The following is a 44,019-nucleotide window of genomic DNA, read 5'->3' as shown; positions in this document are numbered from 1 at the left end:
TCTTTGTCACGTATTTAGCTCTGAGTTTAAGACTGATGCTGCATAAGCGGATGCAGGACGCCAACATTGACCCTGAGCAAGCTCCACGCCTGATAAGTGAACTTAATGCATTAACCGTCTATAAGTTCGCTCCTGAGGGCCAAGTCACATATCTCTGGCACGAGATCCCAAAGCGTTACAAGGAACTTATGCAGAAGTTGAAAATAAAAATCCCCGCCCCGATTTTTGTAATCTAGGAGCGGGAATTCAGGTCCTATCACGAAGGCTTTGTTTCCATTGAGACGAGGCCTTCGTTTTGTCAGCTTCAGCTTTCTCCTCAAGAAACAATAAAAAAAGAGGCCGTAAAACGGCCTCTTGATCTTTTATTTCAAATTGTTATTTTATTTTTTTAAATATTTGCCAAAAAACTCTTTCAGTTTTCCGGCTTCCTGATCAACATATTTCGGAACATAGTACGTTTCAATATGCTGAGCGCCAGGGATCAAATAAACCTCTTTTTCCTTTGTCCCGGTTGCCTTCTTGAATGCGTCATCTGTCATATAGCGAGTATCGGAGACATCACCCGCAATCATGAGAAGCGGCTGATGAATCATTGCCATGTGATCGTCCACATCCCAGTTCATCAGATCCATTAGGCTGCTGGTTGTATAAAGGAATGTGGAATTCGGATGGGCATGTGTTCTGAAATAATAAAAGAAGCCGTCCCGATAAAGCGCAAACGGGAGTTTCTTTGCCTGTTCATCGGTAAGGTCCATTTGACCGGAGTAACGAATATCGCCGACTTTTTCCAATGTTCTGGCTTCTGCCGCCTGAGCAAGACGCTGCTGAACCGAGTCAAGCTGAGAATCCTGAAAGCCGTTTCTACGAACTCGACCGGAATTAAACATACTAATCGTCGCAACAGCCTTGATTCGAGGATCTTTCTGAGCAGCAGCCAGAGTATAGCCGCCACCGCAAATACCCAACGCTCCAATTTCAGCCGCATTCACTCCCGGATATGTTCTAATGTAATCGACCATTCCGTTAATATCTTCGATTCGGTTAGCCGGCTTATCGGTGTGACGAAGTTCCCCTCCACTTGCTCCCTGATAGCGAGCATCGGCGGCGATTGTAATATAACCCATAGAAGCGAGCCTCTCAGCAAATAGGCCTGCCACCTGTTCTTTCACTCCGCCGTTTGGATGAGCAACCACAACAGCAGGATAAGATTTACCTGGTTCATAGCTAGGCGGTGTATAGACATTCGCTTCTACACGAATACCGTCAACCGTATAAGAGACCGGGTGAATATTCACTGCCCCAGCGACATTCTTTGTGATTGCGTTTGCATAAACCAGACCGTAAGGATTCGCATCCGCTACGGCCGCACTTACATTAGTTGTCATAACTGCACTTGCCATTAGAACCGCACAAAGTAGTTTTTTCATGCTTCGTACTCATACTTAGTAATAACAAACCCGTTTTAAGTAATTTAAGACTTTCAGCGGGAACCTGTAATTCAACAGTTGTCATCATAGAATTAGCCAAGGCGTGTCCGTTATGAGATTTTCTCCAAGTTTTGCCTATTCCTATAAGCAAAAAACAGCCGTGTCTTCTAGGGAAGAACACAGCTGTTTCCGTTTTTCAATGACAGAACTCAATTAGTCAGGCTCAGAACTCCTCCAAGCACCATACAGACTCCGGCAATCACGAATATAGAAATAACGTTCAGCCAGAAGCCGGCTTTGATCATATCGCCAATCTGAATGTGACCTGTTCCGAAGATAATCGCGTTCGGAGGTGTCGCAACCGGCATCATGAAAGCGGCAGAGGCGCCAAGTGTCGTCACTAGCAGAACCTGCTCAACAGGAATGCCAAGTACGGGAGCCGCCGCGGCTAGAAGCGGAAGCATGGTCGCAGCAAGCGCTGTATTGGAAGTGAATTCCGTCGCAAAAATAACCAGCGCAGCCACACCGATAACAACTGCCACAGGAGGAAGGCCGGTAAAGGAAGCGGCCTGAGCGGCAATTAGCTGAGCCGAACCGGTTGCCTGAATGGTCGCAGCCATCGTAAGGCCGCCGCCAAAGAGCAGAAGCACATCCCAGGGAATACTGTCGCAGTGCTTCCAGTCCAGAGCGCGCTCGCCTCTTTTGAAGTCCACCGGGATACAGAAGAGCGAGATACCGGCAGCCATCGCAATAATCGCGTCGCTAACCTGCTTGAAGGGACGAACGCCGTCAATCGTGAACGAGCGGATCTGAGCGCCGAAGCACCAGAGAATCACAGTCACAACAAAGACAATCAGAACAACAGTTTCACCTTTGGAAAGTTTGCCCAGAGAAATCAGTTCTTCTTTAATCCATTCCTTTCCGCCTTCAATTTTCTTGATCTGTTCACGGAAAAGCACCTTGGTTAAAAGAAGCCAGCTTAAAGGCATCAGGATCAGGACAACCGGCATACCGACCTTCATCCAGTCGAAAATCGATATATCAATGCCGTAGGTTTGCTGCACGAAACGGACAAAGATACCGTTCGGAGGCGAACCGATAATGGTGCCCATACCGCCGATCGAGGCGCCGTACGCTACAGCCAGCAACACACAGATGCCGAAATTTCTTTCTCCTTTAGTAATTGTGGGAGAGGACGAGCTTTGACGAACAACAGACATGACCGCCATTGCGATCGGCACCATCATGGCGGCGGTCGCCGTGTTGGACACCCACATGGAAATGAAACCCGTAGCGACCATCATGCCGGCAATAATTGCGCCGGGCGATGTGCCGACAATCTGCAGCGTCTTGAGCGCGATACGCTTATCGAGCCCCCAGCGCTGGATGCCGGCTGCAAGCAGGAAGCCGCCTAAGAACAGGTAGATTGTGTCGGAAGCATACGGAACGAGTGTTTTAGCGAGCGTATTTACGTCGCATAAGGGATACAGCACAATCGGAAGCAGTGCAGTAACGGCAATCGGAACGGTCTCTGTAAACCACCAGAGCGCCATCCATAACAGAATAGCAAGACAGGCTTTAGCCGCATGTGTAATGGCGACTGTTTGGCCTGAACCGTTCACATAAGAATCCGGCAGTACCAGATAGAGCAAAAGAGCGAGCAATGGCGCAAGGAAAAGCGCGACAGTTTTCGATAATTTCGAAAACGTTCCCATCTGTGTCGGTGTTTCCATAAAAAATCCCAGAAAAAGATGATTAACGGTGTTTTTCTTTTAAAACAGAGTTTATTTAATCATAATTTTTAGGAATTTCTTGGCTTTATAGAATAATTTTTTCAGTAAGAGAAATTAAAATTTCGTATCATGAGAACGCATACTCATTTTACGCTCTCACGAATGGGTTATTTCCCCTCTGAATGATGCTTATCGACCTGCTTGCTGAACTGAATCTTATACAGATGCGCATAAGGTCCGTCCTTCTGCAGTAGTTCAAAATGAGTACCGGTTTCCACAATCGCGCCCTGATCGAGAACAACAATGCAGTCGGCATCCACAATAGTTGAGAGACGATGCGCAACAACAAAGCTGGTTCTGCCGCTTCTCAGCTTATCGAGAGAGGCTTGAATATATTTCTCACTTTCGGTGTCGAGCGCGCTCGTTGCCTCATCAAGAAGAAGAATCGGCGCGTTCTTAAGCAGAGCCCGCGCGATAGAAACGCGCTGACGCTGTCCGCCCGAGAGCTTCGCGCCGGACTCGCCGATGCGGGTATTGATGCCTTCGGGAAGACTTTGAATCAAGGGAAGCAGATAAGCCGCTTCAGCAGCCTTCATAATTTCCTCTTCCGAGACCTCTCTGCCCGCACCGAATGCGATATTGGCAGCGATTGTGTCGTCAAAAAGCATGACTTCCTGCGTGACAATCGCAATCTGTTCGCGAATACTTGCAAGCGTCAGCTCATTCTGCGGGATATCGTCCATGAGGATTTCTCCCGAGGCAGGAATCATGAAGCGGGGAATCATATTAATGATGGTGCTTTTACCCGCGCCGGATGCGCCGACCAATGCCACCATTGAGCCTGCTTCAACCTTCAGGCTGAAATCTTTGAGAGAAGGCTCAAGCGCCTGAGGATATTTGTAGCAGACATTTCTAAATTCGACTTTGCCCTTAGCTCTTCCAAGTATTTTTGTGCCCGGATCTTTTTCCAGAGGGACATCGATCATTTGGAAAAGACTTTCCGCGGCCGCTGCCATTCTCGCGATCGTTCCGTTGAGATTCGCGAGTTTACGGATCGCGGGCATCATCAGCAGCATCGCTGAAATATAAGTTACGAATTCAGACAGAGAAAGCGTTCCGTGCTGCGCCTGAACCAGGGCAACGAAAACCACGACGGAGACTCCGCACATAGAAACGAGCTGGGTGAGTGGGGTGCCCAGCCCCTTAACAACCTGCTGACGCATCGTCAGGCCCTGCAGACGACGATTGACGTGCCCAAAGCGTTCGGCCTCGAACTTATATGCGTCATAAACCTTGATAAGACGCTCGGATTTATAAGTCTCGCCAAGCACGTTGAGCATGGCGCCGAAAGTCACTTGACTGTCGCTGGTGAGTTTTTTCAGTTTTTTACTGACGGTTCTGAGAATAACGACTAAGAAGGGCGCGACCACCAAAGTCACCGCGGTCAGCTGCCAGTTATGCCACAAAAGCACACACATCAGCGCAATGACCTGCAAAGAGTCTCGCACCAAAACAGTAAGAACTTCTGAGGCACTCGAGAGCGCCTGGGAGGCTTCATTGACAAATCTTGAAACCACTCTTCCGGACTGCTCCTGCTGCACGGTTTCTTCCGGCCAGCGGATCATGTTGTCAAACATGAGACCTCGAATCTGGACCAGAACCTTCTGTGACACCATCTGAAGCAGATACGAGCTACAGAACTGTCCGCCTCCGTGGAGCACCGAGATTCCGATCAACGCGATCGGCGCCCAGATCGCCACCAGACCGTTTTTCTGATAAAAGCCCAAATCCGTCAGTTTGCCCATGAGCAGCGCCATCAGTGACGATGTCGCCGCAGCAATAACCATTGCGATCAGAGCCAGAAAAATGTACCCTTTGTACGGCGGAAGATACGAAAAAAGTCGGTAAAGCGGTTCTTTATTTACGGGATTAACTTTCAAAGAAAACCTCTCTAGTTTCAGTTCGGAATAGTTTAATGTCTGTCTTGGCGTTAGACTACTTATCTTGGTTTCTTACTTTGCAACAGTTTATATGGCAATACTTTTTGTAAGACTGCCGAATCATATCGGCGACGCGGTCATGACGATGCCCGCCCTTAATTTGCTGGAAGCGGCCGGATTTCAGCTTTATCTGGTCGGCAAACCCTTTGTCGGGCAGCTGTTTGAAGGAACTAACCGAAGATTTGATCCGATTGAAGGGAACCTTCTGGACGACATTAAGCGCATTCGAGAGCTTGCTGCGACTGTCGAGCGTCCGAGAGGACTCCTGATGCCGAATTCCCTCGGCTCAGCCCTTCTTTTTAAGATGGCCGGCATCAGCTGTACAGGGCTCGCCACGGACGGCCGCAGCCTTTTACTGGAGCATGCGATTCCGGAGCCTCCGAGAATGCACGAAGTCGAACGCTTTTGGTATGTCGCCTATGAAGCGCTCAAGAGCTGGGGCATTAAGCCGCCCTACTCCAAGCTCACCAAACGCATCAATATGAAGCTTGCCAAACGCAATGAAGCCGGCGCGCGCAATCTGGCGCAGAAAATTCATCTTCCTTCGCGCTACGCGATTTTGGCGCCGATTGCCAAAGGACGTCACGAAGGCAAGGAAAAATATTGGAAGCATTTCAATGAACTCGTGAAGCCGCTGCGCGACCGCGGTATTGAACCCGTGGTCTTCCCGGCTGCCGACGAGGCGGAAGTTTCCCGCCTGGCGGCACCGGACGCGACTATTTACGAGCCCACGTCACTTGGCAACTTCGCAGCACTTTGTTCAAAAGCCGCAATCGTTATCGCCAACGACTCCGGAGTCAGTCACATTGCGGCAGCTGTCGGAGCGCCTCAGGTCACTATTGTCGGCGTAACCGACATTGACCGCACCAGTCCGTGGAACGATAAAAACATTATTGTCGGCAGAAAGGGCAGATGGCCTGAAGTCGATGAAGTTATTACCGCAATCGACGACTGCCTCAAAGCAAATCGATAAACTATAAGGACGGGAGAAATCGTATTTCCCGCCTTTTTTATACTTATGCTGCGACAGTCTTTATGGGCAATTGCTGCGGCGGCCTGTTTTTCGGCCATGGCCGCATGCGTAAAATTCTGCAACGGAACATTCGGTTCGCTCGAGCTGGTTTTTTACCGCTCGGCGTTCACGACTGTTTTTATCCTCTGCCTTTGCGTAGCGAAAGGCTGCTCGCTTAAAACTCAGTACCCATTCCTGCACTTAAAGCGCGATTTCTACGGTTTTGCCTCGGTTGCGATCTGGTTCTTTACTCTGGGAAAACTTCCTTTAGGCACCAATATCACGCTGACCTACTGCACGCCGCTCTTTTTAGCGGCTAACTTTATTATTTTGAGCCGCATCCAGAAACGTAGCGCACCGTGGGGCTCAATCGGCGCTATCGCATTAGGCTTTCTCGGAATTGTTCTTCTTGTGCGCCCAAACTTCTCCGAAAGCGAATTTATCGCCTGCCTGCTATGTCTTTCGGTTGCGCTGATTGACTTATTCGGCTACTGGCAGCTGAGATTTTTAGGCCGTGTCAAGGAGCCGTCTCAGCGCGTGGTGTTTTATTTCGCTTTCACAAGCATGATTGGCGCCGCGCTCGGGGTGCTCCTCTTTACGGACGGTTTCCACAAACCGACCTTGGACAACTGTATTCCCCTTGCCTTAATGGGACTCTTCGCAACCGGCGGCATGCTTGCAGCTACCCGGGCATGGATGGGCGGAAATATGCTTCTTGCCGCCTGTCTCGGTTTCTCCGCTATTCCTTTCTCGGAGCTCATCGGCATCGTCCTGTTCGGCAATATACCGTCTCTGCTGTCCATCCTTGGCATGATATGCGTCTGCATTGCCGGAATGTTCGCGACGGTCTTTACCAAAAGAGAAGAGAAACTGCTTAATGAAGCGGCCGAGAAATCCGCTTCAGCTCAATCCGAAAAACAGTTTCAGCCCAATAATTGAGCACTTTTTTGCGGAAACCTTCAGCTGCAGCCGATTTAATTCGTTCGTTTCCAGAAAAATCGAAAAAAATAACTTCTAAGGGCTATTGGGCAGATATAATTATTAACAATTTAATAATCCTAAATATCCCAAAGGAGCCTTTATGCAATCTCTTACGCTGATTTTGTCAGCCGTTATTGTTGTGCTCACCGGCTGGGCGATTATTAAAAAGTTCCAAGTTAATATGGTTCTTTTCCTTGCCGGTCTTCTGCTCAACGTTTTGGCTGTTATGAACGGTGCAACGAACTTCCTTCCGAAGAACGCTGCCGCAACCGGTTTACTCGGTTTCGATTTCTTCGAATTATTCCGCGCGATCTGCCGCACACAGATTGCCGGCGTCGGTTTCATCATTCTGGTCTCCGGCGGTTTCGCTGCATACATGCAGGCTGTCGGCGCTTCCGACCGCTTCGTCACAGTCTGCGCAAAGCCGATTCAACTTCTTAAGAATCCGTACCTGATCCTGGGTCTCGTGTTCATTGTCGGCCACTGCCTCGGTCTCGTGATCACTTCGGCCGCTGGTCTTGCCATGCTTTTGATCGTGACGGTCTATCCGCTCATCATCAGCGTCGGCTGTTCTCCTCTTGCCGCAGCCGCGGTTGTCGCGAGCGTCCTCTGCGTCGGTTACGCGCCTGCCTCCGGTGTCGCGGTTATGGCTGCCGAATTGGTGCACCTTGACCCGGTTGAATACCTTGTCTCTTATCAGCTTGTTATGGCCGCTCCGGTCGTTCTCGTTATGGCAATCACACACGTGATTGTTCAGAGATACTTCGACAAGAAAGACAATGTTCACGGCGAGGTTGCCGACATCGCTGAGCTTGAAGCCAAGAGAAAAGAAATCGAGAAGACTCCTCTGATTTACGCAGCAATGCCGGTTCTTCCTCTGGTTCTTCTGCTGATCTTCAACAAGATGGTTTACAAGACCATTACGATGAACGTTGCCACAGCGATGTTCCTCTCTTGGTTCGTCTGTTTCCTTGTTGACCTTGTTGTCCGTCGCAAAGCCAAAGAATCCTTCGATCTTTCGTTTGCAATGTTCAAAGGCATGGGAAGTATCCTGACAAGTACTGTCGGTCTTATCTTCGTTGCCGCGTTCTTTGCTAAAGGTCTGCAGCAGGTCGGCCTTATTACTTACCTCATCGATATCGCTAAGAACTGCGGTCTCGGTGTTACAGGTACCGGTGTTGTGCTTTCCGCGATCATCGGTGTCGTGACAGTCCTTACCGGTTCCGGTGTTGCCGCCTTCACCAGCTTGGCCCACGTCATCCCGGATGTCGCTCAGCACCTCAACTCCAACGGTATCGCCATCATGCTGATGATGCACACTGCTTCTGAAATGCTCCGCGCTCTCTCTCCGGTCGCAGGCGTCATCATTATCGTGTCCGGCTTCGCAAAGGTCAGTCCGTTTGCCATTATCAAGAGAACGGCAATCCCCTGCGTTGTCGGCTACCTCACCATGCTGATCATTGTCTCTGTGCTCTTCTAAACACTTGACATTAGTCTGCCAAGACCGCCTCAAAAGAGGCGGTTTTTTTGCGCTTTTGTTTTAACGAAGGTCAATTCACTTTGAGGGTCATCCGCAGCGCAAAAATAGAAATGCCTCCCGGACTTATCTTCCGAGGAGGCACAGAATTCAGGTTTTAGTGAGTGTTAGCTTCTCAGGACCCGAGTCAGGAACGCGGCTGCCGCATCTCTTGCAGCGGGCAGATTGAAGAGTGTGTGCGGCGCACCGGGCAACAGCACAATCTGCGTGTTCGGATTGCTCGCAAGCACTTTGCCCGCATGCCCCAAAGCGCTGGGATTATCGAGGTAGCTATTGACCTGACTGAAGAATTTATCCGTTGCACTCATGACATTGAGCACCGGAAGCATATCCGGAAGGTATGAGTTATGAGAGGCAACGTGATAATTGTCTTCGCAGGACCAGGAGAAGATCATGCGGCCCTTTTCTGCGATCATGCCTTCTTCCGGTTTGTAGCGTGCCGCAGTGACACCGCCTTCGCTGGTTCCTGCAATGATCACTCGTCCGTCGCACCAGGGAACGTTTTTAAGTTCGCGCATTGCGTAATTGAGTTCAGCCAAACGCATGCCGTGAACATCCTCATAGTCAGCGGCCGGAACAGGAGAAGAATAGATCAGACGATCTTTTGTCTGCATAGAATCGGGAATCACAACCGCGACGCGCAGCGCATCGGCAAGCCAATAAGCAAACGTTTTAATCTGCGCATTGACGCCGGAGCTTCCGTGCATAAAGACAACGGTCGGGTGCGATGCGGTTTCATTTGCGAACTCGTTCAGCAGACCGACTTTGGGCGCGCCGCCTGCTTCCGGAAGCACCACGTAAGCATTGACAAAAGTCTCACGAAGCGTCGCTTCGGTATGTTTTCTGACGCTTCCCTGCAGCGAGCCGGTATATTCAATAGTCATGACTTCTCCTTGATCGGTTGGTTATTTGCATATCCTTCTTATTTTATTCGTTAGGCAGTGGCAGCAGACGAAAAACAAGCGGAAACTTTCTTAATTTCAATGATTCAAATCTTTCATTCCGCTTCGGGTGCGTCTGACTAAACAGCAATATCTCTGGCCGGAGATTTGCCAAAAAGCCGCTTATATTCTCGACAGAACTGCTGAACACTCTGGTAACCGACTTCAAAGGCTGCGGCAGTAGCAGAGTAGTTCTGATAAAGCATCAGACGTCTGGCCTCATGGAGTCTCAGTCTTTTCTGGTACTGGAGCGGCGACTGAGAAGTCACCGCCTTAAAGTGCGCATGGAAAGTGGACGGAGCCATAAAGGACATTTCTGCCAGTGTTTGAATACGAAGAGGTTCTTTGTAGTGTTCTTTGATCCACTGCACGACCCTTGCGATTCGCTGATTCGGCATGTCTTGAATACAGAGCGCTCTCAGATTGGCGCATTGACCGTCTGTCAGTGCGTAGTAATGAATTTCTCGAAGGACGGATGGCAGAAGCATCTGCATATGCTGCGGGTTGTCCGATAGTCGGATCAGTCTTTCGAACGCATTGACAATTTCCGCAGAAGGCTTGGCGACACAGAAGGCATTGGGCTCCGAATCACAGGTCGGCAGGCTGTCGGGCATTTTCTCCATTAATTCAGAAAGCAGCTGAGGATCCAATTTAAGCGAGACAGAAATAAACGGTTCTTCTTTGCAGGCTCCTTCAATCCTAAAGGACGTCGGAATTTCAACCGATGTAACAATCATCGTGTCGCCGCCGTAGGAATATCTGAGTGAACCGATATCAATAACCTTGTACCCCTGAACAATAATGGCGATCGAAAGAGTGTAAAAGCAGTTTTTATCGATCGTATCTTCTGTGATCACGTGAAGATTGAGGCCCGGAACCTTGCGCCAACCCTCGTCATGTTTTTGCCATTTATCTTCAATCAGTGTCTTAAGTTCTTCGCAGAGTGTTTTTGCGGCCTGACGGCCTTTTTCGCTTTTTCTGCTCTGCATACACCTTTTCCTTGTGTCGATAAGAAAATCACATGACGTCTGAAGCGCAATTTACGCCTCAGCCCAAATTTAAATGTACTCGATCACAAAAAAGACAAAAAGAAATGATCCTCTTGACATATTGCCCGATCCTATGACCGTTCAATAATAACGGTTAAAAGGTACGCCCAATATTCCGAAGATTTGACGGAAGTTCAACCCGTTTATATTGTCAAAAATTGGCGCACTCGGGAAAATAGGATGTAGGAAACTTCTGCGCGTGACCCTGATCACGAACCAAGGAGAATCCCGGAGAGAAAAAAACGATTCCGCGCCTGACAGAGGTACGAAGAAAAAACAAACCGCAGAAACAGCAAAGCCGCCCAACCGGCGGCTTTGAAAATAAATGGTGGCGTCCTCACGGGGATTCGAACCCCGGTACCGACCGTGAAAGGGTCGTGTCCTAGGCCTCTAGACGATGAGGACAATTGCTTTCCGGCTAATGCCGAATTGCTTAAAACTTGGTGGAGGTAAGCGGGATCGAACCGCTGACCTCTTGCATGCCATGCAAGCGCTCTCCCAGCTGAGCTATACCCCCACAGACTTCAGTTGTGCAACTGAGTCAGGAATTGTGGCGTCCTCACGGGGATTCGAACCCCGGTACCGACCGTGAAAGGGTCGTGTCCTAGGCCTCTAGACGATGAGGACAATCGCTTCCCGGCTAATGCCGAAATGCTAAAAACTTGGTGGAGGTAAGCGGGATCGAACCGCTGACCTCTTGCATGCCATGCAAGCGCTCTCCCAGCTGAGCTACACCCCCGAAAGAAGAGCGATATTAAGGAAGAATTTAATTCCTGTCAACTCCGCCATCAATATTCGCTCAATAAAAAGTAAAAATTAGTTTCCGGCGCGCTGTTGGGCCCACTGATCCATGCCTTCCTTCAGTCGCGCAAGAACTCTGTCACGACCGATGAACTGGAGTGTTGCATCGATTGACGGAGTTTTTTCGGCTCCCGTTGCAAGCACACGAAGCGGAATAGCAAGATGCAGAACCTTGACGCCTTTTTCGTCCATGATTTCTTTCATCAGGCCGTAAATATTGTCTTTTTTCCAGTCAATGGAAGGCGCTTTCTCGACGAAGAGTTTCATCGCTTCAAAAGAGGCCTCTTCTTTATCTTTCAGCAGTCCGGGAAGCGAAGAGGCGTCAACAGGGTTATCCGCAAAGAAGAGCATGGAAGCGTCAGCCAGAGCCTCAAGCGTGTTTTCACGTTCCTTGAGGAAGCCGACCAGGCCGCAGAGGTCTTTAACCTTAGAAAGATCCGCACCGCGTTTTTCCAGTCTGGGCTTGAGCAGCTCAACCAGACGAGCGTTGTCGGCCTTCTTCATGTACTCATGGTTAAGCCACAGAAGCTTCTTCATATTGAACTGGGCCGGAGAGCGGCTGCAGTCGGACAGATCGAACCATTCGGCAAGCTGTTCGCGCGTGAACATTTCATCGTCGCCATGGCCCCAGCCTAAACGAGCCAGGTAGTTGAAAAGCGTCTCCGGCAAAAAGCCCATTTCGTCATACTGCATTACGCTCACGGCGTTTCGGCGCTTAGAAAGCTTCTTGCCGTCTTCGCCGTGAATCAGGGGCAGATGCGCAAATGTTGGCAGCGGAGCGCCGATCGCTTTGTACAGGTTAATCTGTCTCGGAGTGTTGTTAATGTGGTCGGCACCGCGAATGACATGGCTGATCTGCATGTCAAAGTCATCGATCACAACAGCGAAGTTGTAGGTCGGAATGCCGTCGCCACGCATAATGACGAGGTCATCGAGTTCGGTATTAGAAACACTGATCGGACCATAAACCGCATCGTTCCATGTCACAATGCCGTCGTCCGGATTACGGAAGCGGATCACCGGAGTGACACCGGCCGGAATTTCTTTACCGACCGCGTTTTCAGGACGCCAGCGCCCGTCATAACGGGGTTTTTCACCACGGGCCTTCTGTTCTTCACGCAGCTGATCAAGCTCTTCTTTTGTTGTGTAGTCTTTGTATGCCAAGCCTCTTTCGAGCAGGTCGTTGGCAACCTGACGATAGCGCTCAAGGCGGTTCATTTGGTAAACGACTTCTTTATTGTCGTAGTCGAGGTTCAGCCATTTCATTCCGTCAAGAATGGCCTGTGTCGCTTCAGCCGTGGAACGTTCCTGATCGGTATCCTCGATGCGAAGAAGAAATTCTCCGTCGAAGTGACGGGCGACAGCCCAGCAATAGATTGCAGTACGGGCGGTTCCAAGATGCATCATTCCAGTCGGACTGGGAGCGATTCGAGTACGAACTTTCGTAAACATAGTCTTTTCCAAACAAAACCTTAAATAGTTAACTTCCCGCCATTTGCGAGACATAAGGATTAATTTTAACGCTTACAGATGCGCTTCGGATTCAGTATGAGGATTTTCGTTCTAAACGAGTCCATTGTTCACCGCGCATAAAAGGAGCGCGGTTTACCAATGCGTTTTACTGCAAATCACGGCAAATACAGATGTGGGCGGAGAACGGACCGAGTTTTCGGGTTCTAAAAAGAAAGAGGCCCGAAGGCCCCTATCCTGTGTTCGCTTCTCACTAGCTGACGAACTGCCAGAGAATCAGCAGCACGAACTGTCCGGAAAGAATTCTCAGGAACATCGCAAGCGGATAAACCGTAGAGTATGCAATCGCCGAGCAGCTCTTTTCCGAAAGCGTATTCGCATAGGCCAAAGTCGGAGGATCGGTCGTGGCACCCGCGATCATGCCGACAATCAGGTGGTAGTTGAGCTTATAGACGACGCGCGCAACGCATCCAACGATAATGAGCGGAATAATCGTGATAAAGAGACCGAGCACCGCATAGAGCACTCCGTTGCCCTCAGTGATCGCTCTTACGAACGGAGCTCCGGCAGCCAAACCGACACTGGCAAGGAAGAGCGCAATACCGAGCTCTCTAAGCATCAGATTCGCAGAAGCCGTGGTGTAGGTCACCAAATGCAGACGCGGCCCCCAATAGCCCAGCAGAATCGCGACAATGAGCGGGCCGCCCGCCAAACCAAGTTTCAACGGAACCGGCATGCCCGGAATCGCAATCGGAAGACTTCCGAAAAGAATGCCGACCGCAATACCAAGGAAAATAGATATCAGGTTCGGATGATCGAGTTTCTTTTCCTGATTGCCGAGTTTGTCGGCAAGGCGGCGAATAGAACGCTCAGGGCCGACGCAGTAGACGACGTCTCCAAGCTGCAGCGTCAGATTCGTATACGGAAAGAGCGTCATGCCTGCACGGAAGATACGTGTGATATTGACTCCGTCATAGCGGCTCAGGTGCAAATCATGAACGGTAATGCCGTTGACTTCCTCACGCGTCACGCGGATGTTTTTAGCGGTAATCGGAGAGCTCTCAGTCGCCAGATCAATGTCCGTCTCTTCCTTACCGCAGAAGGTCACAATTGCGTCCTTGTTCTCTTCGGCCGCGACAATTCTCATGACGTCGCCGACGTGAACTACGTCTTCCGCGTGCGGACTGATAATTTCTCCGTCATGCAGCAGACGGGAGCAAATAAAGGGACGGCCGATAAAATGACGAATCTGTTCGATGCGCTTACCTTCCAGACCCTGATTCACAATACCGACGTGGAAAAAGATCGGCACGTCCGAATTCTCCTTCTCCGCCTCTTCCCACATTCTGTCCTCTTCTTTGAGATCAATGCGGAAAACCAAACGAATCACAATCGCCGTACCGATAATCGCGACGACACCGAGCGGATAGGCGCACGCATAGGCCACAGCGATATCCTCGCCTTTGTAGTCCAGCATACTGAGCGCTTCCTGAGTCGCGCCAAGACCCGGCGTATTGGTTACAGCGCCGAAATACACACCGAGCATCTGAGCCAGTGAGACGCTGTCGGAGAACATGAAGAACAAAGCGATCGTTACAACGAGACTCAGTCCGACTGCGAGAAGCGTCAGAAGATTGAGCTGAATGCCGCCGCTTTTAAATGACGAGAAGAACGAAGGACCAACCTGAAGACCGATGAAGAAAACAAAGAGGATAAGTCCGAAATCCCTCAGAAAATGCAGAACCGTTTGATTCACGGTCAGACCGAGATAGCCGGCGGCAAGACCTGCAAAAAGAACGAAAGTCACTCCGAGAGAGATGCCAAAAACTTTAATTCGGCCGAGTATCGTGCCAACGGTAATAACGAGCGCGTAGACCAGAAGAATATGCCCTACCGAATTTTGGTCCGTCCATAGGGCTGTTAACCATTCCATGCTTGTGCCTAATCGATTTGAGGTTGATTAAAAAGTTATATCTGTCAGGATGTTGTCTCTGATAATTTTAGAGAAAATCCTTTTTCTTGACATTCAGCCGAAGGCTATAGATTGATGGTTTTCACTAGCAAAAATTGTGCGTTTTATAAATATCCATTTTGCATTTTTCGCAAACAAGTTGCTTCAAAGATGCGCTGACTGTCGGAGCCTTGGCAGGCACTGCAAAAAAATAACCGGACGCGTCGCGCTGTTAATTCAGCGTTCCGCGCCCGGAGCAGGAGCTGTCTTCTCTCAGCCCCTCTGCCAATTAATTAGGCACCGGCGTAATTAGCGCCCTCAATTTTTCTGTCTTCTTCTTTTCCTGCTCTGCGCAGTCCGAGAACGATCGCGGTAATGACAGCAACGCTAAGGACGATGCAGACACCGGCGTAGGCCGGATTATTAGAGAAGCGTCCGACCTGGTAGACGATCGTTGCCGAACAATATCCGACAGCAGTTGTCCACAAGGCGGCAAAGAGCGCCCAGCGGGTTCCGACTTCTCGATAGACAGCGCCCATCGCAGCTCCGCACGGGAGGTACAGAAGAACCATCAGCAGATAGGCAAAAGCACCAAGTTCTCCATCGTAGAGACGGTTCATGGAAGCAATCGTAGAAGACTTAACTTCCTGAGCTTCAGCCTGCTCTTCGACATTGGAAAGGTCGGAGTCAACCGAGATACCCAGCGGATCAGTGAAGAACGCACCAATGTCACCGAAGTTTTCGGAGATAGAGCCGACAGCTTCTTTGAAGGATTCCGCAAGATTAAATCCGCCTTCTTCCTCTTCTTTAGCCTCTTCACCTTCCGGCGCTTTCTCATCCATGGAAGAGTAGAGAGAATCAAGCGTGCCGACCACCGCTTCTTTAGCGAGAATACCGGTGAAGACACCGACGGCTGCCGGCCAGTTTTCTTCCTGAATACCCATCGGCTTGAAAACCGGAACGATGCTCTTACCGATCTGTGAAAGAACAGATTTATCAGAGTCTTCGTTGCCGAACGTTCCGTCTGTTCCTAAAGAATTGAGGAAGCAGAGCACCGCGACGAGGACGACAATGACTTTACCCGCGCGGACTACGAAGCCTTTTAGACGATCCCAAGTGGAAAGCAGAAGATTTCTCAATGTCGGCAGATGGTACGGCGGGATTTCCATCAGGAACGCGCCCGATTCGCCTTTAAGTGCGGTTCTCTTCAGCATAAAGCCTGTCGCGACAGCAACTGCGATACCGATAAGATAAAGCGCGAACACCAGATTCTGACCATTCATCGGCCAGAAAGCGGTTGCAAAAAGAACGTAGACCGGAAGTCTTGCTCCGCAGCTCATGAACGGAGCCATGAGAACTGTCGTGATTCGATCGGATTTCTTCTCCATCGTGCGAGACGCCATAATGGCCGGAACACCGCAGCCGAAACCAACGATCAGCGGAACGAAGGATTTGCCGGGAAGTCCGAGCGCACGCATAAAGCGATCCATAACGAAAGCGGCTCTCGCCATGTAGCCCGAATCCTCAAGGAAGGAAAGCGCGAAGAACATGCACGCGATCACCGGCACAAATGTCGAGACACACTGAATACCGCCGCCAATACCGTCGGCAAGAATGGTCTTAAGCCATTCAGGAGTGCCAAGATATGTCAGCAGCTCTCCAAATCCGTCAATAAAGATCGCTCCAAAAAGGATATCGAAGAAATCTATAAACGCTGAACCGATATTGATCGCAAAGATAAACATCAGGTACATCACACCGAGGAAAATCGGAATACCGAGCCAGCGATTCAATACGATCTTATCGATCTTGTCAGTCAGCGTCTGACCGGCCTGACCAGCTCTGACGATCGACTGCTGAGACACTTTAGAGACGAACTGATAACGAACATCAGCCATCGCCATATCGACGTCTCCGTCATATTTAGCATCAATTTCCTGTAGGATCGGCTCGGCTTCATCAATGGAGATACCCGGGAAAACTTTTAGAATCTCCGCGTCGCCTTCAACAAGCTGTTCAGCGACCCATCTGGATCTCGGAATAGCTTGTTTAGCAAGAATTGCGCCAACCTTGGTAATCGCATTTTCAATATCCGCGCTGAAGACGATAGGATTGGCGGCCGCTTCCGGCTCACTCAGTTGTTTATCGAGTGCCTGTTTGAGCTCTTCAATACCTTTTTTACGACTCGCGACGATACCGACGACCGGGCAGCCAAGCTCATCCTGAAGTTTCTCAAGATTGATTTCAAGACCGTGCGTCTTAGCGACGTCAAGCATATTGACGACCACAACCATCGGGATTTGAAGTTCCAGAAGCTGAGCGGTCAGATAAAGGTTGCGTTCCAGGTTAGAAGCATCGACGATATTGATAATAGCCTGCGCTTCAGAGCTTGCGACATAGTCACGCGCCACTCTTTCATCTTCACTGACGGAAGAGCTCGGCTGAAGCGAGTAGATGCCGGGAAGGTCGACGAGCGTGATTTCGCGCTTATCGATATTGAAGCCGCCGGTTTTCTTTTCCACCGTAACACCGGGCCAATTGCCGACAGACTGTTTCGCGCCGGTCAGCACATTAAAAAGAGTTGTTTTTCCGCAGTTGGGATTGCCTATGATGGCAACGATATTCTTGTGGGTCATGATGGCCGCCTATATTTTTTCAACTTCCAGGACATTAATTTCGGCCTTCCGAACACTCAGGAAGGAACCGCGGATTTTGATTTCCACCGGATCTCCCAAAGGTGCGACTCGGCTTACCTCAAACTCAGTTCCGGGAAGAGCTCCCATAGAAAAAAGTCTTCGGCGGTATTCATTGCTGCCGGGAAGAATTTTTGTGATTCTTCCGCGTTCTCCGGGAACGAATTCGTGAAGTTTCATAATTTCCACCTCGCTTTTACTTATCAGACAGAACGACTTTGACTAAGTCAGCGATATCCCGGTTGACCGCAATTCTGCCGTCGCCGACGGCAACCAGAAGCGGCGCGCCGGGATTATTCGCAAGGACGATCACGGAAACACCGCGCTGCAGTCCGAGTTCGCGAAACTGTCGAATAACGTTTTTATCCGACGAGCTCACTTTTGCGACAATCGCCTTTTGATCGGCTGATAAATCGGTCAGTCTCAAAGCTTGGAATGCCATATGTGTTTCCTTGTCTAAATCTGTTCTTAGAATTCGTGACGCATGCCTACGCCAAGGCTCCAGTTTTCGAAGTCGCCTCGGACTTCAGCGGTCTTAAGTGCTTTGCCGCCCTTTTGCCATGCGCCCCAGCTGTAAACCATCGTGCGTTTGGAGAGCGGGTACTCGTAGGCCGCGCCGACACCGAGACGATCGAATTTGTCACGATCGGGAGCCGCGTCCGCATCCTCCAGCGTGACCTTGTCCATAGACTTGATCTTGCCAAAGCCGTAGTTAACCGCGGCCTTGAAAGTACCTCCCGCGGCAGGAACTTCCGCGCCCAGCGTAAAGGCGTTCTGGTTCAGACCTTTGCCGGAAAAGACCCAGTCTTCAGACTGATCGAAGCCGTGGAAATGAGAAGCGTACTGATAGCCGAAATAAACCTTAGCGGCTTCAAAGTCGTAAGCCGCGCTCAAGCTGTAAACCATTGTCGGTTTCACATCGTCTTCGCCCTTATTGTCAAAGCGTTCGACGATACCGGCGAGGTTTAGACCGCCGATTTCATAAGTTGCGCCGATACCGAAGTAGTGGGCGTTGCGGCTCCATTTCTGCGTATCGGCTTCTGTACCGTTGGAGTACTGCAGATGAAGCTGCAGGCCGCTGAATTCCGGAGAACTGTAATGAACGGTGTTGTTATTGATCTGCCCGGTAACAAAAGCGTTTCCGAGACCAATCTGAAGATAATCCGTTCCGAAAGGAGACGCATCCCAAATGGAATAAGTTCCTTCATAGGAAGCGAGGCCGCCGATACGGCCGAACGCAAGGGTGCCGAATCCGCCGCTCACATTCAGAGAAGCCTGTTTAGCCCAGGCAAGTCCGGATTCACCTTCCGCACCGTCATCCATGGTGTAGGAGTTTTCGAGGTTAAAACCGACGCTGTAGCCATTGCCGAGTTCTTCGGTTCCTTCAAGACCCCAAACACTGCCTCCGGCAACGCCGTCCATCAGCTGAACGGTAGCTTTTCTTTCTGAACCGCAACCGCTCCATCGATAGAACCGTAAAGCGTTACGTTGCTTTCAGCAAGTGCAAAGGGAGCAGCTGTCATGACGACAGCTGCAAGGAGTGTCTTAGAGAATTTCATAATTTTGCCTTAATGTGTAATTGATAATAAGAAACATTCCTATTAATCAAAATAAGATATTTTTTTGAATTAACCGCCCTTTCTGATAACAAACCTTCAAAAGGCTGTTTTTTTCTGACGAAGAAAAAGCTGTTTTCTTATGTAGAAGAATTCGTTTATTTATATGATTATTTTAGATTAATTTATATCAATCACATACATATTCATTCTAAAGGCAAACTTTAAGTATTTTCCCGTACTATTAATTTTTGTTGCTTAAATGAAACAAAACCGACTCGTACGAGTCGGTTTTTTTGAGAATGATTTTCCTTTCTAATATTTCACCGGCGCACCGAGTTGCTGATTTAAAAGCCAATCTCTTGCGGCGCCAATCTTATAAGCGTAATCAAAACTATACATATGTTCGCTTCCTCCCTCCGGAGGGAGGACTGAACCAGAGGTAAATACGATGAAGTTTATCGGGTTTCCTCTTTGGAAGAGTTCTTGGGCGAGCATATTCTGTTCGTCTTCCGGAAGTTTTGCACTCCACTCTGCCGCACTGTAAGGAAGTTCATCCTCTCTCAGCAAATTGAGTATCTTTTGAATTTGCTGTCCGGCAGATCCGTCTTTTCCGGCAGCAAAGAAGATGAACTTATCATCAAGCAGCTTATCGTAAGTTTTAGGATCCCAGTGACAGTCCACAAACATACCTGCCGCGAACAATTCAGGGAACTGGGTCATGAAATACATCGACATCATGCCCCCCATTGACTGACCGGTTGTGAAAAGCTTGCGCCGGTTAATCGGAAGAGTTTTGAGAAGCGATTCCAATAGACGAATGGTCATATCCACTTCCTCTGTTCGTTCATATGAATCGTTGACCGTGACGCCTGAATACTCAGGGACAAGAACAAAACAGGGATGCTTGCTTTGGAAATCAGGCTCTGCAAATACCAAGGCTCCGTAGCCCTGAGTTATGGCTGCATCAATAGAGCGGCCGGGAGTACTCGCATCCGCCATGAAAAGCACCAACGGGTATTTCTTACCTCTCACAAGGTGTTCAGGCGTATAGAGTGAATAGTTAAGGATCCTGCCGGTTTTAGGATCACTGAACTGCTGCGCCTTAAACTTAGTGCCGACGGTTTGGATCAGGCCTTGGAGGATTGGGTCGTCCGTCTTGTCGATCACCGGACCCTGGGCCCGGGCGCCCAGCCAGGAGCCGCCTTTTTTTTTACCATAATCTGCGCAGCCGCTTAAAGCTGTCAGACTGAGAACTGAAACATATTTTAAGAATTGCTGTCTTTTCATCTAGTTACCAGCGTCACCGCCGCCCCTATTAAAACGCAACGGAGGCTAGTGTAAGTTTCGTTGATTTTCTATGGCAAAGACGGTGACCAAATATGGCACAAGCTTTGTAAATGTTTTAAAGAGGAAAGGAGGCCGCTAAAGTCGGCATTAATCCGCAGATTTTTGCAGATTTTATACAGAATTTTTAAGCTAATTTATTGATTTTGCAAAAAAATGGTGCACGATACTGGTTTCGAACCAGTGACCCCTGCCGTGTGAAGGCAGTGCTCTACCCCTGAGCTAACCGTGCACTTGAGATATGGGATTCTACACGAATTTAGAAGTTTTGCGAAACGCTTGCCTAGAAGTGACCAAACGACGAATTAAAAGGTTTCGCTCTCGTCACCCGCTCAACCATCGAAGCAAAAACCAAAGTAAAACGCCCAAGACTGCAATCCCTGGGCGCTCAAAGAAAAAGGTTTACCATCTACCTGAAAACCTTAAACGTTAGTATAAAGTTAGTCTTGCGATTTCTCATTAAGTTAGTGGTCGCTTTGATTCTTATGCTTTACTGCTAGCACCTGAGTAAAAGGCCCCGTTAGTTTTCCGCTGGCGGGGCCCGGGTGTTTTTAGATCGGATATAAAAGAAGAACACCGAGGCTGCGACACTTACGAAACTGTCCTGGAATCTCTTCGTCCCGTGTTGACAAGCGAAAAAAGAGCTGAACTTCACAATGCGAGATGAGAATTTGCAAAGGATTTTGCGAGTTTATTTTTTCTCGACGCCGAAAGTCCCATCCCTCAGAGCTCCGATTTGGCATCTAGAGTCCAACCAGCGGCACCACGCTCGCTCGTTTCACCATCTGTAGCTGTTATTACCTATGCCACTTCCAATCGAATTCTTATAGCCGCCGAGACTGATAAATCCTTCGGCTTTCCTCGGAAAACCACTGAGCAAAGATTCTGAACCTTGGCGTGTTCCACGATGTCTTCGTCAGAACCGTAAAAAGCGGAGCGGTCGGTTTTCTCCAGATGCCGAGAATCGGCACAAGAGTCCCTTTTTCAATTTCCTCAAGGCAGAAAAATCTTGGAATATCAATCGCGACGCCTTTGCCTTCCAGGACGGCTTTTTTTATTGTCCACAGACTGTCTGAAGAAAAGTAGTCCAAACAGACAATCGGTTTTTTCTCAGTTCCGCGATAAAGAAATTTAGTGGATTCACGCTCGCGGCCTCCGTATGCAAAAACACGAACCTTTTTAAGATCCTCCACAGTATCGAGCGGAGCGAATTTCTCAATAAAATCGGGAGACGCCACCGCTTCGTACGTGTTGATTCCTCTTTCTATCATTACCAGATCATCAGACTTATCAGGAACAGAAGTTAAGGTAATGATGTCCACTTTGCAGGATCGGAGCGCGGTCAAGCCGGAATCAACGCGGGTCTCAAAGCGCACGCCCGGATAAATTTCACAGAAGCGATCCAGCAGATTCACCAAATGCGTACTTGCAAAGCCTGCCGCCGTAGAAAGACGGATTGTTCCCTTAATCTCATGCTCTACTTTGGAGATATTGTCATAGGCTTCGTCTAAAGACTTCAGCGGACCGCTCAATCGGTTGTAGACCATCAGGCCGTAATCCGTCAGATTAAGCTTGCGTCCGTTTTGGCTAAACAAGGGATGGCCAACTTCCTCTTGGAAGGCGCGCAAAGCGCGGCTGACCGTTGACTCATTCACGTCAAACCTGACGGCAACAGCTGAAATTCTTTGAAGCTCGGCAAAAGCAATGAAATACCTCAAGTTCCCCAGATTATTTCTCAGCATTTGATTTGGCCTCCGCTTTACATTACTTGCATTTTACGCAAGTAATAAGTTGCATATCAATGCATTGTATGAATCAGTTAAAACTTTTAGCATCAATCTCATAACGAATCATCACAAACCACACATAACAACAACCAACCTCAAACCACTCATAACCACCATGAAAGGAAACGATCTGACAGCTGCGGCGGCAAATCAGACCGCAGCCCCTTTCTTAAAAAAAGAACCGAAAGACGAATTCTTCTGGCTTAGCCAAATGAACAAAGCCTCGGTCATTACAAACCGCGAGCGAGGCCTCCTTTCCGAGGAAACTGCAAAAAAAATTGCAAAGGCTATCTGCCAAGTCATTGAGAACGGCTGTAAGCCCGGAGCTCTGAGACCCTCACGCGTCATCAAGTACGAGCCGCTCCTCATCGAAGCCGCCGGCCTTGACGCAACCATGCTTCACGTCGGTCGCTCAAGTCAGGACATGCATGCGACTTATTACTCCACCATCATGCGTGACAACGTTCTTGCATTGGCCCGCAAGCTTGTCGGCAGCATGCGGATCCTCAACACGCTTGCTAAAGACCATACGGAGACCATCGTCCCGAACTACACCAACGGTGTTGCCGCTCAGCCCAACAGCTATGCGCATTACCTGCAGGGCTTTCTTGCCGGCTTCAAGCGTGACAGCAAACGGCTCGAACAGTTCTATGAGCGTTTAAATCTTTGTCCGATGGGAACAACCGTTCTTAACGGAACCGGCTGGCCGCTTAACCGCGAGAAAATCGCTGAGTATCTCGGTTTTGACGGCCCCGTCGAAGACGCATATGACGCCGCTCAGATTAAACCGGTCGATGAACCGACCGAACTCTCATCAATCCTGACCTCAATCGCGCTTCATGTCGGCACTTTTGTTCAGGACGTTTCTGTGCAGTACGCCCAGCCTCAGCCCTGGATTCTCCTGCAGGAGGGCGGCGACAATACCTATGTGTCTTCTGCGATGCCTCAGAAACGGAATCCCGGCCTAATGTTCGGAGTTCGCGAAGCGGCAAGCGGGGTTCTTGGAGAGGCTCAGGCTGCGGTTTTCAGAGCGCACAACATCGTTCCGGGAATGATTGACCCGAAGCGCGTTCCTGCCAACAGCTCGATGGTTTCCAGCACAATCAAGATGCTGACTCAGTTTGACAAGATGCTCCACGCCCTCAAGATCAGCCCGGAGAGAGCGCTCAAAGAGCTGAACAGCGATTGGACCGCCTCGCAGGAAATCGCGGATGTTTTGATGCGTGAGTACAAACTGCCGTTCCGCGTCGGCCATCATGTCGCAAGCCAGATTGTCTCTTATGCGAAAGCAAATGACTTCAACCCGACAAATTTCCCATACGCCCAGGTCAAAGAGATATACGCGCATGTCATTAAAACGGAATACCCGTCGGCTAGCGAAGTCTGCCCCATGAACGAAGAGGAATTTAAAACGACGCTGAATCCGAAAACCATTATTGAGAACCGCCGCACATCGGGCGGTCCGCAAAAGAGCGAAATCAACAAAGCGATCGCGCGTTCTGACCAAGCGATTGCCGAGCATGAAGCTTGGGCTGTCAGTCAGCAGGAGCAGATTGTCCATGCTCTGGAATTGCTAGACAAGGACTTCCGTCAGTTATTGGGTTAACCGGTTTTCTCCTCATCCTATCCGCAGCATCCCTCCTGCCTGATTCGGATAGGAAATTAAATCCCGGGCGCCTGCAGCCGCAGTACACCCGGGATACTTTTTACCCGCGATTATCTATTGCGTTTCAGGACTTCTTCCACACCTTGATTCGCAAGCTGATCGGCCATTTCATTGCCTTCAATGCCGTCATGTCCCTTGACCCAGATCCATTCAACCTTGTGTCGGCTGGCAGCTTCATCAAGTTTTTTCCACAGATCGGCATTTTTAACCGGAGTGCCCCCCTGAGTTTTCCAATTCTTCTTTTTCCAGCCGTAAATCCATGCGGTCATCCCTTCCTTCACGTACTTGGAGTCTGTATGAAGCTTCACGGAGCACGGCTCAGTCAATGTATTAAGAGCGTTGATCGGCGCGATCAGCTCCATCTGATTGTTTGTGGTATTGAGAGAGCCACCGCAGAGCTTGCGCTCATGACGGCCGTATTTCAGCCACGCACCCCAGCCCCCGGGCCCCGGGTTTCCTTTGCTTGCGCCGTCCGTCCAAATTTCTACCTGTTTCATTCTTTTTTACCTTCAAACTGAGAGCGGCTGCCCTCCTCTAGGCGCGCTCCGGTGCCGAGAAAATTAAACTTTTTCGTAATGGCTTTGCCAACCAGCTTCGCGCCCAAAGCTTCTTTGATCGCGCTCAGCGCAAAAATCGCACCGCACTGCGGCCACCACCTGTCACCGGCTTTTTCCAGCCAGGAAGACTCTTTGTGAGACTCCGGAGAAAACGACCAGCTGTAGCGGCCGAAGGTGCCTCGATCCACATGGAAGGACAGCAGAGATAACCAATCTTTCAGCTGAAACACCGACATAAACTGCTTACCCGGGAGAAACACCTTTGCGCCGAATTTCTGCAGATGGAAACGAATGCCCCAAAGACTCGTCAGATTAAACCCGGTAAGCACCACTCTGCCGCCGGGAATTAAAACTCTGCTCACTTCGCGCAGCAACGCATGCGGATCTTCGGCCATTTCCAGCGCATGAGGCAAAAGCACCAGATCGAGACTTTCACTTTCAAACGGCAGCTCACTATAAGAGAGCTGTATGCGGACGCGGCTGTCTTCGAGCTGAGTCAGAGGACGCAGACTGCGTTCTCCGATCACCTTGAGCGGAATACGGTTATCGCTCAGAAAATCGATGCCGGAGGCTCCGATCTGTACGGCATGGTACCCGAAGCAGTCTGCGACCAAAGCGTCATACTGCGCCCGCTCCCACCGCAGAGCATACTGCCCGAGCGCTGATGAATAAAACTGCGCAAGCGTGATATTTGATGTCATATACCGTGAACCTCATCGGAAAAATCAAGTTACATCGCCTAGAGCTTTTCCGTCGGAAGTACCATAAATTCGTTTAAATTAGCGTTTTATTGTATCGTGTCTTTCTTCAGTGACTGCAATGTACTTAAAAACCTCGTTCCGCATACTAGCTATTGCCCTTGCTTTGAGCTGTTCGACCTACGCGACGGCTTCAGAGCCCGATCAGGAAGAAATCAAAGAGATCGTGACGCCGGGCGCGGATGATGACGAAATCTATACCGTCTGGACACGCATCAGAGACGGTTTCAAAGTACCTGACATGCAGAACAGCGTTGTGGAAGCCAACGTCGCTAAATACTCAAAACGACCGGATTATCTGCAGCGCATGGCGGACCGTTCACAAAAGTACCTTTACCACATCATTGAAGAAGTTGACGCGCGCGGCATGCCGACCGAAATCGCGCTGCTGCCGTTTGTTGAAAGCGCCTTTGTCACCAACGCCAAGTCCAGAGTCAAAGCCGCGGGTCTCTGGCAGTTCATGCCCGCGACTGGAAGAGATTATTCGCTCGATCAGACCATGTGGCTCGACAAACGCTACGACGTACTGCAAAGCACATCTGCGGCGCTTACCTATCTTCAGAGGCTTTACGACGAATTCGGCTCCTGGCCGCTTGCGCTGGCAGCCTACAACTGGGGCGAAGGCAACCTGCGCCGCGCGATTAAGCGAAATCAGGCGAAGGGTCTTCCGACCGACTATATGTCGCTGAAGATGCCTGATGAAACCCGCAACTATTATCCGAAGCTTCAGGCTATCAAAAATATCGTTAAAGATCCCCGTAACTTCGGGATAAAGCTTCCCACGGTATACAACGAACCTTTCTTTGTTCAGATCTTCAAAGATCAGGACATCGATGTTAAGCGTGCGGCCCAATTAGCCGGAATGTCTCAGGCAGAATTCAGCACGCTGAATCCATCCTTTAACCGTCCCGTCATTGTGGCCTCACACAACCACTCCATGCTGATGCCGACCGATAAGGTCGACACGTTCGTGGAGAACCTCGTGACATACCGCATGAGCGGAAAGCCACTTTCGAGCTGGACGACTTATCGCGTCAAACCCGAAGACACCATTGCTTCCATAGCGAAGAAAGCGCACATGTCGGAGGAAGCGCTTCGGGAAGCCAACCAAATACCTTCCGGCAGACGCATTAAACCGGGCTCACTCGTTCTCGTCAGCCGCGACAGCGGTCTTGGCGATGCAGAAGATATTTCCTCGGACACGATTGACGCTTCCTTCGCTCTCGCTCAGGACTTCCGCCGCGTCTCCTACCGTGTCAGAAAAGGCGACACGCTGCCGCGCGTTGCACGTCGTCTCGGCGTATCGACTAAGACTATCGCCTCGAGCAACCGCCTCAGAGGCCATCGTCTGAAAGTCGGTCAGATGCTTTACGTCAATGTCCCGGTTAAGACTCGTCAGGTTGCCTCCAAGCCTCCGGTTACAGAAAAAGCCTCAAACGCCAAGTTCTACGTTGTGCGCAAAGGCGACACGCTTTTCAGCATTGCTCAGCGCTACTCTATTTCCGTAAACGCCCTTAAGAGTGCCAACCATCTCAGCAGCAACAATGTTTCCGTCGGACAGCGTCTTACGATCAACGCAAGCGGTATTCCGACCAAGCAGGCTGTGGTGCTTGAGAAAGTTCCCGAGAAAGTTCAGAAGCGCATTAACGAGCGACCTCTTGCCAAACAGCGTACACATAAAGTGCGCAAAGGCGACACGCTTTTCTCGATCGCGTCTTCTGCAAATATGTCGGTCAATCAGCTGAAAGCGCTGAACGGACTAAAAAACAACAGTCTTCACGTAGGTCAGACGCTTAAACTAAGGTAATCCGATACCACTCTTTAGCAAACTCGCTTAATATCTTATGATTCTTAAAAAACTTTCTAAGGATCATCAATGAGCCTGCTTAAAGACAAGAAAATCTTGATTACCGGTGTTTTATCCAATCGTTCTATCGCATACGGCATTGCGCGAGCCTGCCACAGAGAGGGCGCTCAGCTTGCCTTTACCTATCAGAACGAAAGATTCCTCGACAGAATCACGGGTTTTGCCAAGGAATTTGACAGCGACATCGTCATTCCGCTTGACGTCTCCGATGATGCACAGATTTTCTCAATGACTGAAGTGCTTCGTGACAAATGGGGCTGTCTTGACGGCGCGGTGCACTCGATCGGTTTTGCTCCGAGAGAAGCGATTCAGGGTGACTTCCTTGAAGGACTTTCGCGAGACGCCTTCGGCACAGCGCTGGACATTTCCGCTTACTCCTTCCCGGCGATGGTTAAAGCGCTGCTTCCGCTCATGGAAGGCCGTCCTGCTTCTGTTCTCACACTGACATACCTGGGCAGCGAGCGCGTTGTTCCGAACTACAACACCATGGGCGTTGCCAAGGCCGCCCTTGAAGCTTCTGTTCGTTATCTTGCCGCAAGTCTCGGGCCGAAAGGCATTCGCGCTAACGCAATCTCTTCCGGCCCAATCAAGACACTTGCCGCGAGCGGCATTAAAGACTTCTCGAAACTGCTGCACCACATGGAGTCTCTTGCTCCGCTGCAGAGAACCGTCACTATTGATGAAGTCGGCAACACTGCCGCATTCCTCCTTTCCGATTACGCGTCCGGCATAACGGGGGATAATATCTATGTGGACGCAGGGTTCCATGCTGTCGCCATCAGCGACTCTCTGGAATAAAAATTTAGGAGTTTTTATGCATATCTGGGCTTTTCTCGGCGCACTCATGCTGGCTTCCGGCATCGCATTGGGCGCGTACGGCGCGCATGGGTTAAGAGCCGCCGTCACCGTTCCTCGTCTGATTGAGAGTTATGAATACGCCGTTCTCTACCAGCTGATCAGCGGTCTCGGCTTTTTTGCCGTTGCGTGGGCAACCCAGCACTTTAAGGCTTGGCTTGTCAATATCGCGGGCATTCTTCTGCTTATCGGCAGCCTCGGATTCTCCGTGAGTCTTTATCTGCTTGTGCTGATTCAGTGGCGCCCCTTCCCGCTTGTCACGCCCATCAGCGGCTTCTTCATGATCGCCGCGTGGGTCGTCATGGCGATCGCAGCGCTTACCTCTCAGCCCAAACGCAGCAGCTTCTACTAAAGCGCCAGGATTTCGGTCATGTACTACTCCAAACTCGCAGCGCCTATTCTGCTTGTCGCGGACTGCACTCAGGCGCCTCCGCTGGATCTGGCAGAAGAGGTGCTCGGTTCCGAAATCCTTGCCTACGCTCGGCAACATCCGAGCCAGGCGCATGCGCTTATTTGGAGCAGACTGATCATCACAACGATCCTATCGCACTATTTCCCCGACGAGTTTGAAAAGGCTGTGATCGAGGATGAGTTTGAGGACTCTGTCAGTTGTAAAGGGCTGCCGTTCAAATATGCAAAGATCGGAGCGACCAAGGGCAGAGTCGCTATCGCGATGTCTACCCTTCCGGTCTTTCTCTCGTTTAAAACCTACGACACGACCAATTCGATGAAGGAGCTCGTCCGCATGCGCTTCTCCGTCATTTTTAACGATTGGATTGATCGGCAGGAAAATCCCGAACTCGCTTTTTACCATTTATGGGCCCTCACCGACTGTCTCTCTCAGCGAGGCAACCCGACGGTGCGGGCAGTCATCGGTGACGATGACCAGCTTAGCGTACGCGGCTCCAGCGTCATGCTTCGCGAAACATTTAAATTTTGGAGCTCTTCGGAGTGGATCTGCGCAGTTCAGGGCCCGGCGCTGACGACGCTTCTCACTGCGATCCGTACCCCCGAAGATACAATTAGGCTGCTTCGCGATATTCAAAGCGAAAAGGCCGGGAAATAATAAAAATGTCTGTTGAATTTCAAACCGTCGCCGTTTTTGGCAAGCGTGACTCCACCGATTTTGCTCCTTTGAAGCAGCTTCGAGATTTTCTGATCCGGCACGGCAGAAACGTCATTTTGGAGAAACGGGCCGCGGAGGCGCTCGGGCTTGACTGCGGCCGCACTCTGGAAGAAATCGGCACGCAGGCGGATCTTTTTATTATTTACGGCGGCGACGGCACATTTCTCGGCATTTCCCGCCGCATGGCCAAATACGAAGTGCCTTTTATCGGCATTAATGCCGGCCGACTCGGATTCATTACGGATATTCCTTCCGAGCGCATGGGAAACGAGCTCTCGGAAATTCTAAACGGTCACTACTACACAGATTCGCGCACGCTGCTTGAGTGCATTCAGATGCGGGGCGACAAAGAGGTCTATCGCAATGTCGCACTCAATGAAGTCGTCATTTCGCGCGGTGTTTCCGGCGGCATGGTGGAATGCTCGGTCATCGTCAACCGTCTTCAGATGTGCAGCATGCATGCCGACGGTCTGATTGTGTCCACGCCGACCGGTTCCACCGCCTACGCGCTGAGCGCGGGTGGTCCGATGATCTATCCGTCTGTGCCCTGCATGCTGATGATCCCGGTGGCGCCGCACACGCTTTCCAACCGTCCGATAGTTCTGCCGGAATCCTCGCTTATTGAAATCTGCGTTACACAAATTCGAGACGCGATTCTATACTTTGACATGCAGGATCAAAACGAAGTACTGATCAACGATGTCCTGAAGATTTCTCCTTATAAACACACAATCAAGATTCTTCATCCAACTTCGCACAATTACTTCGATACACTAAATCAAAAATTACACTGGAACTACAATCCCACGGATCGCTAACCATTATGCTCAGCACGCTGAATATAAGAAACTTTGTCATCGTAGAAAAACTTGAGCTGGACTTTCAAAACGGCTTCTCCGCGCTGACCGGTGAAACCGGTGCCGGCAAGTCCATTCTGATTGACGCGATTCAGCTTTTATTCGGCAGCCGCAGCGACGCGGGACTTATTCGAGAAGGCGCGGACAAGAGCGATCTCAGCGCCTCCTTCACCACCAATGAAAAAATTCGTGAGTGGCTCGCGGAAAATGATTTCACGGGCGAAGAGGACGATCTTATTCTTCGCCGCACACTCGATATCAAAGGCAAGAGCAGAGCGTGGATTAATGGAATTCCAGCCTCCCTTTCTCAGCTTAAAGAGCTCAGTCAGATGCTTGTCGTCATTCACGGGCAGCATGCGCATCAGTCGCTTCTGCGCAAAGGCTCCCAGCTGGAGATGCTCGACGACTATGCAGGGCTGAGACCGACGATTTCAGAACTTAAAAAGCGCTGGAATGCTTGGCGGGACGCGCTAGAGGCGCTCGATGAAGCCAAAAACCGACAGGCACAGCATCAGGCGGAAGCTCAGCAGCTGAGCTGGTACTTGGAAGACATGGATGAGCTCGCTCCCCTTAAAGGCGAATGGGATACGCTTAACGAAGAGCACACTAAGCTCTCTCGTTACACAGAGATTCTGGAAGCCTGCGAAAGAGCCCGGGCTACCCTGACAGAAGCTGATGAAAGCGCGCTTTCGATGGTGGATTCCGCCATTTCCGCGCTGGACGACATCTCGGACATCGATAAGAAAATCGAGAGCGTATACGGCCAGCTCAACGAGGCTAGAGAAATCATTGATTCCGCTTCAAGCGACGTGGAGCATTTTTTAAGCCGTATGGATTTTGATGAGGCGCGTTTTGCAGAAGTTGATGAGCGCCTGAGTTCCTATCTTTCGCTCGCACGCAAATATCACATCGAGCCCGGCGAACTGTATGAAGAAATGATTCAGTCGCGGCTCAAACTTTCCGAGCTTCAGGAAATCAACGTCACAGAGCTTCAGAACAAGGCGCAGAAATCTCAGCAGCGCTATGAAGCGCTTGCCGCCGAGGTTAGCGCCGAGCGCAGCAAAGCGGCGCTCAGGATGCAGACAAATATCACCGAAGTCATGCAGACGCTCGCGATGGAAGGCGGCTCATTTGAAGTCTCCGTGACGCCGAGCGAGCATCCGGGACCGCTTGGCACGGATTCGTGTGAATTTTTAGTGGCCGGCCATGCGGGTGTTGCCCGTCGCTCGCTAGCCAAAGTCGCCTCGGGCGGCGAACTCGCGCGCGTCAGTCTCGCGATTGCTGTCACCGACACGATGACAGCGACCGTGGACACTCTGATTTTTGACGAAGTGGATTCCGGCATCGGCGGCGGAGTCGCGGAAACCGTTGGCCGGCTGCTTGCGCAGCTCGGTGAGCATCAGCAGGTTCTCTGTGTGACGCATCTGCCTCAGGTCGCAAGCTGCGCCTCACACCACTTCAAGATTGTGAAGCATGCTGAAAGCAAGGACGAAGCCCCAACCTCAACGGTGATTCCGCTCGATGAGGAGGAACGCGTTAAAGAAATCGCGCGCATGCTCGGCGGCATCAAAATTACGGATAAAACGCTCGAGCACGCTAAAGAGATGCTCAGACATTAATATTTAAAGGCGGACATTTTGGGTCCGCCTTCTCTATTTGGACGATAGTTTTATCGTCCTTCATGCATTTAAAGCTTCGTGCTCTTATTTTTTGTTCTTGTCACGGCATGCCGGGCAAACACCGTAAAGCGCCATGGAATGATCGACAAGCGAGTAGCCGTGTTTCTGCGCGATTTCAAACTGACGCTTCTCCACTTCCTCATCAATGAATTCAACGACTTTGCCGCACATCACACAGATCAGATGATCATGATGATGACCGTCGTCGAGTTCAAACAGCGCCGTTCCGTGTTCGAAATTGCGGCGAATCAGAATCCCCGCACTCGCGAACTGCGCGAGAACACGATAGACCGTTGCAAGACCGACGTCTTCGCCCGCGTCCACCAGCTCCTTATAAACTTCTTCGGCGCTCATGTGACGATCAGTCCCGTTAGACGTCTTCTTCTGGAACATCTCCAGAATCTTCAGTCTCGGACCGGTTGCCTTAAGCCCTAATTCTTTTAAATTCTTCGCGTTGTCCGCTATCTCTTTATGCTGCATTCAACAATTCTCGTTAAGAGGTTTTCTTCAAAGTGTTAATCTAAACACTAATCCTTTATCATACATGGTTATTGTATTACCACTAAACAGAACCCTCTTCATGAAACCTCTTATTTTGTGCGCAGTACTGCCCCTTACACTTCTGGCCGGCTGTTCCTCCGTATCGGATTACGTTCCCAAGATCCTTACACCGTACCGTCCGGACATCCATCAGGGCAACGTGGTAACCAGTGAAATGGTAGAAAACCTGCATGAAGGAATGACTAAAAATCAGGTCATCTTCCTGCTCGGTACAGCAACACTGCAGAGTATCTTCCACAAGAACGAATGGAGTTACGTCTACTATCTGAATCCGCGCGGCGGTCAGCCGACGGTCCGCAAGCTGACCATCGTCTTCAACGACGACAATCGAGTCGAGAGCTTCAAGTCCGATCCGATGCCGGATGAAACCGACGCTGACTTAGCCATTCTCGGCGAACGCGCCAGAGAAGAGACGCTCAAGCGTCACAGTGACTTCGTTGCCGAGAAGAAGAGCTTGGAAGCTGAAGGAGCCGCCTCTGAAACTCAGGGCGCTGAAGAAGCCGCTAAGACGGAATAATCAAAGTATTGGAGATTTGTCATGGTTAAAATCGCAGTTGCCGGCGCTAAAGGCCACATGGGCAAAATGATTATTGACGCCGTGTGGAACACGGAAGGCGCCGAACTGGTTTGCGCGCTCGCGCACAAAGAAACGGATCACGTCGAAGCCAATGAAGACGCCGGCGCCTCCCTCGGCTTTAACAGCGGCGTTAAGATCAGCTGCGACAATGAAACGCTCCGCACGAGCGGCGCTCAGGTACTTATCGATTTCACCCGCCCCGAAGGCACGATGGCTTTCCTTGATATCTGCAAGGACGCGGGAATCGCCATGGTCATCGGCACAACCGGTCTGAATGCGAAACAGAAGCAGAAACTCGAAGAAGCCTCCAAAGTGATTCCGATTGTCTTTGCTCCGAACATGAGCACAGGCGTCAACGTCACGAATAAGCTTCTTGCGCAGGCTGCGAAGCTTCTCAAAGACTACGACTGCGAAATCGTCGAAATGCATCACAGCCGCAAAGTGGACGCGCCGAGCGGAACCGCGATCGCCATGGGCAAAGTCATCGCTGAGGCCAGAGGTCAGAACTTTGAAGACGTCGCCGTTTGGGCTCGTCAGGGTCATACCGGACCGAGAGTTCCGGGCAGCATCGGCTTTGCCGCGCTTCGCGGCGGGGACGTGGTCGGCGACCATCAGGTGATTTTTGCGGGTCCGGGAGAACGCATTGTCATTTCGCACCTTTCGAGCTCGCGCGCCGGATACGCCGAAGGCTCCGTCAAGGCCGCTCAGTACGTTGTCAATCAGAAACCGGGACTGTATTCCATGGATGACGTCCTTGGTCTTAAATAATGAACAGCGCCGCTCAAGAGGCATTCAAACAGCTCGAGCTCAGGATTCTTGAGTTAACTTCGCGTCTTAAGAATCTTGAGCACGAGAACCATGTCCTGCGCAGACAGATTGATGACAAAGACAAAAGTCTTGACGCACTGCGCAATCAAATCAAAATCGCGGCTGAGGAGCTCGACACGCAGCTCAAACGAATCAAAATCTTCCGCGACGATCTTCAGAAGTCTCAAGAGTAAAGCATCGTGGCTAACAAAATCCCCTATCGTATTCACGTTCAGAATTTAAAGCTCCTCGTGCGTCTGCCGGAAGAGACGAACCTCGGCGAAGTGGATAAGCTGATCCACATGTTTAACGAGTACCTCGTGTCCTATAACAACGGCGAACCGGCGGAATTAACGTCTGATCCGAACACGAAGCTTTTGATCCTTTCGCTCTTTTCTTTTCTGATCGATCCCGATATCAAAAAGCAATTAAGGGAACAGGTCCCCGACAAAGAAGTATCCAATGATGACGAAACGCTACAAAAAGTACGTCATCTGATCGAACTTTGCGACCAAGGACTCGGCCGAGCCCCTTAGAAAGCGGCTTCATACCCGTAATACTCATCTTGCGCAATAGGCGCCTTTACCACTTTCTTTCCTCAGCGCAAATGACTAGAATTAAGCACGTCCCCTGCGGAATTCGAGCATCGGTCAGTTGTTCTTTGAACCAATGCTACAAGCAAGGAGGCTGACTTGCTATTTCTTTAAAGTTGAGCGGCACGCGATGCTGCTCCTTTCAAGTAGCAGAGGCCTCCACCCTGAACTTCCGGTTCAGGACTCAGGCCGTACGGTTCAGGCGGGGGATTTTGAAGGCGCTTTTCGACATCGGAAAGCGCCTTCAATTTTGGTATAGAATTTTTTTCTTCAAATCAATAAATTATTTAACGAGATGCCCTTCCGTATTAAATTATCCGGAACGCCGTACGAATTTTCGGCCGACCCCGATGAGAACATTTTCGAAGCAGCCGAACGAAACGGCTACGCGCTTCCCTGTGCCTGCCGCTCCGGCGCCTGCGGCGCCTGCAAAGCTCAGATTATTTCGGGCGACGTTGATCTGGGCAAATATCAGCCTTTCGCACTGACGGAAGCGGATATTAAATCCGGTCTGGCGCTGATGTGCACGGCAAAAGCGCGTTCGGATTTAGAAATCAAGGTCAGAAGCGTCAAAGTGCTGGAGACGGCCAAGCCCGCATTCATTCAGGTCGAGGCTGTTGAGAAAACGCTCCTGCGCGACTCCATCCTTCGTCTTGTTCTCAAGCGTACTGACGGCGGCCTCTTTGACTTTAAGGCCGGACAATCCTATGCGGTTGAACTTCCGGGCGGACTTTCCCGCAGCTACTCCGTCGCGAGTTCTGAACTGCAGAAAGAAACCATCGAATTCTTAATCCGCCGCGTCACAAACGGCGTCTTTACGAGTCTTTTGTTCTCTGACGGATTCCGTGTCGGAGATCAGATGAAACTCAAAGGACCGGACGGAGAAGCCGTCTTTAATACACCCAAAGGCAGAAAGGCGATTTTCCTTGCCACCGGGACCGGTATCGCTCCGATCAAGAGCATGATTCAGACGCTGATTGAAAAGGACGATCTGAAAGACCGCAGTCTCCATATCTACTGGGGTGTCCGCACTTCAGACGATCTTTTTGTTGATGATCTCTTTAAGGACTGGGCAGCGCACTACCCGGAAATCCATTACACGCCGATCGTCTCCAGAGAGGAAAGCTGGAAAGGCGTAACAGGACACGTTCAGACACAGGCCGCGATTGATCACGGCGACATGTCCAAAGTGGATGTTTATATGTGCGGCAACGGCAGGTTCATCCGCTCCGCGTTTGACTATCTGACCGTCCGCTGCGGCTTAAAGGACGATCACGTCTTCTGCGACAGCTTCGGCGATTAATTTCTTCTTTGGGCCCAGATATAGAGGCCCAAGCCGAAGAGAATCATCGGGATGGAAAGCCACTGTCCGCGCGATAAGTCAAAGAGCTGGAGGCCGAGGTAGCTGTCCGGCTCCCGGAAGAACTCAACGATAAATCGCGCCAGCCCGTAACCCATAAGGAAAAGTCCCGAGACCGCGCCTGCCGGTCTCGGCTTAACCGAGTAAATCCAAACGACTAAAAACAGCACCAAGCCTTCAAGCGTCGCTTCATAGAGCTGAGAAGGATGGCGCGCGATACCGTCTCCGGCCTGCGGAAAAATCATTGCCCAGGGCAAATCCGCTGACGCCGCTCTTCCCCAGAGCTCACCATTAATAAAGTTGCCCAGACGGCCGAAGAAAAATCCGAGCGGAACCAGCGGCGCGACAAAATCACCGACTGTCAGAACAGACTTATGGTTGCTCCAGGCAAAATATAAAAGCGCCAGGATCACGCCGATAAATCCGCCGTGCGCGCTCATACCCCCGTTCCAAACTTCAAAGATCGCAAGCGGATGCGAGAAGTAATATTCCGGCTGATAGAAGCAGACAAAGCCCAGGCGGCCGCCGAGAATCACGCCGATCATCCCGTAGAACAGCAGATCGTCGAGATTGGTGCGGCTGATCCCGCGCCAGTCCTGTCTGCATCGGAACATCCCCAACAGATAGAAAAGGCCGAAGCCGATGAGATACATCAGGCCGTACCAATGAATTGCCACCGGTCCCATGCGGACGGCGATCGGGTCAAACTCCGGATGAATGAGCATAACGAATTAACCTTGATAATCGGCTAAAAGATTTTCACCATATTCGCGAACTTCTTCGAGAATCTGAAGCTTAGCTTCATCATCCGCGTACTGTTTCTCAAGTTCGTCGATTTCGCTGAAAAACTCTTCAAAGGTGCGAGAGCCGCCGTAACCGTTGACAAGCTTCTGCATCTTATATTTTCTCCACTGCGCCTCTGTGTCGGGCTCCAGCGTTTCCTCAGGCCAGTTTCTTGCCATGAAATAAAGCGTGAGACGTATAAGTTCGTCCTTGGTATAGCCGATCGTGGGAAGCCGCTCCGCCATTTCCATCGGGCTCAGCTTGCGGAAATTGGTCATTTTATCGCGGTCGCTGAAGGGGAAATTATTAAAGTAGAGATGCTCTTCGGGGATCACAACCTGATTATCGAAGCGCTGACTATCCTTTTCCGCGAGTTCCGCAAAAAGGCTGTTGAGCGCCGGAATCCGATCCTTCATCTCCCGAATCTTCTGCGCATTGGCGAGGAAATAAGCGGCATCGTGTTCGAAAAGTCCTTTACCGTTTTTATCCACCCAGCCGATACCTCTGACGAGGAAGGGCTGTTTTTTTAGATTGATCATGACAAAGGGAAGCGGCTCAACGCCTTTTTCCCGACCTTCGGCTTTAACGAAGAGGCGCGTTTTCATATCTTCGGCGCTAATGGTCATCATCGCACTAGGATCGGCGTTTAAGTCCCAGCATACCCAAGTTCCTTTGATGCTCGGGCTCTCCATCAGCGGGAAGACCGGACGAAGGCCGCGGCTGCGTTCATGAGTCCTGAAAGGATCAACATAGAGAAGCGGTGCCTGCTCGCTCATCAGCTTGACCAAATTCTCAGCGCGGCTGATCGTGAGCGCGTATTCCCAAATCTTGGGCTTTTTCTGACAAATCAGTTTTGCGAGCAACATCGTCGCATAGGCGTCAGACGAAGCGTCGTGCGCGTGTTCGTGCGAGAGTCCGTTTGCCTTCGAAAGGTTTTCAAGTTTCATACTGACAAAACCGTCTTCTCTCTTAGGCCAATTGAGCGTGTCCGGATAAAAGGCGTAGAGCGCCTTGATAAAAGGAAACAGATCGAACCTTCCTCTGCCCTCTCCTTTTTCCCGGGTATAAGGCGGAATCAGGTTGCGCCAAAAGAGAAAGCGCGTGACGGTGTCATCAAAGCTGATGGAATTAAAACCGATCGAAATCGTGCCCGGTTTTATCATCTGCTGATAGATGGATTCCGCGAAATCAGACTCCGTCATGACGTTTTCTTCTTCGAGCAGCGTCATCGGCGTGATCCCGGTAATCAGAGAAGCGCCGGCTGACGGAAGGTAATCGTCCGCAAGCTGGGAATAGAGAATGATCGGTCGTCCGAGCACATTGAACGAAGCATCCGTGCGAACAGCGCCGAACTGAGCCGGTCGGTCCTTGATAGCGTTTGCCCCGAATGTTTCGTAGTCAAACCATAAATATGTTGTGTTGTTTTCTGCTTGCTGAGTCATCCGGCGGTCCGATCGAAAAAAACTGATTCCTGATTATAAAGTTAAGGATCGTCAGGAATTGCTTCAAGATATTCTGATGAGGGAGAAAAACCTGCAAAGACAATTAAAACTCCGAGCACCTTCATCTTTCTCTTTTTAAGCACTGATCTTATTTTCCGGTCCTGATGAGTTTATCTTTGCACAAATACCGAATTACCTCCGGAATAGAAAAATGAAGGACCGCATTCTTGTGCGCGGGGCTCATGTTTACAATTTAAAAAATTTGGACGCGGATATTCCGCTCAATCAGCTCGTGGCGATCTCGGGCCTTTCCGGCTCGGGCAAATCCTCGCTAGCGCTCGGTGTGCTTTACGCAGAAGGCTCGCGGCGCTACCTTGAAGCGCTTTCCGCTTATACGCGGCGCAGACTAACGCAGGCTCAGGAAGCCAAAGCGGACTCCGTGCAGAACATCCCGGCCGCGCTGGCGCTGCATCAGAGACCGACGACACCGGACATTCGAAGCACGTTCGGCACGCTCACAGAACTGCTTAACAGTATTCGTCTGATGTATTCCCGTCTCGGATCGCACCGCTGCCCTAACGGGCACTATGTACCGCCGAGTATGAACGTAGCATTCGGCCGCAAGCTGAAATGTCCGGTCTGCGGCGAAGAGTTTTACGGCCCGAGCGCTGAAGACTTTTCTTTCAACAGCAGCGGCGCGTGCCAGAGGTGCGGCGGAACCGGTATTGCTCTGACGGTTAACCGGGCAAGTCTCGTGCCGGACGAATCGCTCTCCATTGATCAGGGGGCGGTTAAACCTTGGGGAACACTCATGTGGTCTCTGATGACGAACGTCTGCAGAGAAATGGGCGTGCGCACCGATATTCCGTTTAAGGATCTGACAGAGAAAGAAAAACAGATTGTTTACGACGGCCCTGCCGTTAAAAAACACATTCTCTACAAGGATAAAAACGGTCAAGTCATACCGCTTGACTTCACCTACTTCAGCGCTGTTAATTCGGTCGAAAACGCGCTGTCCAAGGTAAAGGATGAAAAAGGCATGAAGCGGGTTGAACGCTTTCTGACGAGAGGACCCTGCCCATGCTGCCACGGGACTCGATTAAACGAGAAAGCGCTTTCCTCCAAGCTGATGGGACAGAACATTGCCGAGATGAGTGAGCACACGCTCGGAGAACTCATGAAGCTTACGCTTGAGATTCCGACAGCGCTGCCGGAGGAAATGACCGATATGGCCGAGAGCATTGTCAAAGAATTTCAAAGGACAGGCCAGCGTCTCGTCGACCTCGGACTTTCTTATCTGACGCTCGATCGAGCCGGCGCCACGCTCTCCAACGGAGAGCTGCAGCGCGTTCAGATCGCCAGAGCAGTCAGGAGCGAAACCACGGGCGTGCTTTACGTTCTGGACGAGCCTTCAATTGGTCTGCATCCGTACAATGTAGACGGTCTGATGCATATTATTCGTGAGCTCGTCGAACGAAAAAATTCCGTCGTCATGGTCGACCATGACACACGCATTCTGAGGCTTGCGGATCAGCTGATTGAGATCGGCCCCGGCGCAGGCGAAAAAGGCGGCCGAATTATCACGCAGGGAACGCCTCTTCAGGCAGAAAGCAATCCCGCCTCTCTGATCGGGCCGTTCCTTGCCGATAAAGCTCAGATCATTGTGCGTAAGCGCGCTGATGAAAAGCATATGTTTGATCTTGGCAGGATCCGCATCAAGACCAAGCCCTTTTATACGATGCACGCCCTGGACGCCTCTTTCCCCAAGGGGCGGCTCACCGTCGTGACCGGAGTCTCGGGCGCAGGCAAAACCTCTCTTGTGCTGGAGTGCTTGGTTCCCGCTCTGCAGGCCGTCATCCATAAAGAGCAGCTTCCGGAACATGTCGTCAGTGCGGACGCAGAAGGCGTAACTTCCGCTGACATCATTGACTCAAAGCCGATCGGCGCCAATGTGCGGTCTACGGTTGCAACTTATGACGGCGTCTTTGACGACCTGCGCAAACTTTTTGCGAAGACGGAGGACGCTAAAAAGGAGAAACTCTCCGCAAGCGATTTCTCGTACAACACCGGCAGTCTTCGCTGTCCCACGTGTGACGGCACCGGCTCAATTTCATTAGACGTGCAATTTCTGCCGGACATCAGCATCACATGCCCGACATGCGGCGGATCACGCTACGCCAAACACGCCTATGACATTAAGTGGAAGGGCAAAGACAGCAAGGGCGACGGTATTTCTCTTCCGGACATTCTGTCACTCACCGCGGAGGACGCCTCAACGGTACTCAAAGGAGAGAAGAAGATTGAGCAGCAGCTGGATATTCTCAACACGCTCGGCATCGGCTATCTGACGCTGGGTGAGGCGACTCCGGCGCTTTCGGGCGGGGAAGCACAGCGGCTGAAGCTTTCGTCGGAAATGAACACTCCTCAGTCCAGCAGTGTTTTTGTGTTTGACGAACCGACCATCGGGCTGCATCCGCTTGACGTGCGCAAGCTGATTCAAGTCTTTGATCAGCTCATAGCGCACGGCGCCACGATTATTGTCATTGAGCACGATTTAGATTTAATCGCGAACGCCGACTATGTCATAGACATGGGGCCGGGCGGCGGCAGTGAAGGCGGAGAGATTGTCGCTGAAGGCACGCCGGAATGTATCGCGAATAATCCGAAGAGTCTGACGGGACGATATTTGAAGGAAGTTCTAGCCGCCAATCCAAAAGAGGTGAACTCTTCGATCTGATAGAAGCAGCCGCAATCAATTCATGTTATGCACACCCTGTCTGTGCCGAAGCCATGCAGACAGGATCACTTGCGGACTCTTAGTAGAGCGCGTAGGAAGGAGAAGATGTTTGGAATACCGCCAATCGCTTCCTCAGCTCGGAGGCTGCATATTCAATGAAACAGGAAACAATCGGCTCCGTAATCATTGCCTCAACACCCATGAAGTAATTAACGGAAGGACCTTCTAAGTCGGGAAGAACTCTGACAATTTCACCTTCGGCCAAATACATTTCCGTCATTATGTAAGGGAGAGCCCATGCGACGCCGAGCTTTTCTGTAACCGCCTCCAACACTGTCTCAGAACTGATGAAATACATTCGGTCTGACTCCGGCAGCGGATAGGTTTTGCCGCTTCTGCTGTCAAAAAGAAACGGAGACGGACAAGTCCAGTTAGAACAAAGCAAAACCATTTCTTTGGAAAGATCCTGAAGAGTCAGGCCGCCGCTATATTTATCGGCGATTGATGCAGGAGCGCAAATTATCGTAGGTTCTTTTCCGAGCAATACGGTATTGGATCTTTCGTTTTGCGAAAGGTTCGCAAAAATCGACACATCCGCGGGTTTAAGCCTGTCTCTCAAAGAATATTGGTTGTCAATCAGCTCAAACTCCACTTCCGGATGCGCCTTTTTAAATTCTGCGCACAGACGAAAAAAGAATCTCGAAATCGAATTGGATATTGAGCAGGCGATGTGGATTTTTTTCATTCTGTCTGCGCTGTGAATATCCGAAACGAAAGATTTGAAAGAATCCAAAGGATTTTTTGCAGCCGCCAAAAGCTGTACGCCTTCCGGTGTCAAACGAGTTTTCTTTGTAGTGCGTGCGAAAATCGGATACCCGAGAACCGCCTCAATATCTTTGATTTTCTGACTCACGGTCGCGATGCTTAAATCAAGCTCTGCGGCAGTTTGATTCATAGAGCCGTTGGAAGCAACCCGCATTAAGAGCTCCCAGTCCTTTAAGTTCTCCAAATCAAAATTTGAGGCCAATTTCTTTTTCCTCGCGATATAGTGGTAAACCCAGGGTTTTCCTGAGCAATTGGTCGATTTTTCCTCACATAATAAAGTAAATCCTGTCCGTCTGAACCAAAGCCTAAAGGCTGATTAAACGTCCTTTTTACGCACTCAGACCTCTTCCAAAACTTTAAGGAGCAGCTATGACCAAGTTTGCACTTACCGCCGCCGCACTGGCAGCAGGATTAATTCTAGGAACCAACGCTATTGCATGTTCAACCGTCGTTGTCGGCAAAAACGCTTCGGCCACCGGAAACATTCTTGTCGGCCATAACGAAGACAATGATAGCCGCATCATCACATCCCAGTACTGGGTTCCTGCAGCCGACCATCCTGCCGGAGAGGTCATCGAATATGAACCGGACGCCGCTAAGATTCCGCAGGTTCCGCACACCTACGGATACTACTGGAGTCAGACGCTTCATCCTGCCGGTTACTCGTATTCTGACGGCTTTGTCAATGAAAACGGTGTCTCGCTTGCTTCAAACCAGAGCTATGACACCTACGACAAAGACGAAGCGGTCAAGGACGGCGGCGTCGGATACGCCATTAGAAGAATCGTTGCCGAGAGAGCAAAGAATGCTCGCGACGGCGTCAACATCGCCATTGACTTAGTCAAAAAATACGGCTATCGCGCTGCCGGCCGTGTGTACACAATCGCCGATAAAGATGAAGCATGGCAGTTAAATCTTATCCGCGGAGGCAGATATCTTGCCAAGAAGATCGGCGACAACGAAGTGCTGTATATCGCCAACGCCTACACCCTCGGCCCGGTTGACGTAAACGCTCCTGACGTCATCGCCTCTCCCGACCTTATCGAACATGCAATCAAGATGGGCACCTACAAACCGAAAAAAGAAGGCGACTACAGCGACTTCAACTTCCGCGAAGCCTATCAGACAGACGCAAGAAGAGATGCAGACTGGATCAAAGACCGCTCTCAGACCGGATGGAAATATCTCACCGGCAAAGAAATCCAAAATCCGAACGACTTCCCGTACTCCATCACGCCTTCCAAGAAGCTTACGGTTGAAGACGTCAAGAACATCCTTCGCAGTCATTATGCTCACGAAAAACGCGATAACGGATTCTTCCATCAGAGCATTAACGACATCTGCAATCCCGGAACCTTTGAATCCGTCGTCTACGAAATGGTTCCTAACAAGAACTATACGATCGGCTGGAGAACATCCGGCATGCCGAGCGAAAATCCTTATATTCCGTTCTATCCGCTTGCCAAACCCTCTGCCGCGCAGTCATTCATGACGCCTGATGAAGCGACAAGACAGCAGTTCCACGCCAAAGCTTCCAGCTTTGACTACAAACCGGAACTGCCGCTTTACACCTTCCTGACCAACCAAGCTCTGTCGGACTATCTGGACGGTCACAAGAAGCTCGCAAAAATGATCAGCGCGCAGGAAAAGGACTGGGATAAAGGCCGCAAGTCTGTGGAACAGCAAGCCGCACTGGCAGAAAAAGTCGGCGGAACAGAAAAAGCGCTTAATGTGCTGCATGCGTTTAACGTTAACGCGTACCAACAAGGTGCAAACCTTGTCGCAAAAGCGAAGGACGCACTTCCGAAGACCAATGTTCTATTCCTGGAAGAATCCATCAGTCAGGGCAATGACAAAGCCGCGAAAGTCGCAATTCTCGGAAGCAAGACATTTGACGCTTCAAAGATCGATGCAAAGAGCGTGAGAATTCAGCCGGCTCATCCGACAGAAGATGTCGAGATCATTCCTGATCCCGCAACCGCCCAGTCCGTGGCGATGAAGGATGTCAATGGAGACGGTATCCCCGACGCTGTCATTACATTCTCAGGAAAACAGGCCGCTAAGTACTGTGTTCCCGAAGTGACCCAGGACGTCTATGTTTACGCCAAGGCCAACGGCAAGAAGATTGCCGGCTTCGACACGATCAAGGTCATTAAGTAAAGACGATTCGTTCAGAGATTAATTGATCTCTTCTCCTTTGGGCCGGACTTGTTCCGGCCTCTTTTTGTGCCTAAAACACTGCGCGCCGCTATTTCGTGTAGCAGGTCATACCTTTGGAGATGTCTCCGTCGATCAGGTAATTGCCGTCAGCGTAAAGGTGGTAGCGAACGGTCACACCTGAATCCACCAGTCCGCGCCAAGAAGAAGCAAGCGGATCATCGACGGTACATAAACTTTGCTTGAAGATACCCACCGCCCAGGCGACCATCACAGAGTCGGTAAAGACTTTCTTTGCTTCTTCTTTTTCCTGCTGAGAGGCGGCTGATTTAACGACATTGACTTTCAGCAGAATATCGTTGCTTCGCTTAATGAACTACCTCGCACTCACGTGCGAGGTTTCATGGGAGCGTGCTCCCATTTCTAGCAATTGACGAACACCCGCACATACATGCAGGTTTCGTACAATTGCGGGCGTGTCCACAAAGACGCCCCCATCGAGTTCGAGCAGCTTTTTGAGCCACTCA

39 protein-coding genes, 5 tRNA genes and 1 other RNA gene are annotated in these 44,019 nt (G+C 50.6%); 19 read left to right on the top strand and 26 right to left on the bottom strand.

Annotated features, from left to right (window positions below; genetic code table 11):
- The coding region (locus E5987_RS13085; RefSeq protein ID WP_237178776.1) for a hypothetical protein at positions 1 to 236 on the top strand (236 nt) is incomplete at its 5' end.
- 144 nt (positions 237 to 380) lie between these two features.
- On the opposite strand, the gene E5987_RS08380 is transcribed toward E5987_RS13085, so the two are convergent.
- The 3 genes from E5987_RS08380 to msbA form a co-directional block, all read right to left on the bottom strand.
- On the bottom strand, positions 381 to 1,427 hold the full coding sequence (locus tag E5987_RS08380; RefSeq protein ID WP_160335642.1) for an alpha/beta hydrolase: 1,047 nt from the start codon (positions 1,425 to 1,427) through the stop codon (positions 381 to 383).
- Between the two features lie 209 nt (positions 1,428 to 1,636).
- Positions 1,637 to 3,160, bottom strand: a complete 1,524-nt coding sequence (locus tag E5987_RS08375; RefSeq protein ID WP_202074592.1) for an SLC13 family permease — start codon at positions 3,158 to 3,160, stop codon at positions 1,637 to 1,639.
- A 167-nt stretch (positions 3,161 to 3,327) separates the two neighbouring features.
- Positions 3,328 to 5,100, bottom strand: coding sequence for a lipid A export permease/ATP-binding protein MsbA (gene msbA, locus E5987_RS08370; RefSeq protein ID WP_160335641.1), 1,773 nt, complete (start codon positions 5,098 to 5,100; stop codon positions 3,328 to 3,330).
- A 91-nt stretch (positions 5,101 to 5,191) separates the two neighbouring features.
- Between msbA and E5987_RS08365 the strand changes: the two genes are divergently transcribed.
- From E5987_RS08365 to dcuC, 3 genes are all read left to right on the top strand, one after another.
- Entirely contained in the window at positions 5,192 to 6,133 is a 942-nt protein-coding gene (locus E5987_RS08365) for a glycosyltransferase family 9 protein (protein WP_160335640.1), read from the top strand.
- A gap of 45 nt (positions 6,134 to 6,178) precedes the next feature.
- Positions 6,179 to 7,111: a DMT family transporter gene (locus tag E5987_RS08360; protein ID WP_160335639.1), complete on the top strand. Its 933-nt coding sequence runs from the start codon at positions 6,179 to 6,181 to the stop codon at positions 7,109 to 7,111.
- Positions 7,112 to 7,253: 142 nt separating this feature from the next.
- Positions 7,254 to 8,633, top strand: coding sequence for a C4-dicarboxylate transporter DcuC (gene dcuC, locus E5987_RS08355; protein ID WP_160335638.1), 1,380 nt, complete (start codon positions 7,254 to 7,256; stop codon positions 8,631 to 8,633).
- Positions 8,634 to 8,797: 164 nt separating this feature from the next.
- Here the strand turns inward: dcuC and E5987_RS08350 are convergent, their stop codons facing one another.
- The 16 genes from E5987_RS08350 to E5987_RS08280 form a co-directional block, all read right to left on the bottom strand.
- Positions 8,798 to 9,574 carry a dienelactone hydrolase family protein gene (locus tag E5987_RS08350; RefSeq protein ID WP_160335637.1) on the bottom strand — a complete coding sequence of 259 codons (777 nt, stop codon included), beginning with the start codon at positions 9,572 to 9,574 and terminating at the stop codon, positions 8,798 to 8,800.
- A gap of 137 nt (positions 9,575 to 9,711) precedes the next feature.
- Entirely contained in the window at positions 9,712 to 10,620 is a 909-nt protein-coding gene (locus E5987_RS08345; RefSeq protein WP_160335636.1) for an AraC family transcriptional regulator, read from the bottom strand.
- A 389-nt stretch (positions 10,621 to 11,009) separates the two neighbouring features.
- Positions 11,010 to 11,085, bottom strand: a tRNA-Glu gene (locus E5987_RS08340).
- A 36-nt stretch (positions 11,086 to 11,121) separates the two neighbouring features.
- Positions 11,122 to 11,197, bottom strand: a tRNA-Ala gene (locus tag E5987_RS08335).
- Positions 11,198 to 11,231: 34 nt separating this feature from the next.
- A tRNA-Glu gene (locus E5987_RS08330) sits at positions 11,232 to 11,307 on the bottom strand.
- A 36-nt stretch (positions 11,308 to 11,343) separates the two neighbouring features.
- Positions 11,344 to 11,419: transfer RNA gene (locus tag E5987_RS08325), tRNA-Ala, on the bottom strand.
- Between the two features lie 77 nt (positions 11,420 to 11,496).
- Positions 11,497 to 12,933, bottom strand: coding sequence for a glutamate--tRNA ligase (gltX, locus tag E5987_RS08320; RefSeq protein ID WP_160335635.1), 1,437 nt, complete (start codon positions 12,931 to 12,933; stop codon positions 11,497 to 11,499).
- 271 nt (positions 12,934 to 13,204) lie between these two features.
- The gene (locus tag E5987_RS08315; protein ID WP_160335634.1) at positions 13,205 to 14,884 is read right to left on the bottom strand and encodes a putative transporter; all 1,680 of its coding nucleotides are present in this window, start codon (positions 14,882 to 14,884) and stop codon (positions 13,205 to 13,207) included.
- A 311-nt stretch (positions 14,885 to 15,195) separates the two neighbouring features.
- Positions 15,196 to 17,538 carry a Fe(2+) transporter permease subunit FeoB gene (gene feoB, locus E5987_RS08310; protein WP_160335633.1) on the bottom strand — a complete coding sequence of 781 codons (2,343 nt, stop codon included), beginning with the start codon at positions 17,536 to 17,538 and terminating at the stop codon, positions 15,196 to 15,198.
- Positions 17,539 to 17,547: 9 nt separating this feature from the next.
- Positions 17,548 to 17,775 (bottom strand): FeoA family protein, encoded by a 228-nt coding sequence (locus E5987_RS08305; protein ID WP_160335632.1) that lies wholly within the window; start codon positions 17,773 to 17,775, stop codon positions 17,548 to 17,550.
- Between the two features lie 16 nt (positions 17,776 to 17,791).
- The gene (locus E5987_RS08300) at positions 17,792 to 18,037 is read right to left on the bottom strand and encodes a ferrous iron transport protein A (protein ID WP_160335631.1); all 246 of its coding nucleotides are present in this window, start codon (positions 18,035 to 18,037) and stop codon (positions 17,792 to 17,794) included.
- Between the two features lie 26 nt (positions 18,038 to 18,063).
- Complete coding sequence (locus tag E5987_RS08295; RefSeq protein WP_237178775.1) at positions 18,064 to 19,017, bottom strand: porin; 954 nt, start codon at positions 19,015 to 19,017, stop codon at positions 18,064 to 18,066.
- Complete coding sequence (locus E5987_RS13080; RefSeq protein WP_237178774.1) at positions 19,017 to 19,154, bottom strand: porin; 138 nt, start codon at positions 19,152 to 19,154, stop codon at positions 19,017 to 19,019. The genes E5987_RS08295 and E5987_RS13080 overlap by 1 nt, the downstream gene beginning before the upstream one ends.
- A gap of 312 nt (positions 19,155 to 19,466) precedes the next feature.
- A complete protein-coding gene (locus E5987_RS08290; RefSeq protein ID WP_160335630.1) occupies positions 19,467 to 20,441 on the bottom strand; it encodes a carboxylesterase family protein in 975 nt (324 codons plus the stop codon).
- Between the two features lie 214 nt (positions 20,442 to 20,655).
- A tRNA-Val gene (locus tag E5987_RS08285) sits at positions 20,656 to 20,730 on the bottom strand.
- Between the two features lie 592 nt (positions 20,731 to 21,322).
- Positions 21,323 to 22,240, bottom strand: coding sequence for a LysR family transcriptional regulator (locus E5987_RS08280; RefSeq protein ID WP_160335629.1), 918 nt, complete (start codon positions 22,238 to 22,240; stop codon positions 21,323 to 21,325).
- 160 nt (positions 22,241 to 22,400) lie between these two features.
- On the opposite strand from E5987_RS08280, the gene E5987_RS08275 reads away from it, so the two are divergent.
- Positions 22,401 to 23,891 (top strand): lyase family protein, encoded by a 1,491-nt coding sequence (locus tag E5987_RS08275; RefSeq protein WP_160335628.1) that lies wholly within the window; start codon positions 22,401 to 22,403, stop codon positions 23,889 to 23,891.
- Between the two features lie 110 nt (positions 23,892 to 24,001).
- Here the strand turns inward: E5987_RS08275 and rnhA are convergent, their stop codons facing one another.
- On the bottom strand, positions 24,002 to 24,448 hold the full coding sequence (gene rnhA, locus E5987_RS08270; protein WP_160335627.1) for a ribonuclease HI: 447 nt from the start codon (positions 24,446 to 24,448) through the stop codon (positions 24,002 to 24,004).
- Entirely contained in the window at positions 24,445 to 25,209 is a 765-nt protein-coding gene (locus tag E5987_RS08265; protein ID WP_160335626.1) for a class I SAM-dependent methyltransferase, read from the bottom strand. Before E5987_RS08265 ends, rnhA begins: the two co-directional genes overlap by 4 nt.
- A gap of 118 nt (positions 25,210 to 25,327) precedes the next feature.
- On the opposite strand from E5987_RS08265, the gene E5987_RS08260 reads away from it, so the two are divergent.
- The 6 genes from E5987_RS08260 (at position 25,328) to recN (ending at position 31,590) form a co-directional block, all read left to right on the top strand.
- The gene (locus tag E5987_RS08260; RefSeq protein ID WP_160335625.1) at positions 25,328 to 27,073 is read left to right on the top strand and encodes a lytic transglycosylase; all 1,746 of its coding nucleotides are present in this window, start codon (positions 25,328 to 25,330) and stop codon (positions 27,071 to 27,073) included.
- A 69-nt stretch (positions 27,074 to 27,142) separates the two neighbouring features.
- A complete protein-coding gene (locus tag E5987_RS08255) occupies positions 27,143 to 27,931 on the top strand; it encodes an enoyl-ACP reductase FabI (protein ID WP_160335624.1) in 789 nt (262 codons plus the stop codon).
- Between the two features lie 16 nt (positions 27,932 to 27,947).
- The gene (locus tag E5987_RS08250; RefSeq protein WP_160335623.1) at positions 27,948 to 28,340 is read left to right on the top strand and encodes a DUF423 domain-containing protein; all 393 of its coding nucleotides are present in this window, start codon (positions 27,948 to 27,950) and stop codon (positions 28,338 to 28,340) included.
- 18 nt (positions 28,341 to 28,358) lie between these two features.
- The gene (locus E5987_RS08245) at positions 28,359 to 29,054 is read left to right on the top strand and encodes a hypothetical protein (RefSeq protein WP_160335622.1); all 696 of its coding nucleotides are present in this window, start codon (positions 28,359 to 28,361) and stop codon (positions 29,052 to 29,054) included.
- A gap of 5 nt (positions 29,055 to 29,059) precedes the next feature.
- A complete protein-coding gene (locus tag E5987_RS08240; RefSeq protein ID WP_160335621.1) occupies positions 29,060 to 29,932 on the top strand; it encodes an NAD(+)/NADH kinase in 873 nt (290 codons plus the stop codon).
- A gap of 5 nt (positions 29,933 to 29,937) precedes the next feature.
- Positions 29,938 to 31,590, top strand: coding sequence for a DNA repair protein RecN (recN, locus tag E5987_RS08235; RefSeq protein WP_160335620.1), 1,653 nt, complete (start codon positions 29,938 to 29,940; stop codon positions 31,588 to 31,590).
- Positions 31,591 to 31,674: 84 nt separating this feature from the next.
- Here recN and fur read toward each other — a convergent pair whose 3' ends face one another.
- The gene (fur, locus tag E5987_RS08230; protein ID WP_160335619.1) at positions 31,675 to 32,130 is read right to left on the bottom strand and encodes a ferric iron uptake transcriptional regulator; all 456 of its coding nucleotides are present in this window, start codon (positions 32,128 to 32,130) and stop codon (positions 31,675 to 31,677) included.
- A gap of 100 nt (positions 32,131 to 32,230) precedes the next feature.
- Between fur and E5987_RS08225 the strand changes: the two genes are divergently transcribed.
- From E5987_RS08225 to E5987_RS08205, 6 genes are all read left to right on the top strand, one after another.
- Positions 32,231 to 32,728: an outer membrane protein assembly factor BamE gene (locus E5987_RS08225; protein ID WP_160335618.1), complete on the top strand. Its 498-nt coding sequence runs from the start codon at positions 32,231 to 32,233 to the stop codon at positions 32,726 to 32,728.
- Positions 32,729 to 32,749: 21 nt separating this feature from the next.
- Positions 32,750 to 33,556 carry a 4-hydroxy-tetrahydrodipicolinate reductase gene (dapB, locus tag E5987_RS08220; RefSeq protein WP_160335617.1) on the top strand — a complete coding sequence of 269 codons (807 nt, stop codon included), beginning with the start codon at positions 32,750 to 32,752 and terminating at the stop codon, positions 33,554 to 33,556.
- Positions 33,556 to 33,789, top strand: coding sequence for a hypothetical protein (locus E5987_RS08215; RefSeq protein ID WP_160335616.1), 234 nt, complete (start codon positions 33,556 to 33,558; stop codon positions 33,787 to 33,789). The genes dapB and E5987_RS08215 overlap by 1 nt, the downstream gene beginning before the upstream one ends.
- A gap of 6 nt (positions 33,790 to 33,795) precedes the next feature.
- The gene (locus E5987_RS08210) at positions 33,796 to 34,131 is read left to right on the top strand and encodes a hypothetical protein (RefSeq protein ID WP_160335615.1); all 336 of its coding nucleotides are present in this window, start codon (positions 33,796 to 33,798) and stop codon (positions 34,129 to 34,131) included.
- A gap of 88 nt (positions 34,132 to 34,219) precedes the next feature.
- Positions 34,220 to 34,401, top strand: a non-coding RNA gene (ssrS, locus tag E5987_RS13490) — 6S RNA.
- 82 nt (positions 34,402 to 34,483) lie between these two features.
- The gene (locus E5987_RS08205; protein ID WP_160335614.1) at positions 34,484 to 35,491 is read left to right on the top strand and encodes a 2Fe-2S iron-sulfur cluster-binding protein; all 1,008 of its coding nucleotides are present in this window, start codon (positions 34,484 to 34,486) and stop codon (positions 35,489 to 35,491) included.
- Here the strand turns inward: E5987_RS08205 and lgt are convergent.
- Complete coding sequence (gene lgt, locus E5987_RS08200; protein ID WP_160335613.1) at positions 35,488 to 36,273, bottom strand: prolipoprotein diacylglyceryl transferase; 786 nt, start codon at positions 36,271 to 36,273, stop codon at positions 35,488 to 35,490. The genes E5987_RS08205 and lgt overlap by 4 nt on opposite strands.
- Positions 36,274 to 36,279: 6 nt before the next feature.
- Positions 36,280 to 37,773 (bottom strand): exodeoxyribonuclease I, encoded by a 1,494-nt coding sequence (sbcB, locus tag E5987_RS08195; protein ID WP_160335612.1) that lies wholly within the window; start codon positions 37,771 to 37,773, stop codon positions 36,280 to 36,282.
- Positions 37,774 to 37,984: 211 nt separating this feature from the next.
- On the opposite strand from sbcB, the gene E5987_RS08190 reads away from it, so the two are divergent.
- A complete protein-coding gene (locus tag E5987_RS08190) occupies positions 37,985 to 40,510 on the top strand; it encodes an excinuclease ABC subunit UvrA (RefSeq protein WP_160335611.1) in 2,526 nt (841 codons plus the stop codon).
- Positions 40,511 to 40,589: 79 nt separating this feature from the next.
- On the opposite strand, the gene E5987_RS08185 is transcribed toward E5987_RS08190, so the two are convergent.
- Complete coding sequence (locus E5987_RS08185) at positions 40,590 to 41,537, bottom strand: LysR family transcriptional regulator (RefSeq protein ID WP_160335610.1); 948 nt, start codon at positions 41,535 to 41,537, stop codon at positions 40,590 to 40,592.
- A 167-nt stretch (positions 41,538 to 41,704) separates the two neighbouring features.
- Here E5987_RS08185 and E5987_RS08180 point away from each other — a divergent pair, with 167 nt between their 5' ends.
- Positions 41,705 to 43,495: a C69 family dipeptidase gene (locus E5987_RS08180; RefSeq protein ID WP_160335609.1), complete on the top strand. Its 1,791-nt coding sequence runs from the start codon at positions 41,705 to 41,707 to the stop codon at positions 43,493 to 43,495.
- An 88-nt stretch (positions 43,496 to 43,583) separates the two neighbouring features.
- Here E5987_RS08180 and E5987_RS08175 read toward each other — a convergent pair whose 3' ends face one another.
- Positions 43,584 to 43,763, bottom strand: a complete 180-nt coding sequence (locus E5987_RS08175) for a hypothetical protein (RefSeq protein WP_160335608.1) — start codon at positions 43,761 to 43,763, stop codon at positions 43,584 to 43,586.
- Positions 43,764 to 44,019 lie beyond the last annotated feature (256 nt).

The sequence above is a fragment of the Parasutterella muris genome, from assembly GCF_009767915.1.
Classification (GTDB): Bacteria; Pseudomonadota; Gammaproteobacteria; order Burkholderiales; family Burkholderiaceae_F; genus Parasutterella; species Parasutterella muris.
Note: the sequence above shows the minus strand (reverse complement) of the source record. Positions and strands in the feature narration are given on the sequence as shown.

Bases quoted from the DNA above. Each gene is read 5' to 3' on its own strand.
- E5987_RS08175 (WP_160335608.1), bottom strand. From the start codon at position 43,763: ATGGTCGCCTGGGCGGTGGGTATCTTCAAGCAAAGTTTATGTACCGTC.
- rnhA (WP_160335627.1), bottom strand. From the start codon at position 24,448: ATGAAACAGGTAGAAATTTGGACGGACGGCGCAAGCAAAGGAAACCCG.
- feoB (WP_160335633.1), bottom strand. From the start codon at position 17,538: ATGACCCACAAGAATATCGTTGCCATCATAGGCAATCCCAACTGCGGA.
- E5987_RS08345 (WP_160335636.1), bottom strand. From the start codon at position 10,620: ATGCAGAGCAGAAAAAGCGAAAAAGGCCGTCAGGCCGCAAAAACACTC.
- dapB (WP_160335617.1), top strand. From the start codon at position 32,750: ATGGTTAAAATCGCAGTTGCCGGCGCTAAAGGCCACATGGGCAAAATG.
- E5987_RS08190 (WP_160335611.1), top strand. From the start codon at position 37,985: ATGAAGGACCGCATTCTTGTGCGCGGGGCTCATGTTTACAATTTAAAA.
- sbcB (WP_160335612.1), bottom strand. From the start codon at position 37,773: ATGACTCAGCAAGCAGAAAACAACACAACATATTTATGGTTTGACTAC.
- E5987_RS08305 (WP_160335632.1), bottom strand. From the start codon at position 17,775: ATGAAACTTCACGAATTCGTTCCCGGAGAACGCGGAAGAATCACAAAA.
- E5987_RS08250 (WP_160335623.1), top strand. From the start codon at position 27,948: ATGCATATCTGGGCTTTTCTCGGCGCACTCATGCTGGCTTCCGGCATC.
- E5987_RS13080 (WP_237178774.1), bottom strand. From the start codon at position 19,154: ATGAAATTCTCTAAGACACTCCTTGCAGCTGTCGTCATGACAGCTGCT.
- E5987_RS08300 (WP_160335631.1), bottom strand. From the start codon at position 18,037: ATGGCATTCCAAGCTTTGAGACTGACCGATTTATCAGCCGATCAAAAG.
- E5987_RS08380 (WP_160335642.1), bottom strand. From the start codon at position 1,427: ATGAAAAAACTACTTTGTGCGGTTCTAATGGCAAGTGCAGTTATGACA.
- E5987_RS08360 (WP_160335639.1), top strand. From the start codon at position 6,179: ATGCTGCGACAGTCTTTATGGGCAATTGCTGCGGCGGCCTGTTTTTCG.
- E5987_RS08225 (WP_160335618.1), top strand. From the start codon at position 32,231: ATGAAACCTCTTATTTTGTGCGCAGTACTGCCCCTTACACTTCTGGCC.
- E5987_RS08240 (WP_160335621.1), top strand. From the start codon at position 29,060: ATGTCTGTTGAATTTCAAACCGTCGCCGTTTTTGGCAAGCGTGACTCC.
- E5987_RS08295 (WP_237178775.1), bottom strand. From the start codon at position 19,017: ATGGACGGCGTTGCCGGAGGCAGTGTTTGGGGTCTTGAAGGAACCGAA.
- gltX (WP_160335635.1), bottom strand. From the start codon at position 12,933: ATGTTTACGAAAGTTCGTACTCGAATCGCTCCCAGTCCGACTGGAATG.
- recN (WP_160335620.1), top strand. From the start codon at position 29,938: ATGCTCAGCACGCTGAATATAAGAAACTTTGTCATCGTAGAAAAACTT.
- dcuC (WP_160335638.1), top strand. From the start codon at position 7,254: ATGCAATCTCTTACGCTGATTTTGTCAGCCGTTATTGTTGTGCTCACC.
- E5987_RS08350 (WP_160335637.1), bottom strand. From the start codon at position 9,574: ATGACTATTGAATATACCGGCTCGCTGCAGGGAAGCGTCAGAAAACAT.
- E5987_RS08365 (WP_160335640.1), top strand. From the start codon at position 5,192: ATGGCAATACTTTTTGTAAGACTGCCGAATCATATCGGCGACGCGGTC.
- E5987_RS08290 (WP_160335630.1), bottom strand. From the start codon at position 20,441: ATGAAAAGACAGCAATTCTTAAAATATGTTTCAGTTCTCAGTCTGACA.
- E5987_RS08280 (WP_160335629.1), bottom strand. From the start codon at position 22,240: ATGCTGAGAAATAATCTGGGGAACTTGAGGTATTTCATTGCTTTTGCC.
- E5987_RS08180 (WP_160335609.1), top strand. From the start codon at position 41,705: ATGACCAAGTTTGCACTTACCGCCGCCGCACTGGCAGCAGGATTAATT.
- E5987_RS08315 (WP_160335634.1), bottom strand. From the start codon at position 14,884: ATGGAATGGTTAACAGCCCTATGGACGGACCAAAATTCGGTAGGGCAT.
- E5987_RS08375 (WP_202074592.1), bottom strand. From the start codon at position 3,160: ATGGAAACACCGACACAGATGGGAACGTTTTCGAAATTATCGAAAACT.
- E5987_RS08260 (WP_160335625.1), top strand. From the start codon at position 25,328: ATGTACTTAAAAACCTCGTTCCGCATACTAGCTATTGCCCTTGCTTTG.
- lgt (WP_160335613.1), bottom strand. From the start codon at position 36,273: ATGCTCATTCATCCGGAGTTTGACCCGATCGCCGTCCGCATGGGACCG.
- E5987_RS08215 (WP_160335616.1), top strand. From the start codon at position 33,556: ATGAACAGCGCCGCTCAAGAGGCATTCAAACAGCTCGAGCTCAGGATT.
- E5987_RS08205 (WP_160335614.1), top strand. From the start codon at position 34,484: ATGCCCTTCCGTATTAAATTATCCGGAACGCCGTACGAATTTTCGGCC.
- E5987_RS08255 (WP_160335624.1), top strand. From the start codon at position 27,143: ATGAGCCTGCTTAAAGACAAGAAAATCTTGATTACCGGTGTTTTATCC.
- E5987_RS08245 (WP_160335622.1), top strand. From the start codon at position 28,359: ATGTACTACTCCAAACTCGCAGCGCCTATTCTGCTTGTCGCGGACTGC.
- fur (WP_160335619.1), bottom strand. From the start codon at position 32,130: ATGCAGCATAAAGAGATAGCGGACAACGCGAAGAATTTAAAAGAATTA.
- E5987_RS08275 (WP_160335628.1), top strand. From the start codon at position 22,401: ATGAAAGGAAACGATCTGACAGCTGCGGCGGCAAATCAGACCGCAGCC.
- E5987_RS08265 (WP_160335626.1), bottom strand. From the start codon at position 25,209: ATGACATCAAATATCACGCTTGCGCAGTTTTATTCATCAGCGCTCGGG.